We start from the raw sequence: 41,932 nt of genomic DNA, 5'->3' as shown, positions 1-41,932 counted from the left end.
GCACATTGGAGCATTGAAAGTGTGCCGCAGGCACTGAAGTTAGCAGCATAAGGAGATGCTATGACTTAAGGCATAAGCTCAGGAAGAGATGGTTGTAGGCCCACCGAAGTCTGCTGTCGGAAGCTGGCTTCAAACCACTCCAAGTGGCTGTAGTTAAGAGCTATGGTCATGAGCGTTGGAGTCAAAGTGCGAACGAAAGTTCGGCAGGTACGATATAGAGAGACGAGTTAACCCGAACCCATGTGGACGCGTCGTAATCCAGAGATTGACATCAAAACCAAGGGCGTTTCTATCTCTTGGGATAAGTCTATGAGTAAACTCCGAATGCTGCATAGACGGTGTCCGGCGTATAGTGGGCGTGAATCTATATCAGGCTCTTTTTGGGAACTGCGGGAACCAGTCGTTGTGATGCCTAAGGAAGACATACAAGCCACTGAATTGGCGAGTATTAGAGTACCGATGCACAGCACTGGGACGGAGCTATCTGTAGTAGTGAGGAAACAGCTGTAATGGTTGTGGAGCGAAGGGGTAGCGTTAGGCCGTCGTTAAGTTCTGCCCAACTGACAATAAGTCAGGAGGAGGCAGAGGTTAAGACAAAACAATTCAACATTTCAAAATGGCAAGTAGTCAACGCATACAAGTTGGTGAAAGCAAATGCAGGCGCGGCAGGGGTTGATAATGAAACACTGGCCGAATTTGACAGGAACTTAAAAGGAAATCTCTATAAAATTTGGAACCGATTGGCATCGGGAACCTACTTCCCTCCGCCAGTACTGGCTGTAGCCATTCCAAAGAAAGCCGGAGGCGAGAGGATACTTGGTATACCAACCGTCAGTGACCGCATCGCACAGATGGTGGTCAAACTGACATTTGAACCCCAAGTAGAACCGCACTTCTTGCCAGATTCGTATGGATACAGACCAAAGAAATCGGCTCTAGATGCTATAGGTGTAACTCGAAGACGGTGTTGGGACTATGACTGGTGCCTTGAGTTCGATATTAGGGCATTGTTTGATAAAATACCGCACGACCTACTGATGAAAGCAGTCGATAAACACTGCACAGAAAAGTGGGTAAGGTTATATATCAAACGTTGGTTAACAGCACCGATGAAAATGCCAGATGGAGAGTTGAAAGCAAGGGATATGGGAACACCTCAAGGAGGGGTAATCAGTCCTGTTCTCGCCAATCTCTTTTTACATTATGTCTTCGATAAATGGTTACACAAGCATTACCGCGGTATACCTTGGTGTCGATATGCGGATGATGGGCTGGTTCATTGCAAAAGCAAAGAAGAAGCCGAACACTTGCTAGAGGTACTGAGAGAGCGCTTTGCTGAGTGTGGTCTAGAGTTGCATCCAGAAAAGACCAAAATAGTTTACTGCAAAGACGGAAGCCGAAAAGGCAACCATGAACACACAAGCTTCGACTTTCTTGGATATACATTCAGGCGTCGATTAGTGAAGAATACCAAGCGAAACAGTATGTTTGTAAGCTTCACGCCAGCGGTGAGTAAGGTTGCTTTGAAAGCGATGAGGCGGAGAATTAAAACGCTGAAGGTACGAAGCCGAACAGATCTCAACATCGCACAGATATCAGGTTGGTTAAATCCAATGATAAATGGCTGGATTGGGTACTATGGTAAGTACTATCGGTCGTCGCTATACCCAGTGTTTAGACACATCAACAAAGCTCTGATTAGGTGGGCGAGACGCAAATACAAAAAACTTCGTCGCCATAAGACTCGAGCAACGCTGTTCTTGGAAAGGATAGCTAAGCAGAATCCGTGGTTATTTGCCCATTGGAGGCATGGAATGAGAGGATCGTTTGCCTAATGGAAGCGGTATGAACTGAGAGGTTCACGTACCGTTTTGCGAGAGGCTGCAGGGGGAGTTCCTGCGGTCTACTCACCATCAGATGCACTGGCGATTAGACGTTGGTTTTAAAGAAGATGAATGTCGGATACGTCGAGAGCAAGCCGGTGAGAATTTAGCAGTTATAATACATATAGCTTTAAATCTGCTGACGGAAGAAATCAGCTTCAAAGCAGGGATCAAAAGAAAGCAGAAAAAAGCGAACCGCAATAACGCTTACCTTTCGCAAGTCCTTGCAGGGCAAGGGGCTTCGTAATCTTGCCCTGAGGTCGAGCTTAGACAATGTCGGGTCGGCCTCAAGCAGTAACTCAAGCATCTCCTGCTGTGTTAAACCTCGCTCCTTTCTGGCTTGTTCTAAGAAGTGTGCAAACGTGAGTGGCATTCTTTGTCCTCGATAATCTCTATTATGGTAAGTATTGTTCGATTGCTTATGTAATTCAATCTTCTTTTATTAGAATTTAAACTATAGCTTATCGGGCAGGTTTTTATTATAGATGTAGATAAAACGAAGGTAGGTATTACTAGCTTTACTGTTGATGGTTTTATCGAATCGGCATTTTCGGCAAATGGAATTTTCAAATGCCCAATATTTCTTTTCCAGTGTTCCGCATAATTTATTTCGTCCTGTCACCGATGAGCGTTAACAAATTTAAACGCAGGAGCGGGATTACTAATTTATGAAATATTTAATCTTTAAAGGAAAGTAAAATGTTTAACTTCAAAAAAAGCGCACTAGCATCAGTTCTTCTTATGGGTATGGCAGTAAGTGCAGGTGCTAACGCATCTTCAAATGCTACTGTTATATGGAACGGCGTTGTTCCAACAACTAGCGCATCAGATGCACTTATCATCACTGGCCTAGGAGGTGATACAACAGCGCTTAACGGTACTATCACTCCAAGCTCAGACGGTGTGTTTGAATCAGATACTATCGTACTTGAGTCTCACTTAAATGATGGTGATGCTGTTACTCCTGTTGTTGGTGCATTAGCTTCAGCTAACTGGACTCTAGTTGATGCATCAGTAGCTTTTGACGGTGTGGCAAACCCATCTCAAGCTGTTGAGATTAATGTAAATGGTGCACCAGTAGCCGTTGGTGATGTTGTTTCTGGTGAAGAAACTATTTCAACTAAAGTTAAGCAGACTGCTGTATTACCTGAATCTGAAGTAGGTGGAACTACTGTTCAAGCATCAGTAACGGTTATGGCTGACCTTGTTTAATTTGTAGAAAATTCCCGATTCAAAGGCTCGTAGTAATTACGAGCCTTATTTCTCTACGATGGTAGTCAATATGAAAAAAGTTTTAATACTATTGGCTTTCATGAGTATGAATGCCAACGCCGATTTCAAAGTGCTTTACATTACTACGAGCCTCGATGTAGGCAAACTTTATACAAATTCAATTAATTCTGTTGAATTTATTCCGGCAGTTCTGGAGTTGACGTCAAATCAAGACAAAACAAAATTTGATGATGTTAATACCACATTAAGAATTGAAACAGATATACCTTTTGAGTCTTCGGATATTCCTTATATTTCAACGTTAACAAAAAATACGTCAATTTGTACGGACTACTCTGGAGTGAGCAATGTTCAGGATGATTTCGTTACATTAACGATTGACGGGAAAAGTTTGTCAGAGGGTGAATCCGTCTCTTTTTCAAATTTCAATTTAAATGATGGCGACAATAAGTATAGTGAGCATGACATTATATTAAGTTTTCAGTCATTTAAAGATATCATCACAGCGGGCCAAGCGGAGAGGTGTAATGGTGAGATAGAGTTCAATATAGAGGTAGATATATAATGTTCAGGTTCAAACTCATAACAATGGCAATTTTAGTGTTATTGCCTGTGTATTCGTATTCAAGTTATAGTCAAAATGTTCTTGAAGGTTTTGAAGAACTGTTTGAATTGAAAGAGTCAACAGTCCGTATACGTAACTTAGATGGTTCCCTTACTTCACCGATCCCATTTTTAACGTCGTTTAACACGTTAAAATTAGACTCGAATAATAAAAAAGCGATCGCACAGGTATCTGACTATTTAAATGATAATACAGTGTCGGCTGAGTACCAGCAGAAGATCATAGATCAATTAATGGTTGGCATACAAGATCAGTCTGAGTGTTTAGGTAAGCTCGATGAGTGTGAGTTGTACCCAGAAACGTTTGAGATCGTTCATAACTATAACGATCAAGAAGTCTATCTTTTTGTATCTCCACAGGTGTTGTCATACTCGAATCTCGATGAAGAACTGGTATACCACTCGTCTCTGAGTCAACACAATGGGTTAATCAATTCATTTGATCTGTACGTGAGTGAATATCAAGATCAAGACTCAATCGTTTCTTTAAATAATGAAACGACACTGGGGCTACCTTACGGATACCTCAAAACTGATTTCAATGCCAACAACAGTGATAACGGTTCTGAATTGTATGAAGCGGCATATCATTTAGATATCGATTCTTACTCAATAAAAGCGGGTCATTTTGAATTTGAGCCAGAGGTTAACTCAACTGACTTCCTGAATAACACCGCTCGAGTTGCTCAAAACTCGCTCACGGTAGGTACCTCTAAAAAGTTGCTCGTAGGCGGACATAATAACGACAAAGTATTGAGCTTTTATGCGCCAACAAGTGGCGGTGTACAAGTTCTTCGTGATGGTCGATTGATTTTTCAAGATAACGTACCAGAAGGGCAGAACTCAATTCCTTACAGCAAGTTACCATCTGGTCGCTATGAAGCTGTACTTGAGGTGACAAGTGGTGGGCAAGTTGTTAATACCCAGACTTATCAAGTATATAACACCAAAGGTGACTCTCTGACTCAGGGGGAAGTGGATTTCGTTGCCACTGCGGGTATGTTTTCAGGAAGCCATTACGACTACACGGAACATGGCATTCAAAATATTGAAGACGATGTTTATGGCAAGGCATTAGCTAACTACCAACTCACCCGTTCGTTGCAAGTAGGCTTGGGCGGCTTGGTCACGGACAGTGGCACTATGTACACCGTTGGTGGTGCATACAATCTGATTGATTGGGATTTGAGTACTGAAGCTGTGTACAGCCAATTCGAAGACGCATCTCACTTTAATGCTAATATCGGTATCCCTTATTTAAGTCTATCTTATGAGTCTCTCGATAATGAACTTGGTGATCCAGTTGCTTCTTATATGTACGGATATGCCGATTATTCACGTCTATCGTTGAATTCTTCGTACAGCTTCCGCGGTGGACAATCTATGTATGCGGTTTACTCGCTTAATAACGACAAGCAGTTAGACAATTTAGGTAACTCGGATGAACAGGAACAGCAGTTTATTTCCGTTGGTTACAGCACGCCCACAGTTTTAGATTCGCGAGTTAATATTAACGTCGATTACTCTGAGGCGACGGACGACATATCAGTTAATTTGTTATGGAGTGTCCCGTTGTCAGACACAGTAGAAACTATCATGGGCCTGACGAGTGATAGTGATGACATTAATCAATTTAAAACAACAGTAAGACGAAATCAGTTAATTGACTCAGACTCCTTTAATACGTCGCTTGAGGTGAGTAACACCTACGATCGACAACAGGATGATATGTATCAAGATGCGTTATTGGCGACCAGTGGCACGACTAAATACGCTCGAATGAATGCCTCCGCCCATACGTCCACCAATGGCACGAGTGGTATCAATGCTGGCTTGTCTAGCACTCAAATCGTGACGACAGACGGCGTTTATATTACCGATAAAGCGGCAATGTCTTATACGCTTGTCGATATTCATCAGTCGCAGAATACAGAGCAGACGTTTGATGAAAAAGGTTACTTCTCTCTTAAAAAAGAAGGGCGAAACAACAGTAAGTTCATCGTATATAACGATGAAACAATTGTGCCTTTGGAAGACTATAGTCAATATCGTGCGAAATTTGATTCAGAGAGCGTTGATCTTTACAACTCTGGTGATAGTAACGTAACCGTGTTTACACACCCAGGTACGGTTGCTTCTATTGAGCCAAGAGTTAGTCGCGTCGTTTCGTTTGTCAGCGCCTTTAATGACATATCAGAACAGCCGATTACAGAAGTGGAGTGTCATGGAGAAGGTTGTATTGAAGTCAATGAAATGGCCGACGGTGTTTATAGAGTAACCGTATTGGAAGGCATGAACTTTGAATTGTCAGCGAAAGAAAGCCAATGCTTACTGCCTTATGAATTTACTTCAACAAATCAGATGAACTTTGGTCAAAACTATTGTTTGCCAATAGCTCAAGAAAAGCAGATAGATTTGATTGATGCAGATGAACGACTACAAGCGATGTATTTAGGTGCATACGAAAGCTCGATTGAACTGAATAAAGCGCTTAAAAAGCTCGAGTCACACGGTTATCGAATTATTCAGAAAGAAGTGGGTTCGTTTAAGGCAATTTATATAGCGCATGAATCTATAAACATGGCGGAAACAATAGCGCTTCATAAAAGAGATATCGATCAGTTAAAACTGTTGGCAAAGCGACTTTATCGCACCAACGCCATTACATACCCAGTCGCACAAGTTAATTAAGGAGTGGGAAATGAAATCCAATAAAGTTCTACTAAATTTAGTATCACTCACCGCTATATTGTTATCTATAAGTGTACAAGCTTTTACGGTAGATAAAATGGTTATTGTCTCTGATGATAAAGGGAACGGTATCGTTACGTTAACCAACGACGAGTCTCACCCAATTTTTATCCAAGCAAAGGTGGATGAAATAAATATTATTGATGGAGAACAGGTAGAAAAAAAACAATATACAAGAGACAACTTAAACGATTGGAAGGTGTCATTAACGCACCAGAAGGTAGTTTTGAACCCTGGTGAAGAGAAAGACATTGGCATACGTAGTTTATGCCACAACGCTGCATGCGATAATTCAAAAGATTTGATGTTTATGCTGTCTTTTTCTCCAAGTAAATACAGACCTGGTGAAGTAGTGAGTGGTGTGGAAATTAATTACGGATTCGCACCTGTTTATATTATTCCTACAACACAACCGAATTATTCTTACGAATTAACCAACAACGGTGATAGCCTTAGAGTCGAAAATAAAAGTAATACCATGCTCAATTTTTTTGTAGATGCATGTGTTGCTGAAAACAAAGCCCAATGCAAACAAAAATTTACGGTTGTATCGGGAAGGAATAAGACGTTCCCTTTAACCGAAACTATGCGAAATAACGAGTTGACCATTACCGTGACATCTCACGACAGAAGCTATTCAAAGAAAGAAATGGTGACGAGAGGTAAAATATAATGCCTAGACCTATCCTATATATTGTAGCGTTTATTGCATTAATGACGACAAGCATGGCTCAAGCTGCGTTTGAAGTTCGCGCGGAAGTGAAGGCTGGTGGTGTTCGTTGGGACAATGTGACACGTTACAATGGTAAAATGCTGCCAAGTACGTGGGAAACTCCTCCTATGTTGCAGGCTTCAGAAGCTTGGGCGGCCGCGACATTTTCGGGTACACCTCCAACAGAGATGACTTTAATTGGGGGAAATGGGAATACTTCACCGTCAATATCGATCGATATATCGGGCGTTCAATACAATACTACTGGAATTGAATTTGCCCAGTCAGCGAATACGGTAGGTGGTGGGTGCTCATTTGATGAAGTGTCACTACCGATTGTGACTGTTGAAGGTCCAAACTGTGTTTCGTCTGTTCGATTAATTAATAAACAAAAATCGAGCCCATTTATTTTCCTGAGACCTATTTTCGATATTAACGAAAGTGAAATAGTGTCGGCATTAAGTGGGCTACCAGAGGGGCAATATTCAGCTTCAGTGCCGGTAAATATTCGTTACTACTATGAAAATGACGGCATTATGACTTATCGCAACATCAATGAAGTGATGTTGTTTTCATTTGATTATCAGCCTGTTCAACTCGACAGTGTTTTTGTAAGTGGAGATGGTGTCATGACGCCAGTCTACGACACAATTGGCAAAAGAATAACATCGACAACGTCATTTGATATTACAGCGAACGGCTATTTTAATGACGGAATTGTTTTAACAATGCCCTTACAGTCATACGAATTGGTTAATTCAAGTAACCCTGGTGTGGTTATTCCTTACAGCATTCATTGCGATCAGTGCAGCTCTGGTAACTTAGTTGATGAAGGACAATTAATGTATCAAACAACGGCTATTTCAGAAGGAGCTGGAGTGCAAACAAGTATTAACTTTACTTTAGACTTTGATTACGATATTGAGGGCAGTTCTGCTGTTTCCGGAGATTATTTTGATGAAGTAACGATCATGTTGGAGCCTGGTATTTAAGATGAAAAAAATGAACTTAATGTCATCGATTATCGCTGTGTTCTTATCCATAAGTGTATCAGCAGAGGAGCTGCCTATCCAGATGAGTGGTGGCATGACGTTTTCTGCATTTGATGACAACATGGGACAGACTGAAGCACTTGGTTATAAGGCGGCGGTTGGATATAACATTAGTGAAAACGTACTATTTGAACTTGGCTATGCTGATTATTCTGCTTTTTCTGATTCGGAAATAGATAGTTTACGTGCGGTAATGGTTGAAACCGACTTATTGCTACCCGTCAGTGAATTTGCCTCCTTGTATGCAGGAGTCGGGGGCGCGTTTTCTAGTGACGACACCAATTTTACGGCATCGCTTGGTCTTAAATACCAATTGAGTAAAAATTGGAGCGCCGACCTTGGTTACCAAGGCGTCTTTGATTTAGCTCGTCAACAAGACGATCTATACGCATTTAATGCACTGTTGGTTTATCGTTTTTCAAGCAATGAAGCCGCAGAAGGCCTTTCAGATATTAACCCAAGGCCCAATGTTGACCAGCTTGTTGAAGAGTCGACCCAAGTATCAAGGCCGAAAACCCAATTGGCGTCTATTGTCCCAATTAAGAAGGCGCCATCGTGTCAGCAGCGTTTAGTTGAATACCGAGTGGTTCCTGGCGACTATTTGCACCGAATTGCAAGAGCATTTGATAGCTCACTTGATGAATTAGTCGAAGCAAATCCAAATCTTAATAATCGTGATTTGAATTTGATTTACCCTGAAGAGAAAATACTTTACCCGAAAGTTAGCTGTTTAGATTAAGTTGCCTTCCTTGAAACAGAAACACTGCCAATTTTTTGGCAGTGTTTCTTTGTTTGTAGCAGAGAGTATCTCGCCAATGTAAATGATATCTACACTTGTTTAGCTATCTCGCATCTTGCGTTTTTGAAATTCAAGAGTGCCCAATACCTTTAAATCCGAATGCGCGATACTGCTCACCAATCGAGCTACTCACCTTTTATCGTTTGGGCTCGCAAATATGCTAATTAATACCTCAATTATATGCATGAAGGTCAAATATAAGAGAGCGGAGTAATGATCGGACCAAATATTTTAAACATGTATGTACTCATTCTTTTCGCGCTTGGTGTTATATACGCGCTGAGCAAAATAGACGAGTAGTATCCTAAAATTTATTATTTTTAGTAGAGAGAAATATGAAAATTAAATATAATCTATTAACAGTATTCGCAATTTGTTCAGCAATGACTTCTACTGCTGCCAATGCTTTTAATGTCGACAAGATGATTGTCGTCGCGGATAAAAAGGGCAATGGTGTCGTGACACTTATTAATGATGAGTCTCACCCGATTTTTGTTAATGGAAAAGTACAAGAAATTCAGTTTATTGATGGCGACAAAATCGTTCGTAATAGTTATACAAGAAACAATCTAGATGATTGGAAAATATCTCTTACGCACCCAAGATTAGTTTTAAGACCTGGTGAAGAGAAAGACGTGGGTGTTCGTAGCTTATGTCACAACACGTCTTGCGATAACAGCAAAGATTTGATGTTTATGCTGCCATTTACTCCTAGTCGTTATAAAGAAGAGGGAGAGAAAATTCACGGTGTCGAGATAAACTATGGTTTTTCACCGGTTTATATTCTGCCTACGACAAAGCCAAGTTTTGATTATAAGATTTACAATCAGGGCGAGAATTTACGCATCGATAATAATAGTAATACGCTAATTGATGTTTATGTTAACTCATGTACAACAGAAAATAATACGCAATGCAAACAAAAGTTCACTGTTGTATCTGGTCGGGATAAAACGTTTTCTCTTGCGGAATATACGCAAAGTGAACAACTTAATGTAACCGTAACATCTTACGATAAAAAATACTCTAAAGAGATGCAACTGCCTATTCAGTAATAGGAACGCTGAAAATAGACATAATTATAGGCCTTCAATGATTAATGCTAATCAAGGACGATCAGCATTCATTACCCATGTTCAGTGCTAATTTTAGCCTACATGGCATCACTGTTATCAGCAAAGTGTAAATGCCCAATACAACATTAAATACAAATCATAAAATCAATTTTGAAATCAATAAAAAGTAAAGAGAAGTAATATGAACCTTTTAAGCAATAAGCCAGGAGGAAGCATTCCCCTGGGTTTTGTCGTCGCTACTACGCTTACCCTTTTTGGGTGTGGTGGAGAGGGCAGTGAAGGAAGTGCCGGAAGCTCAGCAAGTGTTTCCCCTAATACTCAAAGCGCGACGCTTTCCGCTCAAAATGCTACCTACTCGACTGGCTATGCTGAATCGTTCGAGGTTGACCTGTCGTCAAAGGTATTTTCATCAACGGGTGGTGGCTTTGCGCTGAGTGAAGTCGAGGTCTTGTCTAATGATGATAGCTGCCAAGTAGAAAGTATGACGGAAACAGGGTTTGTAATTCAGGCCTTTGATACCAAGGTGTGTGACTATCGATATCATGTGACTCCTAAAACATTGTCGCCAATGAGCCGTATGGCTGAAGCGCCAATGAGTGATAGTAGTAGCTCAGAAGGTTCGAGTTCTGCGGTTACGCGCATTGCGGTAAGTAGTAATCCTAGCTCAACCGAACTGGTTCCAGTAAGTGCAACAACACTGATTAATGAAGATGTGAGTGTTTTACTGAAGGACGAATTGGAGAAAGTCGGCTTTACGTTAGGTGACGAGTTTGTATTAACGGAGCTTACACTACCGTACGGTCGCTCGAGCTCAGTTCAAATAAATAGTACAGATGACCAGACTATGGATTATACCCCGCCGTCAGGTTTTACCGGCATTGACCGTGTTCTTTATACGTTAGAAGACTCGGTTAATGGCCTTGTGCTGATGGGGGTTTTAGATGTTGCGGTGGGCTACGAAGCTAACCAAGGTTTTACGATTGACGATAATATTGTATATCCAGTTGTTGTCAACGTATTGACCGATGAAGAAATCGACATCAGCGGCTTTGTTTCCTCGGACGATAGTGATGATTATCAATTGGTGTATGTTGAATCGTTTAACGCAAAAGCGGTACCTAAAGATCCACTGGACACTCAGAATAAAACGATCGTCTTTCAAGCGTCACAACCAGGTTACCACTATATTAGTTTTGCGGTTAGTGATCATAATGGAGTGTATGACATGGGTTTGATTCGTGTTGAAGTGACCGATCCTAATCAGTCATCAAAATGGGACGACATTTCTCATTTGTTGGATCTCTATATTGGACCACCCACCGCACTTGATGCAGCCGGGCAAGGCTCGCCTTATGATATAAAACTGAACGATGATGGCTACAGCCCAGCGATTGATATGGCTGGTTTTCGTTATCCGTCGGCCGTAGCATACTGCGACACCATCGGTGGTTCAGTGCCGACGTTTGATCAACTTAAGCTGATGGCCACTGATACCGATGTTCAGGCGTTACATAACTGGCCTGTTAAAGCGCAATACCTCGCTTATGATGACGGAGCAGATCTGGTTAAGTGGGTGGATCTTAAAGATGGCAGCACCCTTACAGGCGATGTCGATCCAACATCGGCTTATTATGTGACATGTGTTAAGCAAGGTTTAATTACTGTATTGCCTACCTCAAGCACGGAAGTTGTCGCGGATGGAGTTGATGTTGGTTCTGTATTTGTTGAGTTAAAACTCGGTCAAGAAGTAAGACCAGATACCCTTGTGACGGCTTCTGTCTCTAGCCCAAATGTGACATTGGACAGCGATAACGTTACCACAGACAGCTATGGTATTGCCGAGTTTCGCTTAACCAGTTTAAAAGCGGAAACCGTCACATTAACCCTTGATGTGGGTGGCATTACTCAAGACTATGAAGTTAAGTTTATTGGTGATGAAAAGACGGCTGCAGTGTCATCAGAAGCAACGATTGACACGGTACCTTATACGTCAGTGGAAGGTGGCCAGGTTACTGCGACCTTGACCGATCAAAATAGCAACCCAGTAGAAGGTTACTCAGTCATTTCAGTGGTAAGTACAGAACAGCACCCAGACACCGCAGAAATGGTTACTCCTATCCTTGAAGCGGAAACGACTCAAACCGATGAATCAGGTGAGCAAAAAGTGCGGGTAAAGTGGGATACAAACTATCAAACCCCAACAACGACCATGACCTTTGATGTGGCGTCATCTTACACCACAACAACCAATACACAGACTAATGCGATTAGCCAAGTTACCTTTCATGCCTATTTGTGTGGTGGCCAAGTTGGGGATGATGATCAACAAAACGCCGCGGGTGCCTGTGTTAAAATTGCGGAAAGCGATGGAAAGTTGTTTACCGGTACTCCAAGTGAGAGCTTTTTAAACGCTGTTGGCTATAGTGGTAATTACTACGGTAGTCATGTTGACAATATCCCTTATGGTCCTTCAGGATCGTTTGCAATTTTTAGTGTTACTGAAGCACATAGCCTTTGTGAACATTATAATACACTTGAGCTTAACGGGAGAGATGATTGGGCTTTAGCAAATATAGATGAGTTGACGAGTCTTTTTAATAACTTTGGTCACATGTACACCGCGAAGGGTTGGGCGACCGGCTACTTCTACTGGTCGTCGACGGCTAATGGTTCCGGCTACTACTACAGCGTGGGCCTCACCTATGGCGGCGTCGGCAGCAGCTACCCATCCCGTCAGTACTACGTCTCGTGCGTATCAGGTTCTTAGGGTTCAACGTTCAGAGTTTGCGGCCCGCAGGGCCGTTTTTTCTTTTTATAGAGGGTAGCGGTTTATTTTCTAAACTCAGTAAGGATTAATATGGATATTGAAACAAAACTCAAGCTTAGTCAGCAACAAGGTAAAATTATCGGCATACATGAAGGCATGTTTGTTCGTTTTTATGATCAAGCGCTGTTCGCATGGCAGCAGTGGGTGGTCACTCCCCCCTCTTTGCCTGTTTTAAAAGTGTCAGCTAAAGTGGTTAAAAAACTCGGGTCACAATGTGTTCTATCGGGCGGGTTACCTGTAAGCAGCCTTGCAAAAGTAGGGGTGTTTCCTGACGAAAAGGTATCATCAGCATTGGTTTTTATGCCGATATGTCTAATTGGGAAGAGTGGTATCTATCGCACAAAAACGACTTACCTGTACATGAACGGTCTGACTTAAATCCTAGACTAAAAATAGATAACAGCTTCGCTAAAGTTTGGATGCCACAGTGGTTAGTACACCAGCTAGACGAATGCACACCGGACACATCTAACCCAGAGGGTAGGTTGCTGTTTGATGTTATTCGTTGGACTGAACGGTAGCCTTAGTAATGTTTTTGATAAGGCGATACGCTAAAAACAGGGAACATAGCAGCGTTGCTGCGCCTAGAGAACACCTTTGTTACGGCATTGGTGAGCGGGCCCTGGTATGTTATCGGCACTTATGGCCTTATTAGAGGTAATAAAGGGGGGCAAGTCGAAAGGCAACACTCCGTATAAACAATAAGTGCAAACGTGAAGGGTTGGGCGACCAACAACAACTACTGGTCGTCGACGGCTAATGGTTCCAACTACTACAACGTGAACCTCAACTATGGCAACGTCAACAGCAACAACCCATCCAATCAGAACTACGTCTCGTGCGTATCAGGCTGACATATACTCAGTGTTGTCGCCTTATCAAAAATGACAAGAACGGAGCTTAACGCTCGTATAGTATGCATTGGCAGGGGCTTTGTTGCGTAATTCAATGGAACTAAATCAAGAACCTACGATCTGATCAGCTACCACCACTCTCTCTCGTAGCCTTATGCCTAAACCTTGTTACAAAACAACCAACTGGAAGCAATACAACCAATCGCTCATTAACCGTGGTTCTCTGACCTTCTGGATCGATGAAGAAGCAATAAGTGGGTGGGCGCAAAGCAAACAGAATAAGCGCGGGAGGCCACGTCGGTTCAGTGATTTAGCTATTACGACAGCACTCATGGTGAAACGAGTTTTTTCTATGCCACTGAGAGCGCTGCAAGGATTTATCGACTCGATATTTAGGTTAGCCCATGTGCCGTTAAGTTGTCCGCATTACACCTGCATCAGTCGTAGAGCCAAGCAAGTTGAGGTCTCATTTAAGACTAAAGCGAGAGGAGCGATACAACACCTAGCCATTGATGCAACTGACCGAATGCATTGGTCATATTCAAAGGCAAGTTGTAGGTTGGCGGCGCTGGTTTTTGGACGGGAGTGTTTAAATTCACTGCAAAACACATATTTTGTCAGTTTTATTTAAACTATAACCTATCTTGTAAATGGTATTGATTTCTATCCATCCACCGAGCCTAAGAAGCTTCTTTCTTAAAGACATGATCACCATATTCAATGCATTGTCACAGACGAATGAATTGGGCCATCCCATTTTTAGTAGATGGTGTTTGGTTAAATGCTCCCCTTGATGAGTGAGTAACTCTTTTAGAACTAAAAATTCACTGAGTGTGAGCTGGATGGGTTTTATCGTTGGGTGGTCGGCTAGCGAAATTCTTAGCGACCCTTTATGTAAGATTAAGTGCATAAACAAACAGCCAGTTTAATTATCATACCCGTATTATTTATTTGCTGCGATTACATGCAAGGTCAGGTTGAATATTAATCTGGCTATTATGCCTACTTAATGGGTTTTCCTTTCATATTACACATCAAACGAAACCATTTTATTTGCTGTTTTTGTATTAGTTATTTCAGTTTGTTTAAGTTCAACCTTACAACGTTCGCTTTGTGAGTTGAACGCGACTTGATTGCTAATAGGGTTTGAAGCGCAGTCAGAAGTCGGTACTTTCCCTGTCCAACGCACAGTGACATTTGCGGCCGCCGACTGAAAAGAGATAAGAGTTGCTAATACTGCTGTTGAAATAAAGATTAATGAACGCATATTTAGGCACCTTTTATTAGTGTTGTGTTGATATGCCTAGTTTGGTAGCGATAGGGCAGGTTGTAAAATAAATAGTTATAAATTCAGTTGCATTAAAACTTGAATGGTAATTTGTAGCAGAGGGAATAGTAGGAAACCAAAATAAAGGCTGGCAGTGAAAATTAAAACGGAGTGGGCGATCAAATGAAAGGGGAGGCTAATTTAAAGACGTTAAACTTGAGTGAAATCACTTAAGGACAGCGGGTTAGCCTAATGAGCCGTAGCTAGGAATAGCCACGGCATCAAATTGACCGCATTTGGATTTAACAAGAATCTAAGCTTCGTTAAAACAATATAGGCTAACAATAACTTTGAGTTTGGGTGCGCAATGCATTTTTTAGGTTCGTCGGCAGTTGTGAACGGTGTATACCCTGGATTGCACCCTCTAACGACCAAACTAACTCGATGGTTGGTTTATGGTGGGTATGCTGTTGGATAGCCTCTACAGCACCAATCGTGCCCAGGTTTTTGAGTTTCTCAATGGAGTTTATACCCGCTTTCTCAAGAAGTTGCTCAGTTGAGAATCGCATGTTGGGTAAGTCTTTGAGCCTTTCGGGAGCAGAAATATAACTGCTTCGTGATCTCTTTATTTGCTCTAGTGCGATTTCTGCTTCACATAGAGTCAAAGAATACTTGCTCCAAGGGTTTGCTGGCAACTTGTAATAATCCGCATTCTGACTTACTCCAAGTACGCTCGCATTCACCTTGGGGTAGCCCTTGTTAATAAAGTAGCCTTCTTGTGCCGGTGTTCCTCTGAGGTACAGCTCCCCACTTTTATGTAGAACGAGCAAAACGTGATCTACATAGAAGGCCGTTACGCCAAATATTTGTTTTATAGACACTCGACCTAATTGTTCCAAGCGTCTAAAAGTATGTCTGAAAAGTTGAGCCATTATTTTCACTCGATAATCATAAAAAGTGTGATCTATTGTCCAAATGTAGCCAGCAGTGAATATGGCATAAGCCAAGTTAAAAAACAGACAATGCCATTAGGCATGCCGGTTATTTAAATTCTCGATCTGCCATATCAGTTTTGTAACAGACGGTCAAAATTAAGGGGGGTCACGAAGGCGGGAGAAATTGGTATGTATAGCATCGACACAAATGTATTTTTAATGGCGACGGGTTGTAACTTTCAATCGGATATTGGCGTTCGATTTCGTCAGATTGCTATTAGAAGTTTGCACAAGGTTAATGATGATATTCTTCAAGGAGGTGAGTCCAATCGAGCGCTCGCCCATAAAGTGAAAGGCATTGCGTTATCTTGCGGGGCTACAGAGGTTGCAAGAATTTGTCTTAAATTGGAGCACTACGACGCGGTAATCAATGAAAGTGCAGGAAAAAAGATTTTGATGGATGTGTCTAACGCCATGATTCAACTTTTTGACGCTTAAGTTGGAGGATATGAACGTGTCTTTTAAAAATAAAATCATTTTCACCAACGCAACAATACTGGTTCTATTTGTGGTGTTGCTTACGTACTCCGCTATCGAAATCGTTCAGGTTTCTTCACAAAACCAATTTGAAGAGATAAAGGAGAGCATTACGGGAAATAACAAAAAGCTTCTACTTACCTTTGTGAAAGCTCAAAGTGTAACCCTTGATAAAGAGGTCGAGCTGATCACTGAGGAAGTGGAGCATGTAGCGATTGATTTTGCTCATGATTTTGTTAATGAATCGAAAAACGAGGCACTTCGTAATAAACAACTGGCTTATATCAACACAGAGCGTAAGCCTTTTATCAAAAAGGTGCTTTTTATTGACACTGAACGCAACCAAGAAGTCTCTATCACCGAAAATGGTATTGTAAGCCGCTCTATTTCTGTCGATTTTAGTCGCATGATCCACTACAAGAATTTCTATATAGGGAAAGAAGTTAAAGTGGGGCACGTCACTAAGTTTGCCATTTATATCCGTCCAGAGCACTGGGATAACGCGTTACTCAAATTTGATTTAGATTTAGAGTATTTTTCTCGTTCACTGACTTTTGAAAATATGATCGATGAATTCCAATACCGTTATTTCTTAGTAGACGACAGCGGCAAGCTTATCGCGTCGAATCTACAACAGAATGTCGACCAATTGATGTCTGAAAGTGTTTTTGATGAACAAATTCAAAAGAGTGTCGGAAGCCATATCATGTCACATTACTTGGGTAGTTTTGTGGTAAGTGGCGAAAAAGGTGTTTTCAATGTCACTTTTGTTCAGAACCGTCAAACCGGTTGGAGGTTGATTTTAGTCACGCCAGAGCATGTGATTCGTTCCAGTTATGCGACCACCAAAGAGCTGGTTTTATCTGGTGATAACTCGTTGATCAAACGCCTGTTCTTTGCTTATATCCTTTTGCTTGGTCTGTTTTTAGCTATTAACTCAATCGCGGTGAATAAGATGCTGATACCTATTTCTAAATTGATCGCACAAGCTAAATATCTAAAGCAGCGTGATTTTAATAAATCCAGACATACTGTTTATAGTAATGGAGACGAAATTGAACAGCTTTCAAAGGCTTATTCTGAGGCTGGGATCCAGATTCAAAATTTGATTGAAGGGCTTGAATATGAAGTTGAAGAGCGAACGAAGCAGTACGAGATAGCAGCGCAAGAGGCGAGTGAGGCCAATAAACAGAAATCGGTGCTGCTTTCAAATGTGTCCCATGAGGTTCGCACGCCACTGAACGCGATTATTGGTTATACACATATGCTAAGCCATAGCAAAAACTTTGACGAATATCGCCATCAGCTGAACGGTATTTCGAGTGCGAGCAATACTATTTTAGGCATTGTGAATGACCTATTGGATTTTGAAAGAGTAAAAGCAGCAAGCTATTCATTAAACCCTAAATGCCTGTCAGTAATGAGTTTGATGCGCGAAATTGAAAATACGTTTTTTCCGCTTAGCGAGTCTAAACAATTGTCGCTTGATATTATATGCAATGTCGATGCTTCGACAACATTGATGATTGATGAGCTTCGTATTAAGCAAGCAATCAATAATATAGTTTCGAACGCATTGAAGTTTACAAACAAGGGAGGGGTGACAATAGAAGTTTCAACCGACGATAGAGCATTCAATATCTCCGTAAGCGATACTGGAGTCGGTATTCCCCAAGATAAATTGGATGCGGTGTTTAACGGCTTTGAACAGGTTAATCAAGAAGACCAACAGTTTGGTTTTGGCTTGGGCTTGGCGATAACTAAAACCATCGTAGAGTTAATGAAGGGTTCGTTGCGTGTTGAGAGTGTGCTCGGCACCGGTAGTACTTTTGTTATCTCACTCCCAGCTCAAGAAATTATGAATGTTCTTGAGTGTTCTAACGGTGTTGCTGAACAGGTATATAACGTTAGAGAGCGCTTAGACTGCACAAGTAAAAAAGCCTTGATCGTTGATGATGTTGAGTTCAACCGAGAAATTCTAGAGTTCCACTTAAACGAGCTAGGTTGTGAATGCATGACCGCGAATGATGGTTTGGAGGCTTTAGCACTCGCTTCTGAACATGACTTTGATGTTGTACTGACGGATATTTCAATGCCGGTTATGGATGGCATTGAGCTTGCTTCTGAGTTGGAAAAGCGTAAGCCATCGTTACCTATAATTGCCGTTACGGCACGAGCTACCATTCAAGAAGAGGCTCGAATGGACCAATACTTTTCGTGTTATCTAACCAAACCGCTCAACCCGAGCGATCTAAAGCTAAAGCTTCATTGCGCTTTATCAGGTGGTACTTGCTAACTTAGTTAAATACTCCTACCTATAACCTGAGGGTAAGCCATCTTCGGATCTTCATGTATTATTTTCATCTGTTTTTCTGAGAGTTATGGGCATTGTCATCAAGATAATGCCCAAACTGTTATGAAAATAACTATCATCCAATAAGTGTTGAGAGTAGCTGGGCATTTTCAAATTATTCAATCACAGCTTGCCCTTAGCTTTTGTTCGTATTTAATTAAAAATAAGCTAAATCACAATAACGAATAAGAAAATAAAGCTATGTTTGGAAATATTATACGTACGTTTCGTGTTAATAATGGTTTGTCTCAAACTAATTTTGTTGATGCGATTCAAAGAAGTAACTCTAACTTTAACAACCTGGACGTTGTGACACTAAGCCGTTGGGAAAGAGGAGTAACAACTCCCCACTTAAAACGTCAAAACGAGTTACTGGACCTTATTGGAGTCAACATATTTGATGTTTGGGAGGCAAACGACTCACAAACAGTTCTCACAGGGTTAACGAATAAATTTAATAATAACGGTTATATTGATATGAACATGCACGTCCAAACAGAAGTTACGGTGATTAACTCAAATAATTCATTCCTTCTTGGGAAGATTACCAAGTTAATTGATGTCATCTTTGAATATGAGGATAACGTTATGCTCAGTAATTTAGAAGATTTAGGTATGAGTAGAAAGGTAATTATTGAAAAAATAATAAATCAATATTCTGGAGAGTTAACGCTCGTCACGGTTAATGGGCAATTAATCGGACACTTATTAAGTGCTAACTATAATCTTGCAGCAGATTTTTTGGAGCAAGTCTTAGTATCTAAAGAAGATAGAGCACATTTAGTTGTTACTTTTAACTGCACTCATTATTCGTCATTTACAGACACAATGGGCAGAGAGGCGTACAAGTATCTACAAAGCTTAAATCCAGATAAAGAGCTTTATATACTACTGAAAAGCAAAAGGATTTTTGATCTGTTTTTTTCATTGGGCTGCGAGTATCGAAGTGTAAGAAGTAACGATAGATCAATGAAGGTCATGAACTTGGATTCAAAGAAAATGAAATCACAACGCACTTGGATGGATATTATTGCAAACTATAAAGGTGAAGAGAATGAATAACACAGTATTGATTGTTGACGATGTTGAACTATCGAGAGAGGTCATTAAAAATGCGGTCTCTTTATCTAATAAAAAAACATCTGTACAGTTTGCAGAAAATGCGTTCGATGCAATGAGCAAAATGCAAAACGCATCATTTGATTTGGTGATTATGGACATCATGATGCCCAATGGCGATGGATTTGAACTCTTGAGTATGATGTCGCAACAAAATGTTGAGTCTAAAATAATCATTATTTCAGGTTTGGATAAATCCATTGTTAGCTCGGTGAGTATGCTTGGAAAGCTCTATGAGTTAAATGTTGTCGCTTCACTAGAAAAGCCTATTTGGGCTAACCAAATAAGTGAGTTGGTTGATAAAGCACTTGAAGTTGAAACCATAACCAAAAGCGAGCTTGGCTTTGGTAACCGTGCAACAATCATCGATGACGATTTTCCCATCAATCTGGTTTATCAGCCGCAAGTTGTTTCGGATATAAATGTTATTTCGGGGTTTGAAGTGTTGTCACGATGGTCTGATGAAAACGGGACCTTACTTCCACCGAGCTATTTTTTGCCAGTAATTGAAGAGCTAGGAAAGCAAAAGGTTTTTACCAATATCGTGATAAATAAATTCATTCAGGATTATCATCTCCACTTCAGTGAACTTGATAAATCGTTGAGGTTCTCAATTAATATCGATCCTAATTTACTGACTGATGAATATGTTGTCGATAATCTACTCGAGATCTATAAGCAAGGTATTGAGCATACTATCGTTGTAGAGCTGACTGAAAAGGGGCTTTCAGGCAATATTGAAAAAGAATTGTTGGCAAATATTTTACGGCTAAGGTTGAATGGTTTTGAGATCTCTATAGATGACTTTGGGATGGAAGCATCGAATATTGAACGTATTGTCAAACTGCCTATTAGTGAGATAAAAATAGATAAAACCATTACATGGGGACTTTGCCATAACATTGATTACATGCAAAAAATCGATGAAGTTAAGAAGCTCGTTTCGGTAAAAAACGCACGTATTATCTATGAGGGTGTTGAAAATAAAGACACCTGTGCATTTCTGGAAGCTCTAGGCGGCTTTAACCAACAAGGTTTTCTTCATGGGGTTCCATCACTACCTGAAATTGTAGTTGAGATGCTCGTAGAGCAAAAGGAGCTAGATTACGTCGCTTCTGAATATACTTCTAATCATTAACAACGTATTAGGGTAACGAGCCAAAGCCAACTCAATGGGCTTTGGCTCTTTTTATTACTTACCACACACCGAACAATTAGGCATCTTTATTAAATTCATTTCACGCCAGCTGTGAGACATGGCATCGAGAATCAAAAGTTTGCCTTGCTTTGGTTGTCCAAACTTGGCAATAACCTTGATAGCTTCCAAAGCCTGAGCCGCGCCTACCATGCCAACAACAGGTGCCATCACACCGGCTTCAACACAGCTTAGAGCAGCGTTGCCAAATAGAGCGCTTAAACACTGGTAACAGGGTGCGTCAGCATCTTGATAAGTGAAGACACTAATCTGACCTTCCATGCGAATCGCAGCGCCCGATACAAGTGGCGTTTTTGAGGCGTAACACAAACGGTTAAGTTGATTGCGCGTTTCAACGTTGTCGCTGGCATCAAGTACTAACGAATGCGCTTCAATGAGCTTTGCTAGTGCCTCGTCATCAAGTCTGTGGTCGACCGTTTCAACTCTAAGGTGTGGGTTTAACACCTGTAATGATTCAGCGGCTGAAACGACTTTCTTCTTACCAATATCAGCATCGGTGTGAAGCACTTGTCGTTGCAAGTTTGAAAGCTCGACAACATCGTCGTCGATCAGCATTAGCTTACCAATACCCGCAGTCGCAAGGTATTGAGCAGAGGCACAGCCTAAACCACCCGCACCTAACACCAAAATCGAGCTCTGTTTCAGCGCTTCTTGACCCTCAAAATCAAACTGCTTGAGAATGATCTGGCGGTTATAGCGAAGCATCTCTGCGTCAGACAGTATTTCCATCAGCAAGCCTCGTTAGTAAAGCGTGGAGTTAAACAGTTGAATCTGAACCGTTTCACCGACTTCAACACGGCCACGTTCGCGCTCTAGTACCACAAAGCAGTTTGCTAAGCTCATTGAGCGGAAAGCGCCAGAGCTTTGGTTACCTGTTGTTTCTACTACAAACTTACCGTTTTCAATCGAGTAGATGCCACGTTGGTAATCAGTACGGCCTGGGCCTTTTTTGAATGCAGATTTAGTGATAGCAGGAATCGACTCTGGTGCTGTCCATGCTGTGTGACCAGCTAATTTAGCCAGCATAGGCTGAACTAACACATACATAGTCATCATTGCTGATACTGGGTTACCCGGTAGGCCACAGAACCAAGCGTTGTCTAGCTCACCAAATGCGAATGGTTTACCTGGTTTGATTGCTAGTTTCCAAAAGCCGATTTCGCCAAGCTCTTCAAGAATGTCTTTGGTGTAATCAGCTTCGCCGACACTTACGCCACCAGAAGTGACAACTACGTCTGCCAGTTCTTGCGCTTTTACAAAGGTTTCTTTAAGCGTTGCAGGGCAATCAGGAATAATACCTAGGTCAATTGCTTCGCAACCAAACGCTTCAATCAGTGGTTTGATACCGTAGCGGTTGCTGTCGTAGATCTGACCATCTTCAAGAGGCTGACCTAATGGCTTGAGCTCATCGCCAGTAGAGAAGAAAGCGACTTTAGGTTTGTGTGCCACAGTTACATGACTCACACCGAGCGAAGCAATCATTGGAATGTCACGAGGTGTTAAACGTTCGCCACGGCTAAGAACGATATCGCCTTCCTTGATGTCGTCACCGGTAGGGCGAATGTTATTGTTCAGCTTGATGTCGTCTTGCTGAATCTCAATGCCAGCGTCAGTTTCAGCCGTGTTTTCTTGCATGATTACGACGTCACAACCTTCCGGGATCTTTGCGCCAGTCATAATGCGAATACAGGTGTTTGCTGGCCATTCACCTTCAAAAGGTTGACCTGCAAAGGACTTGCCCGCTAAAGGCAGCACTTTACTGTTCTCTAGGTCTGCTAAGCGCAGTGCATAGCCGTCCATTGCTGAGTTATCAAAAGGAGGGACGAAAATAGGGGATAGAATATCTTCAGCAAGTACGTAACCCAATGCTTCTGCTAATGGCAGTGATAAGGTCGTTTGAATAGGTTGAATTGGTGATAGCAGCTTATCTAGTGCTTCTTCAATTGGCATCAAGCCCGGAGCGTCGCAACAGCCCATAATTGAAATCCTTTGATCGTTATTATTTTGATTTGGCGGTTGGCAATAGGGATTCAATAGTTATCAAATCATGATGGTTCGCCAACGAAATTCTAGCCACTCTAGCACAGTTTAAGCCCCGTAAATAATGACCTCCCTTAAAATATGGGTGTATTTATTCAAAATTCCGAGTATCCTTGTTTGCCATCCAGAAGGGGTAATAAAAGAGGAAGTTCAATGTCAGGTCTTAGCGAATCAGCGAAGTTGGTTAAAGATGCGCTAGCAAGCCGTGGTTTAGAGACACCAATGAGTCCAAACCAGGTTAGCCGAGAAGAGAAAAAGGAACGAATCGAACACCATATGCGTGAGATTCTCACTCTCCTTGAACTTGATCTTACGGACGATAGTCTGGAAGAAACACCGCAACGTATTGCTAAAATGTACGTGGATGAAATTTTCTCTGGTTTGGATTACGCCAATTTCCCTAAAATTACGGTAATCGAAAACAAGATGGGCGTTCGTGAGATGGTACGAGTAAAAGACATTACCGTGACCAGTACTTGTGAGCACCACTTAGTGACGATTGATGGTAAGACTGCGGTCGCTTATATCCCTCGTGGGAAAATCATCGGCCTTTCAAAGATTAACCGTATTGTTCGATTCTTTGCTCAGCGTCCACAAGTTCAAGAGCGTATGACTCAGCAGATCCTTGTTGCATTGCAAACGCTACTCGAAACCGATGACGTTGCTGTAACCATGGATGCGGTTCACTACTGCGTGAAATCTCGCGGTGTAATGGATGCAACCAGCGAAACGACAACAACAGCTCTAGGCGGTATCTTCAGATCAAACCCAGCAACGCGCCACGAGTTCTTACACGGCCTGCGTTGATTCACTGCATTATTAGTTGAATTCAATTTAGCCTCTGTAAATTGATGTTCATTGAAATATATTCTAAGCCTCGCTTTATGCGGGGCTTTTTTACGCCTGCAATGAAGTCAACTGTAATGGCTGAGAATGCTGTTATTCCCTAAAGTGAAGAATGAGCGACTTATTCACTTTCGCCATTCCCTAAAGTGAGGAATGAACGTAATAGGGAATCTGTTGCGGCCAAGCAGAAAAAGCACGCTCTATATCTTAACGTTTGTTGAAAGCATATAGAGCGTAACTAGAATCAGTCGCTGGTGGAGTGCTTAAGAAAGGTTAAACAAACGCTTTAAGTGGTGAACAATACCGGATGGCTTGTTCTCGGCTTGATAGATGCTCAAACCATCGTAAAAACTGGCCATGAACTCTACGCGAATCTCATCATCACTGCTTCTCGATATACGAGACAGTAGCGTAGCGGCTACAGCTGCGTGATCATTGGCTAGGCTGTAATCCATTCCTAGTCGTCCTTGAATGAACAACCACAAATGCGTGACTAGTTTTAACTGTTGAGCGTTAGAGTTTTGTAACTTGTCGCTGTGCTCAGTTCCCACTGTATTATCGAATACATTTTGCATCGCCTCATTCGCTTCTTTATTGCTTTCAAAGCGATAGCTTGCATCGATATGTACCTTGGTTAGCAAGCCAAGCAACGTCTGACGTGCAGAGTTCTCCGGCTTGTTCTCGCAAGCGTGTTTAAACAAAGCGTGGTTTTCATCAATAAATGACGACAGCTCTTTCTCGTAGCCTGTCGAGAGCGCTTTGACTGAAGCTAAACCTGCTTCTTTTAAACACTGGTGAAGCTTGGTTCTAGCTTGTTGTTTAGCTTTGATTTCTTGCTGCGCGTCGGCTTGTTGCTTGGCTTCTTCTAGCTGGCTAGCTGCTGTTTGCGAATTATTCGGGGTTGGACGCTCAGTCATTACTCTGTAGCTCTTCCCACGTTACTTCTGCCGATTGAGTATCGCTGTTAATGAAAGCAGAGTTACCCGTCAGCATGACTGAAAGATCCATCGTACGTTGTGTCATCGCCGCTAGCTGCTCAATACCATCGTTGTCTAGACGAACGATCTGAGCTTTTAGGTAGCCGAATTTACCTTTGTTCTGCTCCCACCAAACGTTTGATTTAGTGTTGAAGCTGAATACGCGTACTGATTTAGATAGGCGAGTTGCCTTCTTAACACGCTCTGGATCGGGTTCGCCCACATCGACCCATTCTAGGATTTGATCGTCTAACGACTTCTGCCATAAATCGGGTTCTTCAATGCTAGACAACCCTTTAGTGAACTCAAGTTCAGGAGACGCATTGATACAGAAAGCCATGATTCGAGCCATCATTCGCTGTTCTGTTTCAGAAGGGTGTTGTGCAACCGTTAGATTGAAAGAGTCGTAATAGTCGCGATTCATATCGGTTAAAGAGATACGAAACTTGTAGATTGTCGGTTTAAGAGCCATTGAGAGGGTGTCTTAGGTAGAAATAGTGAAGGGGAATATTACCTTAAATCTCTGAATAGCGGGTAAAAAAATAGCCAGCAGAGGCTGGCTATTTTTAGAAAGCTTTAAAATACTAGATTAAAGTACTTTGATGCTGTCAGCTTGTGGGCCTTTTTGACCTTGAGATACTACGAACTCAACTTTTTGGCCTTCAGCAAGAGTTTTGAAACCGTCGCCAGTGATAGCAGAGAAGTGTGCGAATACGTCTGGGCCGTTTTCTTGTTGAATGAAGCCGAAGCCTTTAGTTTCGTTGAACCATTTTACTGTACCAGTAACTGTGTTAGACATGATGATATCCTAAAATTAAATTTTTATTTTGAGCCAATTGTGGCACTGATAGCGTGGAAAAGTTTATTGCTATTGCGTACAACACAACGGGGTTACTAGTAATCCAACGAAATGTTTATATACAAAGAACTTTCTTTCTAGCCGGGAACGAGTCTAAATCAAATCAGGGGATAGTCAATCGAATACATAGGGAAAGGTTGCAGAAACTTGGGGGTAGTCAAACTTTGCATTCCTTAAATATCATGGAGTTACAGTTGTATGGTGATTTGTTGTAGTTTTTGTGAAAAAGGTGGTCGAAATTGATGACGAATTTGGAGTAAATGCACTGTTTTAGCGCATTCATTTTTGCAAATTTAAAGCCGCTAACTGGGCGTTGAGCCCACTTTTAACGGCTTATATTTATAAATGTCGTTGTAAGGTAAGTGCCTTTACTTGAACGAGGTCTCGGCTACTTTTTCAAGCGGTACAGGTTGCCATTATCAGTGCTGAAGAAGATGTCTCCGTTTGGTGAAGTTTCGATGTCTCTTACCCTTTCGCCCAAGTCCTCTAAAATGCGTTCTTCCTCGATTGCCTCACCTTGTTCATTGACTGTCACAATATTGATGTGAGTAAGTTTTAGTGCGCCAGCCAGCAGTTTGCCTTTCAGCTCTGGGTATTTGTCTCCTTGGTAAACAAGCAAACTGCCCGGAGCGATTGAAGGAACATAGACTTTTTTTGGCGCTTCAATACCATCTTTGGTTTCCGATTCGCCAACGCTGATAGGGCCCCAATACTCTTTTCCGTGTGAGGTGACAGGCCACCCATAGTTGGCACCCGCTTTTATTAGGTTAATTTCATCACCACCGCGAGGGCCGTGTTCAATCGACCAAAGCTTTTGAGTCGGGAAATCGTAATACAGACCTTGTGGATTACGATGGCCAAAGCTCCAAATTTCATTGAGCACTTTGTTGTTATCCGTGAATGGGTTATCGCTTGGTGTGCTTCCATCGGCATTCAGTCGTAATATTGATCCGGCGTGAGTCATGGTGTCTTGGCCGTTGTCTCGATCACCTCGATCACCGATTGAAAAATACAGGTGGCTATCATCAAAGGTGATACGGCTACCAAAGTGACGTCCTGTGTCCGTTCTGGATTTAGTTACAAACACGTCTGTCCAATTGATGACTTCATTATTGCTGTAATTAGCAGAAGCCAGTGTTGTTACGCCTTCATCATCGATGTCTTTACTGTAAGTGACGTAGAACTTTCCGTTTTCAAAAGGGGAAAGTGCGATATCTAATAATCCACCTTGGCCTTTCGCCCATATATTGGGCAGCCTGAAGAGTGTGTGTTGATCGCCAGTTTTTAAATCGACATGTTTAATGACGCCTGATTTTTCTGTGACTAGCATGGACTTATCGTTGACATAAGCCAGTCCCCAAGGGATCACGAGTCCGTCGGTGATCTTCTCTGCCTGCCAAGCAAAGGCTGACGTTACAGGACCTGAGGCAAGCAGCGCCAAAGCACATGAAAAAATACGGTGATGAGTGTTCATTGAAATCCCTTGATTATGAGCATCTAGTGTTAGTCTAGCGCTTGTGACCGATTGGCGGAAAGCCGAGGTTGCTGAAAAGTGACTATTCACATATTTAGTTGAACGCCTATTGTATGATTATACAAGCTCACGTATGTTTACTGTGCCTTTCTCTATTTGATCCCGTCGGAGCATTATGAACAACTCACCAGCAGCATTTTCGCTATTTTCTCAGTTTTTATGTTGTGAGTTAGATACGCACGATTTTTCTTCGAACGGACCTATTAAACGATGAGTCGTGGATTTGATTTTAAATCGATCTTACTTGCGTGCTTGGTCATCAGTATCGGCCAACTCAGTATGGGCTTGGTGTTTCCTTCTTTGCCTTGGATCGCAAAAGATTTTGATGTCTCGCTAGAGCAAGCCCAGCTTTTGGTGAGTGTGTATTTATTAGGCTTTGGCCCTTCCCAGTTTATTTATGGCCCTATTTCCGATGCTTTGGGACGCAAGAAGGTACTGCTAAGCGGTTTGTTGATTGCCATGCTTGGGTTATTGATGATCATCTTCTTCAGCCATTCGTTTACTAGCATGGTGATGGGGCGATTCCTGCAAGGCTTAGGAACCGGTTGTTGCGCGGTACTTGCTCGTGCTTCTACGCGAGACAGATTCAGTGGGGCAGACTTGCCTTTGGCGATGTCTTACATTGCTATGGTTGCGTCTATAACACCTTTGATCGCGCCCGTTATCGGTGGATTCATTAACTTCCATTTTGGCTGGAGCATGGTGTTTATCTCGCTACTTGGCTATGTCTCATTAGCTTGGGTGGTGTTAGCGTTCAAATTTAAGGAAACCGTCACTCAGGTTTCGGCGATCCCTTCGCCTAAGAGAATGGTTTCTCAATATAAAGAGTTACTCACTTCTCGTTATTTTATGAGCTTTGCGAGTATCGGTTGGCTTAACTTTAGCTTGATGATCACCACTGTGTCGGTGATGCCATTTATCATGCAGAACCAGATTGGTATGACGTCAGATGAATACGCAATGTGGGCGGTGATTCCAGCATTAGGCATGCTTGGCGGAACAGGCTTATGTAACCGTATTCGCCCTATGCTGGGTAACAAGAAAACTCTGTTATGCACACCTGTATTGCACGTTGCTGCGGCCTTGTGGCTGTTCTTCTGTCCACTCGAACCTTTGTATCTCATGCTTGGCCAGTTCTTGATGATCCTTGGTAATGGTATTGCGTTACCTTGTGCTCAGGCGTTAGTGATGTTGCCTTATAAGAAGAACGCTGGCGCGGCGGCTGCGATGTCTGGTGGCGGGCAGATGGTGGTGTCTTCAATGGTGAGTATGGGCCTGGTTCAGTTAGGGTTAGGGGAAGCGTGGCATTTATCGCTCGTTATCATGCTGTTCACATTGATTACCCTGTTTAACATTTTGCGTGGTTTCAGTAGCCAAGAAGCGAGAGAGTCTCAGCTCAGTTAGTTGCTTAGGTAATTAGCTAGCTGCCTGGCTAGTAGGAACGAGAAGGCCATTGAAATGATGAATTTCAATGGTCTTTTTAATGTTCAGCGCTTTGGTTTAAGTTACCAGAATATATGCTATTTTCTGACTGCTTAGGGCAAGTGGTAGTGTTCCGAGCGCAGCTTGCGGCAGGGACGTTAGTTTCCATTATTGCTGGCAGCTACTTTATCTTCTTGCTACTGAAATCTCGAAGAACATAGGTTTTGCTCATGACCGAAAGCCATTGCTAATCAAAGCTACTGGCAATCAAAGCCATTGGCGATAAAAGCTACGGATGAAAAGCAGTGAATGGAGCGATCCATCACTGCTTTTTTGTTGATGTCGTTTGTGTAAAGGGAAAGACGTTAAGCAACACAGGTCTCGCTTCTTAATGTGCAAGTTTGGCATATGTTAATAAAATGTATAACCTAAAGGTCTGACCACTGATAAGGTAGCCACCATGCCAAACCTCGATCGTATTACTTGTTCTATCGATGAAAACCAAATTGCGACGGTTGTGTTGAATCGACCCGATAAGCTCAATGCTATTGATATGGCAATGTTTCAAGGCGTGAATAACATGGTGACTCAGCTGAAAAAGAACACCGAGATTCGTGCCGTAATAGTAAAAGGTGAGGGTTCTGATTTTTGTTCAGGGCTTGATGTTAAGTCCCTATTAACCAGTAAATCTGGGGCGATGAAGCTCTTGTTTAAATGGCTACCGACATTGCCTAACGCTGCACAACGCTTTTCATTGGGTTGGCGAGATATTCCATGCCCTGTCATTTTTGCGATTCATGGTCGTTGTTGGGGAGGCGGCCTGCAATTGGTCAGTGGGGGTGATTTTAGAATTGCTAGCCCGGATGCGAACTTCTCTATATTGGAAGCAAAGTGGGGTCTGATTCCAGACATGGGAGGCGCTATCGCTTTTAGAGAGCTGATGCGTAAAGATCACACCCTTGAAATGGCGATGACGGCCAAAGTGATCGACTGTGAAACCGCTAAAGAATATGGGTTGGTGACCAAGATTGCCGAAGATCCTTACGCTGAAGCCTATGCGTTGGCACTTGAGTGTGCGAATCGGTCGCCAGATGTCGTCGCTGCTAATAAGAAACTCTACAACAAGATTTGGTGGTCAAGCCCCGGAATGGCTGTGTTCTACGAAACTTGGTATCAGATCAAAGTAGGGTTAGGTAAGAACCGAGCGATAGCAGCACAGCGTGAAATTCATCCTGACAAGCCACGCTCTTACTTAGCAAGAAAGTTCAAATAATGTTTGTACAGGAATAATCGATATTCCCTTTGTTTATGGGGCTTTGCGGTAACCTTAGAGCAATTTAATGTCTAAGGCTAAATGAGCGCTCTGATGAACAAAACTTTTACTTACTCTCTAGCTGCCACTGCAATTTTTACGAGCTTAAATGCATTCGCAAGTGGCCTGTTTTTGCAAGAAGCTGTCGTTGCCAACGCTGGTACTACTGGTGCTGGCGACGGTGTTTACACTCGATCTGCAGCGGCGATGTGGACAAACCCTGCCACTATGTCTCACATGGGCGAAAGCAAAACGACCATCAATACCATGGCGTTCGATCTTGAGATGCAGTATCAAGACAACGGCGATAAGCAAGACGGTAAAGCACATACAGTGATGCCTTCATTTGGTGTCTTCCACGCGCATCAAGTCACTGACAAATTACACCTTGGTATCGCGCTTGGCGCTGTTGGCGGCTCTAGCCTTGATTACGGCAGTGATTGGGCGGGTGCTGCACTTCTAGAAGATATCACTCTTACTGCAATGCAAGTGAACCCATCACTGAGTTATAAGCTGAATGACCAATGGTCAGTAGGCGCGGGTGTGCAATTCAGTTGGGCTGCATTCCAACAAACAACGTCAATGCTTACTGCGAAGCAAGATACTGACTGGGCATACGGCTATAACCTTGGCGTAATGTACACACCGACAGATAAACTTAAGCTGGGCGCAAGTTACCGTTCTAAGCTAGAGCATGAGTTTAACAATGATGTAAATGGCGTTATTAACCAAGGCGTATTGAATTCATTATCAACTGATATTGCTTTACCTGAAATCATCGATGTCAGTGCGAGCTATGCTTTGAACTCTCAACTTGACCTGCTTGCTAGTATTCAGTTCCACCGTTGGAGTGAATGGGATACAACCGTTCTTGATTTTGGAATAGCAGGAAGTCCAATTAATGGTGTTCCGATTGAACGTGACTGGGATGACGTTTGGAAATTTGCGGTAGGTGCGGATTATCAATTGAATTCAGACTGGCGTTTGAAAGCTGGCTTCTCTTACGAAACTTCTCCGCAAGACGATCCGTCAATGCAATGGGTTGACCTTCCTGTGGGTGAACAGTACCGCTACTCAGTTGGCGCATCTACCTACTGGGACGACATCTTAATTGATGTGTTCTATGAATACGCTGATTTGGGTTCAGTTGAGATGGATCGATATGGTCGATTTGGTCAAGTTAATCTGTTGAATGGTTCGTTCGATGGCCGTATCCACTTTGTTGGTGTTAGCGCGACCTTCTAATGACATTACGTAATCTACTAATCATTACTTTAGTGTCTTTATTTTCAACGGGTGCTTTTGCTGAAGAGAAGCACCCTGATGATCCGACTAAAATCGTAACCAAAGCTGGCGTTGCTTATAACGAAGATCTGCAGTTCTCTGGGTCTATTGGGCTTGATGAAGCACGAATGATCAATGCTCGTGTTAACGCAAATGGCGAAGAATGGCGAATAGGCGGCTCATGGCTGTTGCCTATGGGTATTGTTAACTTCAACTTTAGCCGTTCTGAATATGACAACGATGCTTATAAGAACAACTACAGTATTGGCACATTTATACCACTGAGTTATTTCGACATTGAGCCGTTCGGTTGGCAAATCTTCCCTATGGCTGGCTACAGTTATAATGATGGCGAAGTGGCGGTTTTCGATGATGATAACGTTGGCTCTGATTATGTATTGATGTCGAGCTCAACACACGGTGGCTACATTGGTGCGTTTGGTTTAAAAACGATTACTGATGAATGGTCTATCATGGGCTTCGGTGGCGGTTCAATGGGGTCTGATGATTATTCAGGGTATTGGGCAGGCGTCGGTGCTAGCTTCAAGTTGAGTGATGCTCAATCCTTCAACTTCTTCACTATTTTTGCTGAGGACGATTTCGGTGAAAATAACAGTGTTGGCGCGTCTTACACCTATGAGTTCAAATAACTGTTAGCAGGCAGAAATTCGCAGGCGGACACCTCTCGTAAGAACCATTGACTTAGTCCAGATTAAATTGAACAAAGTCGCTTATTAAAACTTAGCGACTTTCTTTTATTACCATTTCTCCAATCTTTTTTATCTCTTTTTGATGCTTTCTATATCTTTCTCACATGAGAGTGCCGCTCTCTTAATCTAGATTAAGTTTTCGCTGCCTTATTCTCTGTAGTATCCGCCTGAATCAGTGCCCATGCTTAATGGGTAACTTGCGTAACACGATTTTGAGAGGAAGACACTTGAGCACTTTGTTTACAGAAACCCACATTGGCAAGATGACACTAAAGAATCGCTTCATGAGAAGTGCAACGTGGGAAAATATGGCCACCGAAGATGGGCATATGACAGATAAACTGTACGCTATCTATGAAGAGTTGGCTCAAGGTGAAGTCGGCCTGATCGTGACGGGCTACGCGAACATTGTTGAAGAAGAAAAGCCGAATGCAGGCATGATGGGTATGTATAACGACTCATTCATTGAAGAGTATCAAAAGCTGACTCAACTGGTGCACGACAACGACTCTAAAATCGTGATGCAGTTGGCTTATGGTGGCACCAAAACCACGCATGACCTTGGCGAGCGAGTAATCTACGCACCAAGTGAGGTTCCAGAAAAAGGAACTCAAACTCTAGGCAAAGCGATGACCAAAGACGAGATCGACTACATTGTTGATGCGTTTGCTCAAGCGTCTTTGAGAGCACAGAAGTCAGGCTTTGATGGCGTTGAAATTCATGCCGCTCACACTTACCTGATTAACCAATTTCTAAGCCCTTATTACAACCAACGTGAAGATGAATACGGCGGTAGCTTAGAAAACCGCATGAGATTTTTGTTAGAGATCTATACCGCGACACGTAAGCTGGTGGGTGATGATTTCCCTATCTTGGTTAAGCTCACGGCATCCGAGTTTTTTGAAGGTGGCGTCACCTTTGAGGAAACACGTATTGTCTGTAAAAAGCTTGAACAAGTGGGTGTGGATGGCATTGTCGTGTCAGGTAATATTCATGGCAAAGCAGACACTATGATTGGCGAGTCGCACGATGGTTTTACCATTCAAGCTGAAGGCTACTTCCATGAGTATGGTCACGCGATCAGCCAAGAAGTTAATATCCCAGTTATCACGGTTGGTGGCCTGACAGATTTTGATGCTATCGAAGCGATTGCAAACAACACGGGTATTGAGTACTTCGCGCTTTCAAGACCGCTGCTTTCTGAACCCCATTTAGTTAAGCGTTGGAAGGAAGGGGATAGAAGCCCTGTTGAATGCGAACGATGCTCTAAATGTCGTACTAAGCGCGGTAACTTTTGTGTGGTGAATAAAGACAGAAAAGCACAGCTTGCTCGCATGTAGTCGCTGATCCTAGCTCCAAGCGAGCTCCGAAGTTTATAGCAGAGTCTAAGTTTGAGCCTGTGTAATCGCGCAGGCTCTTGTTCATTCCGTATTCCATGAAACGAAATTTGAAACCTTATTAATCACATCTTCCTGTCAAATTGGTGCGACTAAACAGATACACTACGCCTGTAAATTATCCAACCAAGTTATCGATAAAACTGAGCAAACTTTGAAACTACTTCCTCTTCTTAAGCAACCTCGAATCCACTGACGTCTCTTTAGTTTTAGCGACATTGCTATGATTTAAGCGTGATACTCACTATTCATCCCAGTGAACCCTGTGTTTATAGGGCGTTAGTTTGTGCACCTTGGATTTGCATCGTCGAACATTTTGATAGTTAACGAATAAAACTAAATAGATCATTCAGAGGTAAAAATGCAAAAGAAGCATTGGTCCAAATTCGAGTTGCTGCATGAAGTCGTAACCAACCCCAATATTCACGTAAAAGGTCAACACAGTTATTACAGCGATTGCTGGGATAATGGGTTCGAGCAATCTGTCGTCCGTTATTTACATGGCGACGAAGTCAGCCGCCAGTGGGAGCCTCGATGGGAAATCGACGAACTCCATATCGGCGATTATGTCTGCATTGGCGCAGAGGTTGTGATTTTAATGGGTGGCAACCATACCCACAGAGTTGATTGGTTTTCGCTGTATCCATTTATGGATGTAATCGACGATGCCTACATTGGCAAAGGTGACACTCACATTGAAGATGGGGTGTGGTTAGGCATGAGAGCGATGGTGATGCCCGGTGTGACGATTGGCGAAGGCGCTGTGGTTGCAGCGAATAGTGTGGTGACTAAAGACGTCGCTCCATACAGCATTGTCGGTGGTTCTCCAGCTAAAGTCGTCAAATACCGCTTTGATGAGTCCGTTATTGACGAACTCATGTCATTCAAAATATACGAGTGGCCCTCAGATAAATTTGAAGCGCTGAAACCGTATTTATGTAACTCAGACTTTTCAAAGTTAAAGCAGGCGATAACGGATTACGACAATTGTTTGTAAGGAGCACTTGTAACGAGCGTTTGTAAGGAGCGTTTTTAAGGTACGGGTATAGCCACAGATTTGTGTAGAAAGATCTGTGTCATATTTATATTGAAAAACACGTTAAATCAGTCCGTTACCTTGCAATACTCAACATGGTGTACCAATCTTATTTCATAAGCATGGATAAGGATTGTGTATGCCCGCAAGTTCAATGAAAAACAAAGGGGTGGTGGGGAAAGTCTTACTGCCTTCTTTACTCATAAATCTTCTCTCTCTCGCCGTTCCGTTAACGGTTTTGCAAATTTACGATCGTATTTTACCTAACCAAAGTTACGGTACTGCCACTTTGTTGTTGGCGGGTGCAGCGTTGGCTGTTGCCATGGAAGCATTGATCCGGTTTGTGCGTACTTGGCTTTTGTCAGCCGCGGCCAGCAATACCGAGAAAGCGACCTATCAAACTTTGGTTGAAAGAGTAACAACGGCTTCATCAGGCCATCTCCGCCACATTGGTGTTGGCGGCGTGGAAGAGGGGCTTGGTTCTGTATCCAAAGTCAAAGATTGGTATTCCGGTGGTGTGATTGCAGGCTTTATTGATTTGCCTTTTGCCTTGATCTTCTTGGGCTTGGTGGCTTACATCGGCGGTGAGCTGGTGGCGATACCTTTGGCAGTTTGGCTGATTACTCTCGGAATCGTTTGGTTATCTTCTATTCGCGTTAAAAGCTTAAGTGAAGAAGCTTCCCAAGATGAGCGGGAGCGAAAAGCGTTCTTGATTTTACTGAGCCAAACCATTCAAGGAATCAAACGTCAGGCTGTTGAGTCTCGAATCTTCAATCAGTTTAAATCCCTCAATAGCGTTCGCTCTCAGTCTAAAGCGAGAGAAGAAGAACAGAACGCCTTTGCCCAAGAATGTATTCAGCTTGCCGCATTAGCCACGTCAGTTTTACTCGTAATTACGGGGAGCTTGTGGGTGTTGGATGGTCAGTTAACTACTGGTGGCTTGGCGGCATGTTCTATCTTATCTGGCAGAGCGGTTGCACCTTTGAGTGCTCTGGTGGGAGTTCGAATTAAGCTTAATTCAATACACAGTGCCAATCAGGCAATAGAAAAATTGAGTGACTTATCATTATCGGAATCTTCAGATTCTGAGCAAGTTGAGAACCACTTATCTGACTTTGAGACGTTGGAAATCAAGCAAGCGACCGTTGAAAGATATGGTGAACTCTCTCATGCAGATGTCACACTGAATAAAGGTGAGTTGGTTTTGTTAGAGAGTGAGGATCGCCACACCAACAGTCATTTATTGTCGTCGATTGCAGGTATTGATGATCTAAAAGCGGGTGAGTGCTTCATTAACGGAGCTGCAGTTTCAATCGCATCCGTAACCAATATTGCTGCCTACTGTGGCGTTAAAGGGCAGTTGGTGTCGGGTACTATTCTCGACAACTTGTGCGGGTTTGACCCTGAGAAAACGCAAAGCGCCAGTGACTATGCAAAGCGTTTGGGTTTAACCAAAGAGATTACTCGATTACCCGATGGACTAGAGACACAAATTGGCCATACGAGTGCTTCTTTGTTGAGTATGGGTAACGTGAAAATGCTCAATATCGCGGCTCAATTGGCAAGTGATAAACCCATAATCATGTTGGAAAGGCCGGATTCTTCACTTGATTTAGACGCCCTTGGGAATCTAGCTAAGGTGTTGGAAGAAGAAGTAACGGCAGGACGCACGATACTGATGGTGAGCTACCATTCGAAGCTTCGCGAATTTGCTAATCGAATCATTACAGTGGAAAGTCGAGCTATTACGGTCGACAGCGAGAGCAATCAGGAGGCCGTCGTATGAATCGTTTAGATATTGGTAACCCTTCAGGTACGAACAACCGTGCAGATACCAGCGGTCGACAAGAGGTGATGAATCATTTAGAAACCGAGAGCCTTTCCGTTCTTAAGCAGTTGGAAGTTAATGCTAATATCCAGTTGTTCGCACATCAATGGGTCGATGAAAATGGCATTGAATCAATCGACGATATGTTTGCCTTGTTCGACAGGCTTGCACTGCCTTATCGCTTGGTTGCCAACCTAGATGAAGTTGGTGAACATAAATTGGTCTTACTGGTACTTGGTGAACATGAGCTGGTCTCTGGTCATTTGGAATCCAAGCAATTTGTTGCCTTTAATGCCAATAACGACATCACCGATGTCCCTCAGTTTTGTATTGTTATCGAAGGGCCACCATTAGAGAAGGCCTCTCCTGATTGGGTTGGTGAAAGGTTACATGCGTTTCGCCCCATCATTCCTAAATTGTTATTGGTCAGCTTTATCACTAACTTATTTGCGCTTGCTGTTCCCTTCATCACGATGTCGATTTATGACCATGTGATTGGTGGTGATGCAGGGCATGAGTTGCAAGGTATCGCCATTGGCGCGGCGTTGTTGTTTGTGATGATGGGTTGGTTGAGAACATTACGTAGCCGAGTGTTTGCTTCAGTTTCCAACCGAGTAAGTCGTGAGATTTCTCAATCCCTCGTGCAGCGTCTGCTTCGTAATAGCTATGCTCAAAATCAGCAAACAGCTTCTTCTAGTCAGCAAAACCAAGTGATGTTGTCAGAGCGTATTTCAGGTGTGCTATCGGGGCCATTAGGAAATGCGTTATTTGACCTACCATTCATTCTAATTTTTGTACTAGCGATAGGAGTTTTAGGCGGATGGTTGGTACTGGTTCCAGTCGTCTCTTTAATCCTTTATTACTTGCTAGCAAAACGCTCGATACGCTCTAGCAGCAAGCGCTCGATGCAATCGACAGTGGCAGGTACGAATCGTCAAAACATGACTAATGAGCTGTCATCCAAGCTTGCCTTTATTCGCAGTGCTGGATTCTCAGAGCACTGGATTCAACGCTTCAAAAAGGCCAATCTTCTTGCTTCAACAGTGACCTTTAATCAATCGGTTCTCCAGAGTCGGTACACCTCGATTTACTATTTCATTGGTGTGGGCTCGACACTCGCCGTGATGGGGTTAGGCATAGGACTTATTTTTGAACAAGTGATGACGCCCGGTGGTTTGATTGCTTCAATGATGTTGATATCTAAGGTGACGGGTCCTGCTCAGGTGTTGGCAAACAGCGCGATGCGTTTTAATAGCTTTAATCAATCCAAGCTGCAAGTGAACCGTATTTTGTCTCAGCCGTCTGAGCGTGAATTCAGTTACCAGCATCACCCGTTACCCGTGGTAGCGCCTAACTTGAAATTAGACCAAGTGACGCTGCGCTATCCCAAACAGAGTCGCCCCGCTTTGAATGGTGTGAGTTTTGATATTGAAGCCGGTGAAGTTGTCGCGATTACCGGCCCTTCTGGGAGCGGTAAATCAACATTAATTGAAGTGCTGTCTGGCTTGCAGCCTATCCAAAATGGCATGGTCGAGCTTGAAGGCGTTAACCTCGTTCAATACGACCCGCAGCTTTATCGCCACTGGTGTTTCATTCGAGCCGCATATCCTGATTTGCTTACGCTGAGTATTCGAGAGTGGCTAAACGACGGTCACAAAGTCGAAGCTCAGAAAATGATCTCTGCAATTGAAATGGTCGGCGGAAAGCGTTGGTTCGAGACATTATCAGGTGGGCTCGATACTTCCATCAGCAGTATTCAGCCGGACAGCCTTTTTGACATGTTGTCTGGCAGCGTCGCGCAGATCCTCATTGATGCAAAAGCGCTGGTTTATGACTACCCAATGTTCTTAATGGATAATCCTGTGCCTGATGCTCACCCAAATGCTAAACGTATATTTGGTGAGTTTGTGCAGTCGAAAAAAGGAAAAGCAACGGTGATTTACACGTCCCACGATCCGGATTTAATCAAGCTTGCCGATAAAGTGGTGGTATTAAATGAAGGTGCAGTGGTTTATGCCGGTCCATTAGAGCCGGAGCAGTCTTCGAAGCAGGAACAGCCTTCAGAGCCTCAAGCTTCTCAAGAACCGCAGTTATCTGAGCAACCGTTATCTCAAGAGCTACAGCCGTCAACTCAAGAGGCGTCTGCTCAACAAAATGCAGCCCAACAAGAACAATCAGAGTCTAAGCAAGGAGTCGCTAATGACTAAACAATCTATCGAGAAGGGCAAGCGCTACGGTGAGCTTGTTGAATCACAAAATACGGCTCGTACATTGGCGCTGGCCACATGGTCGGTTGCCTTATGTGTTATTGCTTTTGCCACTTGGTCTGTAGTCACTCAAGTTGATGAAATCGCCAAAGCCAAAGGTGCTGTGATTCCGGAAGGCGAGAAGCAAGTATTACAAAGTGCGATTGGCGGTAAGTTAAAGCAAATTCTTGTTAAAGAAGGCCAGTTGGTAGAGAAAGGCCAGCCGCTTGTTGAGTTTGATGCCACTTTCCAGCGTACCGCCCTTGAAGAGCTAAAGTCCCAACAAGTGACGCTTTTAGCCAGTGTGGAACGTATGAATGCGTTGCTTGAGCAACGTGAGCCTAACCTTGCTGAGTTTGAGGTCGATTACCCAGAGATCGTCAGCCAGCAAAAAGCGCAGCTGAACGCGCAAAAAGCCCTCTACTTCCAAAAGCGTGTGGTGCTTGAGAAAGAGAGCGAGCAAATTGCAGAGCAGCTTCGTAGCGTAGAAAAGGCCTTGCCGAGTTATGAGAAAGAGTTAAATGCGACTAAGCAAGAGTTGAACATACTGGAGAAGGGTTATAAAGCGGGTAACATTTCACGTTTACGTGTGCTTGAAATGCGACAAAAATTGGCCAGTATCGAACAGAAAATCGAAGAAGCTCGTGGTAAGAAGTCGGTATTGATTAGACAAGCTGACAGTAATGACCAAAAAATCATACAGCTTCTGGCGGAAGCGAAAGCTAAAGTGAGCGATGATCGTTCTAAAGCCGTATCTGACTTATCAGCATTGAATGCTAGAGTTCGTTCAAGCCAAGCTAAATTGACGAACACTATGTTAGTGTCACCGCTACAAGGCTTGGTGCAAAGCATACCAAGCACGCAGGATGGTGGTGTTATTCAGCCGGGTGGCACGGTAGTTGAAATTGTGCCTGTCGGAGGGAACGCTGACTTCAAAGCACGTTTGTCCCCAAGAGATATTGGTTTTGTGAGTGTTGGGCAGCCCACTCGAGTCAAGATTGATGCGTTTGATTACAGCCGCTTTGGGGCTTTAAAAGGGGCGGTAGAGAGTATTTCACCGACCACAAGTCAAAGCGAACGTGGCGAGATCTATTATGAAGTTGTAGTGTCGGTTGATACGCCTTACTTCCGTGATAACCCTGAAAGCTTTTCCATACTGCCGGGTATGACGGGTGAAGTAGACATCACAACTGGCGAGAAGTCGGTGTTCCAATACTTATGGAAACCGATTTATACCAATGTTAGCGTGGCGTTTGGAGAGAGGTAAAGTCCTCCACTCTGGCTTGCATAAAAAAGGAGCACATGCCGTGCTCCTTTTTTTATCTAACCGAAGGGGTGATGTTCTAGTTATTTGGGTCTATGTCAGGCAGTCCGTCAACGTCATTATGATGGTGTAAAGAATCATCAATAGATGGGTTATCGGTATGGTGAGACAGCCCATCACTCATACCATCGTCAGTTTGCTCAGCCCCATAAGCACTCTCGGCATCACTGAAAATGATATCGATATCATGCGCTACTGGTACATTGTGTGACGGTGAATCTATAGACGGCGAGTCAGCATTAATACCCAGAGCGTCTAGGTAAGCATGGGCACCAGAACGCTGTTCGTGTTCGCCTATCGCTGTATGTTCTAGGTTTGCCGTCACCTCATCAAAATTAAGAGTAACTTCATCAGGGGTGCTGAAAGAGGCATCCGGTTCATCCGCTTGGCTCATGCCGGGTGCTGGAGGAGGTGGTGGAGCGATTGGCGATAAATCCATGCCAGTTAGTGTGGTTTGGTCAATGTGATGTCCGCTGTTTCCATGGACGGATTGCGAGTGCAAATGTAGGTGCACCGCGACTTGTGAGTTTTGATCGCCTCCTAGGGTTAAAACAAACGAGTCGGTTTCGTCTGTACCACTACCGTAAGAGCCTCCTGTATGTGTCTTAACGACGCCTGATGAAGTTTGTTGGTAATCGTAACTCAACTCTCCGGTTGCAGGATTGACATGCAAAGTACCAAATTGACCGTGTAATGCAGTGAGAGAGTGTCCGTGGTGATCTGATATTCCCCAGCCTGTCATTGGCGTAGGCGTTCCTTGGTGAATAATTGGAGGAATTCCGATTGAGGCATGCAGGTCCTGATTGCCTGCACTGCCGGTAATTTTTGCAGGGGCAACTAGGGTTGGCATTGGTGGAACATCGCTGTGTCCATCAATGCGCATTTCAACTTCTTGAGTTGTAATGCCCCCGTGTCCATCATCGACTAATAGAGAAAACTTATCGGTCAATTGTTCACCATTATTTAAAGCATTAACATGGCTATTGCTGTTATTAAGTGTGTAGACCCAAGTTTGTGTATTGCTATTATAGGTAACAGAACCATACTGTGGCTGATGTTGGCTATCAATACTGACAGAATGTTGATCGCTATGATCAACATCGCTGATAATAATTTGCCCAGAGGTCGCATTTGCAGCATCTTCATCAATGTTATGTGCACCTGCGATAACTTCAGAAACTGTTGGTTTATCATTAGTGCCATGCACATTGATGGTAATAATTTGTTTATCACCACCAGCGGTCGTTACTTCATATTGAACCTGCTCGACTTGCCCTGCCGCTAAGTGCTGAATATTGGCATTGGGAACCGAATAAGCCCAATCACCGGCTTTTCCAATGGTCAGATGACCGCCATAGGGATCACTGATCGCATGGGCATTACGAGTGTCGTAAAAATGATCTTCACCGGCATCAGGATCGATAACATTCAACACGCCAGTGACAAATATCGTATGTTGGGCATCACCTTGTACGTGGCGATCTTCTGTTATTTGACCGCTTTTATCTCCGGCGAAGATCGCAGCATCGCCAACTGCCGAGAGTGTTGTTGATGCACCGGTGTGGGTCACACCACCGTGGGCATCTTTGACGTCATAGCTAAAATGGACATCGCCGTTATAGTCTTTTTCTGGCGTAAAGGTAAAGGTGCCATCGCCATTAATTAATATCGAACCATGGTCGGCGTGTAGGTTCTCAATGGATAATTTGCCAATATCGTTATCATCGATATCAGTTGTGTTAGCAAGTAGCAGTGCTGGGGTGAGGACAATTTTGCTATCTTCTAAGCCATTCGCTAAACGCACTTCAGCCGAGGCAATTGGCGCATCATTGGTGCCATGAACGGTCACTGTGATATCTTTTTTAGCACTGCCATCAAT

At 43.0% G+C, this 41,932-nt stretch carries 35 protein-coding genes and 2 pseudogenes; 27 read left to right on the top strand and 10 right to left on the bottom strand.

Annotation, left to right across the window (positions count from 1 at the left end; translation table 11 throughout):
* Positions 1-309 precede the first annotated feature (309 nt).
* From AB4512_RS20000 to AB4512_RS19940, 13 genes and pseudogenes are all read left to right on the top strand, one after another.
* Positions 310-510, top strand: coding sequence for a hypothetical protein (locus tag AB4512_RS20000; protein ID WP_241815097.1), 201 nt, complete (start codon positions 310-312; stop codon positions 508-510).
* On the top strand, positions 510-1,835 hold the full coding sequence (ltrA, locus tag AB4512_RS19995; RefSeq protein WP_372057112.1) for a group II intron reverse transcriptase/maturase: 1,326 nt from the start codon (positions 510-512) through the stop codon (positions 1,833-1,835). The genes AB4512_RS20000 and ltrA overlap by 1 nt, the downstream gene beginning before the upstream one ends.
* Positions 1,836-1,914: 79 nt before the next feature.
* Positions 1,915-2,130: pseudogene (locus AB4512_RS19990) on the top strand (transposase); the annotation flags it as partial.
* 452 nt (positions 2,131-2,582) lie between these two features.
* A complete protein-coding gene (locus AB4512_RS19985; protein WP_102321102.1) occupies positions 2,583-3,095 on the top strand; it encodes a hypothetical protein in 513 nt (170 codons plus the stop codon).
* A 70-nt stretch (positions 3,096-3,165) separates the two neighbouring features.
* Entirely contained in the window at positions 3,166-3,681 is a 516-nt protein-coding gene (locus AB4512_RS19980; RefSeq protein ID WP_102321101.1) for a hypothetical protein, read from the top strand.
* Positions 3,681-6,431, top strand: a complete 2,751-nt coding sequence (locus AB4512_RS19975; RefSeq protein ID WP_102321100.1) for a TcfC E-set like domain-containing protein — start codon at positions 3,681-3,683, stop codon at positions 6,429-6,431. Before AB4512_RS19980 ends, AB4512_RS19975 begins: the two co-directional genes overlap by 1 nt.
* A 10-nt stretch (positions 6,432-6,441) precedes the next feature.
* Complete coding sequence (locus tag AB4512_RS19970; protein WP_102321099.1) at positions 6,442-7,164, top strand: hypothetical protein; 723 nt, start codon at positions 6,442-6,444, stop codon at positions 7,162-7,164.
* Positions 7,164-8,195 carry a hypothetical protein gene (locus AB4512_RS19965; protein WP_065583729.1) on the top strand — a complete coding sequence of 344 codons (1,032 nt, stop codon included), beginning with the start codon at positions 7,164-7,166 and terminating at the stop codon, positions 8,193-8,195. Before AB4512_RS19970 ends, AB4512_RS19965 begins: the two co-directional genes overlap by 1 nt.
* Position 8,196: 1 nt before the next feature.
* Positions 8,197-8,994: an outer membrane beta-barrel protein gene (locus AB4512_RS19960; RefSeq protein ID WP_102321098.1), complete on the top strand. Its 798-nt coding sequence runs from the start codon at positions 8,197-8,199 to the stop codon at positions 8,992-8,994.
* A gap of 395 nt (positions 8,995-9,389) precedes the next feature.
* Entirely contained in the window at positions 9,390-10,109 is a 720-nt protein-coding gene (locus AB4512_RS19955) for a hypothetical protein (RefSeq protein ID WP_241910598.1), read from the top strand.
* 202 nt (positions 10,110-10,311) lie between these two features.
* Positions 10,312-12,897, top strand: coding sequence for a DUF1566 domain-containing protein (locus AB4512_RS19950; protein ID WP_102321097.1), 2,586 nt, complete (start codon positions 10,312-10,314; stop codon positions 12,895-12,897).
* A gap of 90 nt (positions 12,898-12,987) precedes the next feature.
* A complete protein-coding gene (locus AB4512_RS19945; protein ID WP_137001854.1) occupies positions 12,988-13,335 on the top strand; it encodes a hypothetical protein in 348 nt (115 codons plus the stop codon).
* Positions 13,336-13,965: 630 nt separating this feature from the next.
* Positions 13,966-14,331 (top strand): annotated as a pseudogene (locus tag AB4512_RS19940) (IS5 family transposase); the annotation flags it as partial.
* Positions 14,332-14,406: 75 nt separating this feature from the next.
* Here AB4512_RS19940 and AB4512_RS19935 read toward each other — a convergent pair.
* The 3 genes from AB4512_RS19935 to AB4512_RS19925 form a co-directional block, all read right to left on the bottom strand.
* Positions 14,407-14,721 (bottom strand): helix-turn-helix domain-containing protein, encoded by a 315-nt coding sequence (locus AB4512_RS19935; RefSeq protein ID WP_017061716.1) that lies wholly within the window; start codon positions 14,719-14,721, stop codon positions 14,407-14,409.
* A 117-nt stretch (positions 14,722-14,838) separates the two neighbouring features.
* A complete protein-coding gene (locus AB4512_RS19930) occupies positions 14,839-15,078 on the bottom strand; it encodes a hypothetical protein (protein WP_017061717.1) in 240 nt (79 codons plus the stop codon).
* A gap of 338 nt (positions 15,079-15,416) precedes the next feature.
* Positions 15,417-16,010, bottom strand: coding sequence for a TfoX/Sxy family DNA transformation protein (locus AB4512_RS19925; RefSeq protein WP_372175441.1), 594 nt, complete (start codon positions 16,008-16,010; stop codon positions 15,417-15,419).
* Between the two features lie 192 nt (positions 16,011-16,202).
* On the opposite strand from AB4512_RS19925, the gene AB4512_RS19920 reads away from it, so the two are divergent.
* From AB4512_RS19920 to AB4512_RS19905, 4 genes are all read left to right on the top strand, one after another.
* Complete coding sequence (locus tag AB4512_RS19920; RefSeq protein ID WP_017061719.1) at positions 16,203-16,511, top strand: Hpt domain-containing protein; 309 nt, start codon at positions 16,203-16,205, stop codon at positions 16,509-16,511.
* Positions 16,512-16,521: 10 nt separating this feature from the next.
* Positions 16,522-18,846, top strand: a complete 2,325-nt coding sequence (locus tag AB4512_RS19915; protein ID WP_137001857.1) for an ATP-binding protein — start codon at positions 16,522-16,524, stop codon at positions 18,844-18,846.
* 258 nt (positions 18,847-19,104) lie between these two features.
* Entirely contained in the window at positions 19,105-19,965 is an 861-nt protein-coding gene (locus tag AB4512_RS19910; protein WP_102319859.1) for a helix-turn-helix transcriptional regulator, read from the top strand.
* Positions 19,958-21,160: an EAL domain-containing protein gene (locus AB4512_RS19905; RefSeq protein ID WP_372175440.1), complete on the top strand. Its 1,203-nt coding sequence runs from the start codon at positions 19,958-19,960 to the stop codon at positions 21,158-21,160. The genes AB4512_RS19910 and AB4512_RS19905 overlap by 8 nt, the downstream gene beginning before the upstream one ends.
* Positions 21,161-21,214: 54 nt before the next feature.
* Here the strand turns inward: AB4512_RS19905 and moeB are convergent, their stop codons facing one another.
* Both moeB and moeA read right to left on the bottom strand, forming a co-directional pair.
* The gene (gene moeB, locus AB4512_RS19900; protein ID WP_065583719.1) at positions 21,215-21,967 is read right to left on the bottom strand and encodes a molybdopterin-synthase adenylyltransferase MoeB; all 753 of its coding nucleotides are present in this window, start codon (positions 21,965-21,967) and stop codon (positions 21,215-21,217) included.
* A gap of 12 nt (positions 21,968-21,979) precedes the next feature.
* Positions 21,980-23,215 (bottom strand): molybdopterin molybdotransferase MoeA, encoded by a 1,236-nt coding sequence (gene moeA, locus AB4512_RS19895; protein WP_372175439.1) that lies wholly within the window; start codon positions 23,213-23,215, stop codon positions 21,980-21,982.
* A 216-nt stretch (positions 23,216-23,431) separates the two neighbouring features.
* Here moeA and folE point away from each other — a divergent pair, with 216 nt between their 5' ends.
* A complete protein-coding gene (folE, locus tag AB4512_RS19890) occupies positions 23,432-24,085 on the top strand; it encodes a GTP cyclohydrolase I FolE (protein WP_017061725.1) in 654 nt (217 codons plus the stop codon).
* A 302-nt stretch (positions 24,086-24,387) separates the two neighbouring features.
* On the opposite strand, the gene AB4512_RS19885 is transcribed toward folE, so the two are convergent.
* The 4 genes from AB4512_RS19885 to AB4512_RS19870 all read right to left on the bottom strand — a co-directional run bounded on the left by AB4512_RS19885 (position 24,388) and on the right by AB4512_RS19870 (position 27,434).
* Positions 24,388-25,041, bottom strand: a complete 654-nt coding sequence (locus AB4512_RS19885) for a hypothetical protein (protein ID WP_372175438.1) — start codon at positions 25,039-25,041, stop codon at positions 24,388-24,390.
* On the bottom strand, positions 25,034-25,573 hold the full coding sequence (locus tag AB4512_RS19880) for a YaeQ family protein (protein ID WP_017061727.1): 540 nt from the start codon (positions 25,571-25,573) through the stop codon (positions 25,034-25,036). The genes AB4512_RS19885 and AB4512_RS19880 overlap by 8 nt, the downstream gene beginning before the upstream one ends.
* A 117-nt stretch (positions 25,574-25,690) precedes the next feature.
* Positions 25,691-25,900: a cold-shock protein gene (locus AB4512_RS19875; protein ID WP_010430417.1), complete on the bottom strand. Its 210-nt coding sequence runs from the start codon at positions 25,898-25,900 to the stop codon at positions 25,691-25,693.
* A gap of 448 nt (positions 25,901-26,348) precedes the next feature.
* Complete coding sequence (locus AB4512_RS19870) at positions 26,349-27,434, bottom strand: PQQ-dependent sugar dehydrogenase (RefSeq protein WP_372175436.1); 1,086 nt, start codon at positions 27,432-27,434, stop codon at positions 26,349-26,351.
* Positions 27,435-27,704: 270 nt separating this feature from the next.
* On the opposite strand from AB4512_RS19870, the gene AB4512_RS19865 reads away from it, so the two are divergent.
* The 9 genes from AB4512_RS19865 (at position 27,705) to AB4512_RS19825 (ending at position 39,996) form a co-directional block, all read left to right on the top strand.
* Positions 27,705-28,898 (top strand): multidrug effflux MFS transporter, encoded by a 1,194-nt coding sequence (locus tag AB4512_RS19865; protein WP_136976044.1) that lies wholly within the window; start codon positions 27,705-27,707, stop codon positions 28,896-28,898.
* Between the two features lie 478 nt (positions 28,899-29,376).
* Positions 29,377-30,189, top strand: a complete 813-nt coding sequence (locus AB4512_RS19860) for a crotonase/enoyl-CoA hydratase family protein (protein WP_017066674.1) — start codon at positions 29,377-29,379, stop codon at positions 30,187-30,189.
* 93 nt (positions 30,190-30,282) lie between these two features.
* On the top strand, positions 30,283-31,473 hold the full coding sequence (locus tag AB4512_RS19855) for an OmpP1/FadL family transporter (RefSeq protein WP_372175434.1): 1,191 nt from the start codon (positions 30,283-30,285) through the stop codon (positions 31,471-31,473).
* Positions 31,473-32,162, top strand: coding sequence for a hypothetical protein (locus AB4512_RS19850; protein WP_372175433.1), 690 nt, complete (start codon positions 31,473-31,475; stop codon positions 32,160-32,162). Before AB4512_RS19855 ends, AB4512_RS19850 begins: the two co-directional genes overlap by 1 nt.
* Positions 32,163-32,449: 287 nt before the next feature.
* Positions 32,450-33,562, top strand: a complete 1,113-nt coding sequence (locus AB4512_RS19845) for an NADH:flavin oxidoreductase (protein ID WP_372175431.1) — start codon at positions 32,450-32,452, stop codon at positions 33,560-33,562.
* Positions 33,563-33,980: 418 nt separating this feature from the next.
* Positions 33,981-34,616: a CatB-related O-acetyltransferase gene (locus AB4512_RS19840; protein WP_017061734.1), complete on the top strand. Its 636-nt coding sequence runs from the start codon at positions 33,981-33,983 to the stop codon at positions 34,614-34,616.
* Positions 34,617-34,794: 178 nt separating this feature from the next.
* Positions 34,795-36,441, top strand: a complete 1,647-nt coding sequence (locus AB4512_RS19835; protein WP_372175429.1) for an ABC transporter transmembrane domain-containing protein — start codon at positions 34,795-34,797, stop codon at positions 36,439-36,441.
* Positions 36,438-38,690 (top strand): ABC transporter transmembrane domain-containing protein, encoded by a 2,253-nt coding sequence (locus AB4512_RS19830; RefSeq protein ID WP_372175427.1) that lies wholly within the window; start codon positions 36,438-36,440, stop codon positions 38,688-38,690. The genes AB4512_RS19835 and AB4512_RS19830 overlap by 4 nt, the downstream gene beginning before the upstream one ends.
* Positions 38,683-39,996: an HlyD family type I secretion periplasmic adaptor subunit gene (locus AB4512_RS19825; RefSeq protein ID WP_017061737.1), complete on the top strand. Its 1,314-nt coding sequence runs from the start codon at positions 38,683-38,685 to the stop codon at positions 39,994-39,996. Before AB4512_RS19830 ends, AB4512_RS19825 begins: the two co-directional genes overlap by 8 nt.
* 76 nt (positions 39,997-40,072) lie before the next feature.
* Here the strand turns inward: AB4512_RS19825 and AB4512_RS19820 are convergent.
* Positions 40,073-41,932: VCBS domain-containing protein (locus tag AB4512_RS19820; RefSeq protein ID WP_372175424.1), on the bottom strand; the 1,860-nt coding region annotated here is incomplete at its 5' end.

The sequence above is a fragment of the Vibrio sp. 10N.222.52.B7 genome (assembly GCF_041474275.1).
Classification (GTDB): Bacteria; Pseudomonadota; Gammaproteobacteria; order Enterobacterales; family Vibrionaceae; genus Vibrio; species Vibrio crassostreae_C.
Note: the sequence above shows the minus strand (reverse complement) of the source record. Positions and strands in the feature narration are given on the sequence as shown.

Bases quoted from the DNA above. Each gene is read 5' to 3' on its own strand.
- AB4512_RS20000 (WP_241815097.1), top strand. From the start codon at position 310: ATGAGTAAACTCCGAATGCTGCATAGACGGTGTCCGGCGTATAGTGGG.
- ltrA (WP_372057112.1), top strand. From the start codon at position 510: ATGGTTGTGGAGCGAAGGGGTAGCGTTAGGCCGTCGTTAAGTTCTGCC.
- AB4512_RS19985 (WP_102321102.1), top strand. From the start codon at position 2,583: ATGTTTAACTTCAAAAAAAGCGCACTAGCATCAGTTCTTCTTATGGGT.
- AB4512_RS19980 (WP_102321101.1), top strand. From the start codon at position 3,166: ATGAAAAAAGTTTTAATACTATTGGCTTTCATGAGTATGAATGCCAAC.
- AB4512_RS19975 (WP_102321100.1), top strand. From the start codon at position 3,681: ATGTTCAGGTTCAAACTCATAACAATGGCAATTTTAGTGTTATTGCCT.
- AB4512_RS19970 (WP_102321099.1), top strand. From the start codon at position 6,442: ATGAAATCCAATAAAGTTCTACTAAATTTAGTATCACTCACCGCTATA.
- AB4512_RS19965 (WP_065583729.1), top strand. From the start codon at position 7,164: ATGCCTAGACCTATCCTATATATTGTAGCGTTTATTGCATTAATGACG.
- AB4512_RS19960 (WP_102321098.1), top strand. From the start codon at position 8,197: ATGAAAAAAATGAACTTAATGTCATCGATTATCGCTGTGTTCTTATCC.
- AB4512_RS19955 (WP_241910598.1), top strand. From the start codon at position 9,390: ATGAAAATTAAATATAATCTATTAACAGTATTCGCAATTTGTTCAGCA.
- AB4512_RS19950 (WP_102321097.1), top strand. From the start codon at position 10,312: ATGAACCTTTTAAGCAATAAGCCAGGAGGAAGCATTCCCCTGGGTTTT.
- AB4512_RS19945 (WP_137001854.1), top strand. From the start codon at position 12,988: ATGGATATTGAAACAAAACTCAAGCTTAGTCAGCAACAAGGTAAAATT.
- AB4512_RS19935 (WP_017061716.1), bottom strand. From the start codon at position 14,721: ATGCACTTAATCTTACATAAAGGGTCGCTAAGAATTTCGCTAGCCGAC.
- AB4512_RS19930 (WP_017061717.1), bottom strand. From the start codon at position 15,078: ATGCGTTCATTAATCTTTATTTCAACAGCAGTATTAGCAACTCTTATC.
- AB4512_RS19925 (WP_372175441.1), bottom strand. From the start codon at position 16,010: ATGGCTCAACTTTTCAGACATACTTTTAGACGCTTGGAACAATTAGGT.
- AB4512_RS19920 (WP_017061719.1), top strand. From the start codon at position 16,203: ATGTATAGCATCGACACAAATGTATTTTTAATGGCGACGGGTTGTAAC.
- AB4512_RS19915 (WP_137001857.1), top strand. From the start codon at position 16,522: ATGAACGTGTCTTTTAAAAATAAAATCATTTTCACCAACGCAACAATA.
- AB4512_RS19910 (WP_102319859.1), top strand. From the start codon at position 19,105: ATGTTTGGAAATATTATACGTACGTTTCGTGTTAATAATGGTTTGTCT.
- AB4512_RS19905 (WP_372175440.1), top strand. From the start codon at position 19,958: ATGAATAACACAGTATTGATTGTTGACGATGTTGAACTATCGAGAGAG.
- moeB (WP_065583719.1), bottom strand. From the start codon at position 21,967: ATGGAAATACTGTCTGACGCAGAGATGCTTCGCTATAACCGCCAGATC.
- moeA (WP_372175439.1), bottom strand. From the start codon at position 23,215: ATGGGCTGTTGCGACGCTCCGGGCTTGATGCCAATTGAAGAAGCACTA.
- folE (WP_017061725.1), top strand. From the start codon at position 23,432: ATGTCAGGTCTTAGCGAATCAGCGAAGTTGGTTAAAGATGCGCTAGCA.
- AB4512_RS19885 (WP_372175438.1), bottom strand. From the start codon at position 25,041: ATGACTGAGCGTCCAACCCCGAATAATTCGCAAACAGCAGCTAGCCAG.
- AB4512_RS19880 (WP_017061727.1), bottom strand. From the start codon at position 25,573: ATGGCTCTTAAACCGACAATCTACAAGTTTCGTATCTCTTTAACCGAT.
- AB4512_RS19875 (WP_010430417.1), bottom strand. From the start codon at position 25,900: ATGTCTAACACAGTTACTGGTACAGTAAAATGGTTCAACGAAACTAAA.
- AB4512_RS19870 (WP_372175436.1), bottom strand. From the start codon at position 27,434: ATGAACACTCATCACCGTATTTTTTCATGTGCTTTGGCGCTGCTTGCC.
- AB4512_RS19865 (WP_136976044.1), top strand. From the start codon at position 27,705: ATGAGTCGTGGATTTGATTTTAAATCGATCTTACTTGCGTGCTTGGTC.
- AB4512_RS19860 (WP_017066674.1), top strand. From the start codon at position 29,377: ATGCCAAACCTCGATCGTATTACTTGTTCTATCGATGAAAACCAAATT.
- AB4512_RS19855 (WP_372175434.1), top strand. From the start codon at position 30,283: ATGAACAAAACTTTTACTTACTCTCTAGCTGCCACTGCAATTTTTACG.
- AB4512_RS19850 (WP_372175433.1), top strand. From the start codon at position 31,473: ATGACATTACGTAATCTACTAATCATTACTTTAGTGTCTTTATTTTCA.
- AB4512_RS19840 (WP_017061734.1), top strand. From the start codon at position 33,981: ATGCAAAAGAAGCATTGGTCCAAATTCGAGTTGCTGCATGAAGTCGTA.
- AB4512_RS19835 (WP_372175429.1), top strand. From the start codon at position 34,795: ATGCCCGCAAGTTCAATGAAAAACAAAGGGGTGGTGGGGAAAGTCTTA.
- AB4512_RS19830 (WP_372175427.1), top strand. From the start codon at position 36,438: ATGAATCGTTTAGATATTGGTAACCCTTCAGGTACGAACAACCGTGCA.
- AB4512_RS19825 (WP_017061737.1), top strand. From the start codon at position 38,683: ATGACTAAACAATCTATCGAGAAGGGCAAGCGCTACGGTGAGCTTGTT.